We start from the raw sequence: 57,671 nt of genomic DNA, 5'->3' as shown, positions 1-57,671 counted from the left end.
GACCGGCTCGGTCAGACAGGCCAGGCCCAGGTTGAAGGGGCCGAGGCCGATGGCGACGAAGTCGTGGACGCGGTGCTCAGCGGGCGGGGACTGCGGAGGCTGTGCGGTCTGAGGTGGCTGCGGGGACGTCGGGCTCTGAGGTGGCTGCGGGGACGTCGGGGGCAAGGGATTCTCCGGTGTGGTCGGCCGCGTGCGCGGCTATGAGGTCGAGGACGGCGGCGAGGTCCTCGACGGTGGTCTCGGGGTTGAGCAGCGTGAACTTCAGGTAGTGCCGGCCGTCGACCTTGGTGCCCGCGACCATCGCGGCGCCGGAGGCGGCCAGTTGCTCGCGGGCGTACAGGTTGGCGGCGTCGGTGAGGCCGGGGTCCGCGTGCGCGGGGCCGGTTCCGGCCCGGGCGGCGCCCGGGACGTAGCGGAAGACCAGCGTCGAGAGCTGCGGCCGGACGACGACCTCGAAGCGCGGGTCCGCGTCCAGCAGCCGCCAGCCGGCGTCCGCGAGGTCGCAGACCTCGTCGAAGAGCGCCCCGACGCCGTCGGCGCCCATGACGCGCAGCGTCAGCCACAGCTTGAGCGCGTCGAACCTGCGGGTGGTCTGCAGGGACTTGTCGACCTGGTTGGGGACCTGCTCGGCGGCCATGCGCTCGGGGTTGAGGTAGTCGGCGTGGTACGTCGCGTGCCGCAGCGTCGCCCGGTCCCGTACCAGCACCGCCGACGAGCTGACCGGCTGGAAGAAGGACTTGTGGAAGTCGACGGTCACCGAGTCGGCGCGCTCGATGCCGGCGAGCAGGTGCCGGCGGCGGCCCGAGACCAGCAGCCCGCAGCCGTACGCCGCGTCCACGTGCAGCCACACGCCGTACCCCGCGCACAGCCCGGCGATCTGCGGCAGCGGATCGACGCTGCCGAAGTCGGTGGTGCCGGCCGTGGCGGCGACGGCCATGGGGACCAGGCCGTCGCGCTGGATCTCCGCGAGCGCCGCGGCCAGCGCGGCGGGCCGCATCCGGCGGTCCGCGTCGCACGGCACCTCGACGACGGCCTCCTCGCCGAGGCCGAGCAGCACGGCGGCCTTGCGGACGCTGAAGTGGCCGTGCGTGGAGGCGAGGACGCGCAGCCGGGGCAGGATCTCGGCGGTGCGCAGCCCGGCGCCCTGCTGCTTGCGTACGCCGTCGCACGCCTCCTCGCGGGCGAGCAGCAGGGCCTGCAGGTTGGACTGGGTGCCGCCGGAGGTGAACACGCCGTCGGCGGCCGGACCGAGGCCGGCGCGGGCCGCGGCCCAGTCGACGAGGCGGCGCTCGATGAGGGTGGCGCCGGCGGACTGGTCCCAGGTGTCCAGGGAGGAGTTGACGGCGGAGAGCACCGCCTCGCCGAGCACGGCGGGGATGACGACGGGGCAGTTGAGGTGGGCGAGGTAGCGCGGATGGTGGAAGTAGACGGCGTCGCGCAGGTAGAGCCGGTCCAGCTCGGCCAGCGCGGCGCCGGCGTCGCCGAGGGGGAGGTCGAGGTCGACGGCGTCGACGACGGGGGCGAGGGCGGGGGGTGCGACGCCCGTGAACGGGCGGTCGGCATGAGCCAGTCGGGCCGCGATGTGCTCGACGCCTGCGGTGACCGTGCGGCGGTAGGCGCCGGCGTTGCGGTCGTTGAGCAGGTGGGACCTCATGGATGTGTCCTCACTCTTCGACGGGAGGGGGGCCCGGAAACTTAGGGCAGCCTAACCTAAGTAATTTGTCTTAGGGCCCCTGCCCCCGCCGTTTCGGCCACCCGCCGCCAGGCTCACCCCTCTTCGGCCGGGTCGTCGGCCTCCGCCTCGTAGCGGAACTGGTCCTCGGAGGCGCCGCGGCGCCAGTAGCCGGTGAAGGAGACCGCCCGGCGGTCGAACTTCCGCTCCCGTACGAGCTGCCGGCGCAGCTCCCGCACCATCCCCGCCTCGCCCGCGAGCCAGGCGTACGGGGTCCCCGCGGGCAGCTCCGCGGCGCGCAGCGCGTCGACCACGCCGGCGGTGGGGCCGGTGAGCCAGGTGACGTCCAGGTCCGCGGCGGTGTCCAGTTCGAGCGCGTCGCCGGGGTCCGGCACCCGGATCCACGCCTTTACCGGCAGTCCCGCGGGCAGGGCCTCCAGGATCGCCGCGGCGGCGGGCAGCGCGGTCTCGTCGGCGGCCAGGACGACGTGATCCGTGCCCTCCGGCAGCCGGAAGCGCACGCCGGTGTTGTCCGGCACGGCCGGGCCCAGTGCGAGGATCCAGTCGCCGGGCTCGGCCCCGCCCGCCCACTGCGCGGCCGGGCCCGCGGGGTCGGTGTGCAGCACGAAGTCGATGTCGACCTCGCCGGGGCGCTGCGCGCGCACCGTGTACGAGCGCAGCACGGCCCGTACGCCGGGGTCGAGCGCGCGGTACTCGCTGAACCAGTCCGGGCCCGTGGGCATCACCGGCTCCGCCTGGCCGGGGTGCGGCAGGAACAGCGACAGGCTCTGGTCGAAGCCGCCGGAGGCGAACCCGCCGAGCCCGCCGAGACTGCCGGGTCCGCTGTCTCCGTCGTCACGGTCGTCGCCGAAGGTGACGCGCAGCAGCGTGGGGCTCAGCCGTTCGGTGCGGGCCACGTCGAGGCGGAAGAAGCGGAACGGCTCGGCGGCTTCCGCCGCCGGCTCTGCGGTCTGCGTGGTCGGTTGCGTGGTCACGTCGGCTCACCCTCCTGGTGCGTACGGAGTCGCGGCCGCGTCCCGCGTACGGAAGGGCCGACGACGCAGCTTAGGCTAACCTAACCTAACTTCCGTGTGCAGAGGCCGGAATCAGGCCATGCCTCGCGTCCTCCGGCCGGGTCGGTGAGTGCCGGTCGCAACCGGGCGTACGTTCCCATAATCTGGTGCCTCGTCAGCGTCAACGGGGATGTCGACGGGGACGAGGAGCTGCCGCATGGGCCAGGGGTGGGAGGGGCGCTCCCGGCGCGACCGGGTCGTGACCGAGTACGTGGGCGCCGCGCTGCGGCGGCGCTTCCGGCCCGCGTTCCTGCGGCTGACGTACCCCGCGCCCATCGACGAGCAGCAGCCGGTGACCCTGGTGCTCGGGCCGCGCGGCAGCGGGAAGAGCACCCTGCTGCGGCACTTGCAGACCGCCTGGGACGACGTGCCCGTCTCCCTCCAGGACGTCGCCGTGCACCGGCAGCAGAACGCCACCTGCTTCGACGTCCTCGCCGAGCTGGTCTTCGACCTGCACGCCCGCAAGCGCGGCTGGCCCCGGCTCACCTTCCCGTCCTTCGGCGTCCAGGCCGTCGCGATACGCGCCGACGTGCCGCTGGACAGCCGCAAGGCGGCGGCCCGCGCCATGGTCAGGGCCCTCGCGCCGGCCCCGGCGGACGGCGGCGACGGCGCGTTCCTGGGCCGGCTCGTGGAGGCCGCCGGCATGCTGGGCGTACCGGCCCTGCTGCGGGCGCCCCTGCTGCTCATGCCGGGAGGCCGTCGGGCCCTCGCGCTCGGGCTCGCGCGGCTGCGCCTGGGCCGGGCGCTGCGCGACTCGCGCCACCGCAGCTACCTGGACTACCTGGTCGACCTGAAGCGGCGGTTCCACGACCCCGCGACCCGGCGCGGCGCGGAACAGGACCTCGCCCGCGCGTTCCTGGACGACCTCTGCCGCGCCTACGGGCGGGGGCACGCCGCCCGCGTCCACGACACCCGCTGCCTCGTCCTCCTCGACAACGCGGAACACCAGCTCGGCGGCGACCTGCTGGAGCTGCTCCTCGACGCCCGGCAGGCCCGGCAGGAGGGCCCGGACGCGCAGCCGCGGCGCCCGGGGGAGCCGGCCGGGCGCACCGACCCGCTCGTCGTCCTCGCCGCCGCAGCCGCCTACCCCAAGGCGCTGAAGAAGCCCGCGCTCGGCTACAAGCCGCAGCCCGGCCGGTATCCGGGGTGGTGGGACCCGGAGGACCCCGGCTTCCGGCCCAAGCGGCTCGCGCCCGGGCTGTGCGTCGGGCAACTGCGCGACCTGCGGCGCGACGAGGTCGAGGCGCAGGCGCTCGAAGTGCTGCGGGCCGACGGCGCGGCGGCGGGCGGCGGAGACGGTGCCGCCGCCGGGGACGACGCCGGCGAACTCCTGCCCGACGCCGGCGTGAAGTGGCTGGGCTGGGCCGCGTACGAGATCACCCGCGGCCACCCCCTGGCCACCCGCCACCTCTTCGACGAACTCCTCGCCACCGACGACCGCCAGCCGTGGGAGACCCGCATCCAGCGCGTCCTGGCCCCAGACGCGCCCCTGGTCACCACCCTGCTGGAGCGCCTGCTGCCCCGCGACGCCCGCGAGAGCGGCCTGTGGGACGCCCTGCCCCGCTGCGCCGCCGCCACCGACCTCGCCCGCGCCGTCGCCGCCGGCCCGCTGTGGGCGGAGGGCGAAACGGCGCTGCGCAACGCGGTCGGCGCGTTCTCCGGCGACGTCCTGCAGACCATGCACGTACGCACCCGCGACAGCGCCGCCGACGGCCCGCTCCAGACCCTCCACCCGCTGCTGCGGCTGCTCCTCCTGCGCCGCCTGGAGGCCACCGGCGGCTGGCGCCACGCCCACGAGGCACTGCGCCGCGACGCCGCGGAGCGCGGGCTGCCGGAGATCGAGGCGTACCACCGGCTCGCGCTGGAGGACCTGCACGCCGCCGCCCGCTTCCTCAACGACCGCTTCGGCGACGCGGACGCCACCCGCTGGTGCCGCCTGCTCGTCCGGCTGCGCCGCGCGCCCGTACGCGCCCGGATCCACGCGCACGCCCCGCAGGCCGACTCGCCGCAGCAGCGGTACGAGGGGCTGCTCGGCTTCCTCAGCACCGACGAGGTCGAGAGCCGGGAGCGCACCGTGACCCGGCTGCTGGTGGCGAGCTGGATGGCGCCCGAGCCCGCCGAGTCGCCCGAGACCGACCACGTCGGGGACCCGTACCGCAATCCGCTCGAAGACCTCTACGGCCAGCTCTACGGCGAGATCAACGCCCGCTTCATGACGCTCGCGTACGGGCCCTTCGGCGGCGGCACCCCCGCGCTGCTGGACCAGGCGCGGCAATACGAGGAGAAGCCCGGTGAGTGAGCGGAGGCTGGGACGCGGCGGCACGACGCCCTGGGGAGCGGTGGTGCTCGTGGCCCTGGTCGCGGCCGGGGCGCTGGCCTGGTTCCTGCCGCGGACGCTCGGCGGCGACGAGGAGTGCGCCGCCGGGGTCGTGCGGCTGGCCGGCGAGTGCGTGGGCGTCACCGACGGGGCGTACTCCTTCGACGAGGAGCTGGACGAGGTCACCGAGCGGATCCGCGAGGAGAACGAGCGGGTCGAGCGCTCCGGTGCCGCGTCGGTGAGCATCGCGTACGTCGAGTCCATGACCCGGGGCGAGGACGGCGCCGGCCCCGGCGGACGGGCCGACGACCGCGACCCGACCGTCGTCCGCCAGGCGCTGGAGGGCGCGTACCTCGCCCAGCGCGCGCACAACCGGCTCGACGCCGAGGACCCGCGCGCGGACGAGGGCCCGTCGCCGAAGGTGCGGCTGCTGCTCGCCAACACCGGGGCGGGCGGGGCGCACTACGAGCGGGTGGTACGCGACCTTCAGTCCCTGGCCCGCGGCGATGAGCACCTGGTCGCGGTCACCGGCCTCGGCCAGAGCGTCGAGTCCACCGTCGCGACCGTGGCCCGGCTGCGCCGCGCCGGGATACCCATGGTCGGCGCGACCGTCGCGGCCGACGAACTCGCCCGCAAGGACCCCGACTTCTTCCGCGTCTCCCAGCCCACCTCCCAGCAGGCCGCCATCGCCGCCCGCGAGCTGCGCGAGCGGCAGCGCGAGGACCCCGGCTACCGCGTCGACGTCGTCAAGGACATCAAGGCGGGCGACACGTACAACAAGGCGCTGCGCGACGGCTTCGAGGAGGCGGTCGCCGCGCGCGGGGTGCGGCTGGCCACCGAGGACGGCTACTCCTTCGAGTCCGGCCGCAGCTCGACGGCCAGCGCGCTGACCTACATCGCCGACCAGGTGTGCCGCGCCAGACAGGAGCTGGACGCCGTCTACTTCGCCGCCCGCGGGCGCGCCCTGCGGCAGTTCGTCCAGTCCCTCGCGGACCAGCCCGGCTGCACGCTGGCGGTGGTCTCCGGATCCAGCGCCCTCGGCCTGTACTTCGACTCGCCCGACCTGCGGCGCTGGGGCGCCCAGGGGCTGCGCATCCGGTACACGGCCTACGCCCACCCCGAGGCCGGCGACGCCGCCGCCCTCGCGGACTTCGCCGACCGCTACTGCGCCGACTTCCGCCCCGGCGCCCGCCGCGGCGCCTGTGCGGCGGGCGACGGGCCGTTGCAGAGCGGGCAGGCGATCATGGGGCACGACGCGATGCTGGCGCTGGTCAAGGCCGTGGAGTTCGCCACGGGACCGGACGGCGACGACCCCGTGGACGCGGGCGCGGTACGGCAGATGCTGCTCCAGCTCGGCACCACGAAACAGGTGCGGGGCCTGAGCGGGCCGATCGGCTTCGACGCGTACGGGAACCCGAAGGACAAGCCGATGGCCTACGTCGAGCTGCAGTGGCGGTCGGGCTTCCGGTACGTCCACAAGGCGGAACTCTGGCCCTGAGCCGGAAACACTCCACCAACTGGCCGTGGGAGAGCTGACGTACGCCGCCCCGCCCTCGCCGCCTCCGGGCATGCTTGCTGGGCACCCGAGCCGTGCGGAACCATGGGTGCGTTGCCGAGAATGCCGGAGGCGTTGTGGCCCTGATCGAGATCCTTCCGACGGTCTGGGTCAGCCATCGTGCATCTGTCGATGCCGGCGTCCACTGGGGGCCGCTACATCCGCGTCTACGGCCGCGCGCACATCGCCTCGGGAACGGTCATAGGTGACTTCGTCACCATCGGTTGCCCGTCTCCGGAAGAACTGGCCGCAGCCAGAAGGGACTTATCGGAGTCCGCCGGGGGCGGCACCCGCTCAGGCACCCTGGACGCGCTCGATGAATTCGTCGTCGATCCGACGGAGATCGGCACAGACTCGATCATTAGAGGTCCGACGAGTATCTACAGCGGGGTCAGCACCGGGGCGCGATTCGACTGCGCCCACAACGTGACGGTAAGGGAACGGTGCCGGATCGGCGACGACTGCTATCTGAAAGTCAACACCGAACTGCGCAGGGAAGTGTTGGTGGGCGACCGGGCCACGCTTGCCGGAACGGTCGGCGACCGCGCCAGTATCGGTGACGATGTCACATCATTCGGCAGCCTGATCCACAAGTACAGCCGTGTGCAACGCGGTTTGACCGAGACCGGGCCCACGCTGAAGAGTGGGTGCTTCGTCGGTCGGAACACCTCGGTTATAGGCCCGGTTGTGGTCGGTGAAACCGCCTACGTCGCCGCCGGAGCAGTGGTGGTCAGAGACGTTCCGAAAGGCAGTCTGGTGGTCGGCGAGACTGGCACGGTGCATCCTGACTGCTCGCCCGTGCTGCGCGCCACGGACAAGAACAAGGAGTGAGCTAAGGTGATCAAGTCGGATCTTCGGATCGACCGCCCCGGGGGCGGCTCTCTGCACGTGCACTACCGGGAAGCAGGCAATGGTGAGGCGCGGCCAGCCGTGATCCTCTCGCACGGATTCTCCGTCGACGGGACGGAAAGTCATCGCATCTTCCTCCGGATGGCGGACAGGTACAACGCGGCCGGCATCGCCACCGTCAACTTCGACTACTTCGGCTGCGGGTACAGCGATGGTGACTTCTCAGAGTTCTCCGTCAGCAATGCCGTGGCCGACCTGGGCACTGTCATCGACTGGGCGCTCCGACAGGAGGGCGTGGCCGCCGGGCAGATGGTGATCCACGGCCAGAGCCTCGGCACCGCGGTCGCGACTGTGGTGGCCGCGCGCCGCGACGACCTGGCGGGATGCGTCATGTGGAACCTCTCCGCCGACCTTCCACGGCGCTACCGGGCCATGCTGGGAGACGAAATCTTCAACGACGGGCAGACATGGATCCGGGACAAGGGCTACCGGATTACCAAGGACTTCATGGACGACGTGGACGGCTATGACATCCTCGGCTACTACCGTGACTGGCGCACGCCCACCTTCTTCGTCAGCTCCGGCGCCGATACGAAAGGGGAGCCGGAACTCGCGGAGCGGGCCTGCGCGATGGCTGGCGAGCCGGCATCGCGGCTCGTCGTCGAGGGCGCGAACCACTCCTTCAAATGCCAGCCGGAACTGGAGGACCGGGCGGTGTCCGCGACGCTGTCCTGGGTTTGCGAACGATTCGGCATGCCGGTGATCCGGTGACGGCAGCAGAGGGACTGCACATCACCCGCTTCCGTCACGACTTCATTTTCTGTATCGATCCCGGATTCTGGGGCCGCAGAAGCGAACGCAGCAGGCGCCTGGCCTTCAGCCCGGGGGATCGGGCGGAGGACTTCACCCGGGTGCTGCGGGCGGATCACCGGGTGAGGTCGGTGGAGTGGGCACAGTCTCTCTTCGAGGATGCCCGCCGGCGCGACCACGCGACCTTGACGACGATAAACTTCGAGGACATCGCGCCGGCGATCGCCCGGCTGGTCGACGCCTTCACCGAGCGGGTCGGCCTCTTCGATCTGCGCCTCGCGGAGATCCAGTTCTCCCGGGACGGCCCGATCGCGTTCCCCTTCTCCGCACACTTCGCGCCCACCCGTGAACGTCCGCACCTGCCCGTCGAAGAGTTGCTGCGCGAACTCAAGGTGGTACGGGAGAGTGCGTACCGTCACTTCGCGTCCGCTGCGCGTTACGCTTTCGATATCTGCGCGGACAGCGAGATCTTCGGTTCCTGCGACGAGGAGCTGTTCCAGGCGTCGTTCCAGCGCGTTCATCGCTTTGAGATTATTGACTTCGACTATCAGTTGTCGGACGGCACCAAGCCGGTTATCGGCGACATTGCTGCGCAGGTGGACAGCGTCGCCGCCCGCGAACTTGCGGGTCTCATCCGGATGGCGCGCCCCGAGGTGTGGCCGGCCTACCGGGCGAGCTTCCTGACGCAGTTCTTCACACGCAACATCGGTAACCGGGTCGACGAGATGTGGATCTTTAACAGCCGTTGTCTAGTCCGGCATCATCCGGAGGAAACCGCCAGAGCGGACGTCCAGCTCTGGTTCGAAGACGCCCGGCTCGCCATCTCTATTCTGCTGCAGAAGGCCGCGGTCCTGGAGTTCCTGCACTGGGTCATGAAGTACGAACTGAGCGAAGTCAACAGCATGCTCACCACCGCCGGTGACCGCATCCACAGGAACACGGTCGAACTCCTTGCTGCCATCGAGGCCCTCTCGAACAAGGTCGTCGACCCGCTGGCCGTCGAGCGGCACATCTCGCACGAGTTCTTCCGCAAGCTCCTCGCCGAGGCCAGTGCGGCGCTGGAAGTGGCCCTGCTCTCCAGGCTCTGCCGGGAACGCGTGGCGGACGTCCGGAGCCTTGTCCAGGCCGTCGCCGCACAGGTCGTGTCGTCTACCTCCCTGGCCTCCACCGTGACCACGGAGCGGCTCACGAAGCAGATGCTGTGGCTGTCCGTCCTGGTGGCGGTGTTCGCGGTGGTACAGATCGTCGTGGCCGTTCTCGAATGACCGTGTTGCCGTCGCTTCGGCACGCAGGGGAGGAGTCCTGCACATGCACGTCGCGGTCAACGCCATCATCTTCAACGGTGCCCGACACGTGCTGCTCACCAGACGCAGGGACGTCCCGCTGTGGTGCCTCCCGGGCGGGCACCTGGAACCGGGGGAAACACTTGCGCAGGCAGTTCGCAGGGAAGTCCGGGAGGAGATCGGCGTGCAGGCGTCGGTCACCCGGCTGACAGGTGCCTACTCGGCCGGAAACGTCGCCCGCATACCTCCGGCTCCCGCGCACACCGTGATCGTCGCCTTCGAGTGCTCAATTGCCTCCGGAGCCCCATGGTGCTCGGACGAGGTCGCCGAGGTCGGCTACTTTCCGCCCTCCGCTCTGCCGGATGAGGTCATCGTCACGCATCCCGGCCGCATCTCGGACGCCCTCCGTAACCTCCCTTACGCCGTCTACGACTGACAGAAGGTTCCGACGGGGCTGCCACAGACCTGCAGCATGGGCTTGCGGCGGCCGGGTACGTGGTCACCCCCCGGTGGGCGGCCCACGTCGGGGCGCCAGGGCGGGTCTTCCACCGCATCGCGCATGCTGACACCTTCACACCGTTTGTGGTCGACCCCACACAGAATCGGCCGTACCTCTTACCCTGGCAGTGTCGAGCTGCAGAGAAGAGGTAAGGCCGTGATGCCTCCCGGTAGTACCCCAGCCGCAACGACGTTCGGCCAGAGAGTGAAGCTCGCCCGGGAACGCAAGGGGCTCACTCGGCCAGTCCTCGGTGGACTCGTAGGCCGCTCCGCGGAGTGGGTCAAGGCCCTTGAGACCGGCCGCCTTCGTATGCCCCGCATTCAGATGCTCCTGCGGCTCGCCGAAGCGTTAGACGTCGAGGAACTGGCCGACCTCACCGGAGACGCCCGCCTGGAGCGAAGCACCTACTCCAAGAACCTCCACGCCTCCCTGACGACCGTCCGCGATGCCCTGGTGTCGTACGGGGTCACCCAAGGCTCTCCGGTGGCCATCGAGGACTACATGACGCGCATCGACGGGGCGTGGCGGGCGTGGCACACCTCGGAGCGTGAGCGTGCCGCTGTCGCGCCGATGCTGCCACGCCTCATCGCTGACGGCCGCGCCTCCCAGCACGCCGCCGACGACCGAACCAAGCGCCGCCAGTTCGCCGCGCAGCTCGCCCGCGTCTACCACTTGGTTCAGCTATACGGCTCGTTCCAGCCCGCGCCGGAAATGGTGTACATGTCGTCGGACCGGGCCATGCTCACCGCCCAGGACGCAGACGACCCCGCCGCCATCGCCGGAGCCGCCTGGTACGCCAACCACGTGTGGCGCGATGCCGGAGAAGCCGCAGAGGCCCGAGTCGAACTCGCCCTCGAAGTCGCGGAGATGCTCCGTCCAGGCGACTCAACCGAGCAGCGCGCGCTGCACGCTCTGATGCATCTGGCGGTGGCGCTCTCGCACGCCAAAACAGGCCGCTCCGGGGAGGCGTGGCATCACCACGACGAAGCAACCCGCGCCGCAAGCAGGCTCGACGGGTACAGCCATCCGTGGCTGATGATCGGCACGGGGATGGTGGAGCACTACGCCGTCACGATGCACCTCGACTTGCAGCAGCCGCGCCGAGCGCTCGACGCCGCACAGCGCATCGACCCGGCGGCGATCGACTCCCGTACTCGACAGTCCCGCTATCTCATTGAGGTGGCTCGTGCCCATTACCAGCTTCACGAGCGGGACGCGGCCATCTTCCACATGCTCAAGGCCCGTGCGCGTTCGGCCGACACATTCGAGTTCTCCCTGTTCGCCCGCTCCATGGTTGCGGAGATGCTGCAGGACCCGCCGCCCGCCATCGCCGACGACATCCGAGACCTGGCCGGCACGCTCGCCCTTAGCTGAGGAGGGGTACAACCTGTACCTCTCCTCAAAGGGGTAAAACCCATACCTGTCGCCCTGTGACTGGACGCCTACCGTCAGTGGTGCCCTGATCACCGACGACAGGCGACGCCATGGACACCTCCCACACGGGCGCCCCCGCCCGGAATGAAACGCAACCGGAGACCGCCCGCCCGCGCATGACGTTGCGGGTGTCTCGCGACGGCGGACGCACCTGGGGGCGTGAGAAGCGCATCTACACCCGCGACCTTCAGTCTCCTCCGCCCACCGGCGTCGATCCGCCGTGCCGGTGCCCCCGCTGCCGCGGGAAGAAGCCGTGAGCGCCATCGAGCGGCCTGTGCCGCCTCGCCGGCCGCCTCTGGTGTCCCGGCAGCCGTGCCGTCCTGATCCGTTCAACCGGAGGCCGGCAGTGGCGAGTTCGGGTGAGGCGCCTGATTGGCGTGGTACCCGCCCACCGCCCTGGAAGGGAACATTCTGATGCACTACTGCACTCACTGCGGCCAGCTCGGCACCAAGCGGAATCCGGTGGAGTCCGTAGGGGAGGCCGGTGAGTCCGGCGGCGGGTCAGCCGTCTATGCACACCCGAAGTGCCAGCCGGAGCCACGGCGTACGTCTCCGACGCCCGCGCTGCCGGTGCGGCGTGCCCCGCGGCAGCCGTGACCTACGGCTACGGCACGCGGATGCCGGAGCTGATACCCGAGCGCACCGTGTACGCGAGCGACGCTGCCCCGGCGCCCGGCTGTGTGCGGTGCGGCCCGTCTGGTCAACGTGCGGACGAGGGCCCGCATCTACCTCGACGAGCAGCGGGTGACCGCCGTGAACATCGCGATCCGCCAGCACCCTCACCGCTGACTCCCACCCACACGCACGCCAGAAGGGCGGGACCCCCGGCCGGCTGACAGCGCTCTGTCCGGTCGGGGAAGGCTCCGCCTGCCTCTTCGAGTCCCGCGGCAGGCGGGGCGGAGTCTGCACCTGGTCTGCCGTCTCCCGTGCCCCATGCGGGCCGTCAGGGCGTGGGCGGCAGGCCCAGCTCGCGGGCGATCAGCATGCGCTGCACCTCGCTGGTGCCCTCGCCGATCTCCAGGATCTTCGCGTCCCGCCACATCCGCGCCACCGGGTACTCGTTCATGAACCCGTACCCGCCGTGGATCTGCGTCGCCTCCCGCGCGTTGTCCACCGCCACCGTCGAGGTGTGCAGCTTCGCCAGCGCCGCCGCCTTCTTGAACGGCTCGCCGTGCACCAGCCTGGAGGCCGCGTCCCGCCACGAGAGCCGGGCGGTGTGGGCGCGCAGCTCCATGTCGGCCAGCTTGAACTGGATGGCCTGGTTGGTGCCGATGGGCCGGCCGAAGGCGTGGCGCTGCTGGGCGTACGCCAGCGACTCGTCGACGCAGCCCTGCGCCAGGCCGGTGGCGAGCGCGGCGATGGCGATGCGGCCCTCGTCCAGGATCCGCAGGAACTGGGCGTAGCCGCGCCCGCGTTCGCCCAGGAGGTTCGCCGCCGGGACGCGGACGTCGGAGAACGACAGCTCGCGGGTGTCGGAGGCGTTCCAGCCGACCTTCGAGTACGGGGCGGCGACCGTGAAGCCCGGGGTGCCGGACGGCACGATGATGGTCGAGATCTCCGGCTTGCCCGACTCGCTCCTGCCGGTGACGGCGGTGACGGTGACCAGTCCTGTGATGTCCGTGCCGGAGTTGGTGATGAAGCACTTCGTCCCGTTGACCACCCACTCGCCGGTGGCCTCGTCGAGGCGGGCCGTGGTGCGCGTACCGCCCGCGTCCGAGCCGCACTCCGGCTCGGTCAGCCCGAACGCGCCCAGCATCTCGCCGGAGCACAGCTTCGGCAGCCAGGTGCGCTTCTGCTCCTCCGTGCCGAAGTGGTACAGGGGCATGGCGCCCAGCGAGCAGGCGGCCTCCAGCGTGATGGCGACCGAGGAGTCGACGCGCGCCAGCTCCTCCAGCACGACGCCGAGCGCCAGGTAGTCGCCGCCCATGCCGCCGTACTCCTCCGGGAACGGCAGGCCGAACAGGCCCATGCGGCCCATCTCGCGCACGATGTCGTACGGGAACTCGTGCCGCTCGTAGTAGTCGCCGATCTTCGGCGCCACCACGTCGTGCGCGAACTCCTCGACCGTGCGGCGGAGCTGCTCCAGCTCGGGCGAGAGGCGGTGGTCGAGACTGGGCGTCATCGGGGTCACTCCTTGTGGGAGAGGGCGGTCACGGTGCGGGACGGGCTCGGACGGCCGAGGCGTTCGGCCATCCAGACGCTGGTGGCGACGAGCCGGCCGAGGTCGACGCCGGTCTCGACGCCGAGCCCCTGCAGCATCCACACGAGGTCTTCGGTGGCGAGGTTGCCGGTCGCGCTCTTCGCGAACGGGCAGCCGCCGAGGCCGCCGGCGGCGGCGTCGACGACGGTGACGCCGTGCTGCAGCGAGGCGAGGGTGTTGGCCAGGGCCTGGCCGTACGTGTCGTGGAAGTGGACGCCGAGGCGGTCCGTGGGGATGCCCTCCGCGGCGAGGGCGTCGAGCAGCGCGGAGACATGGCCGGGGGTGGCGACGCCGATGGTGTCGCCGAGGCTCAGCTCGTCGCAGCCCATGTCGACGAGCGCACGGGCGGTGCGTACCACCTGAGCGAGCGGGACAGGGCCCTCCCAGGGGTCGCCGAAGCACATCGAGAGATAGCCGCGGACGTGCATGCCGTCCTTCTTGGCCGCTGCGACGACCAGGGCGAACCCCGCGAGGGACTCCTCAAGGCCGCGGTTGAGGTTGCTGCGGGCGAAGGTCTCGGTGGCGCTGGCGGCGATGGCGACGCGGCGGACACCGTGGGCGGCGGCGCGCTCCAGGCCGCGCATGTTGGGTACGAGGACGGGGAGGTGGACGTCGCCGGCCAGATCGCCGAGACGGCCGCAGAGCTCCCCCGCGTCGGCGAGCTGGGGGACCCAGTCGGGGTGCACGAAGCTGGTCGCCTCGACGGTGGTGAGACCGGCGGCGGCGAGGCGGTGCACGAACTCGGCCTTGACGTCGGTGGGGACGACGGTCTTCTCGTTCTGCAGGCCGTCGCGGGGGCCGACCTCGTGGATACGGACCCGGCCGGGCAGCCCGGCGGCGGGCACGCGCATGGGGAGGGGGTGGTCGTTCATTGCGGTTTCTCCTGGTCGTTGCCCTGACCCCCGTCGTGTCCCCCGCTTTCTCCCCCGCCTTCTCCGTCGTCCGGTACGACGACGGCGAGTACCTGCTCCATGGCCACCGTGCCACCGGCGGCGACGTTCAGCTCGGTGACGGTGCCGGCGTGCGGGGCGACGATGACGTGCTCCATCTTCATCGCCTCGACGACGAGCAGGCTCTGCCCGGCGGCGACCCGGTCGCCCACGGCGGCCTTGACGACGGTCACCGTGCCGGGCATGGGCGCGGTGAGCGCGTCGGCCCCGGCGGCGAGACCCCCGCCGCGCAGGGCGGCGTCGACGGGGTCGTGGCCGAGGAGATGCCAGACGTTGCCGTCGCGGGCGAGCCAGATCCCGTCGGGGGAGGCGGCGAGGGTGAACCGGTGGGTGACGCCGTCGAGTTCGAGGGTGGCGGAGGTGCCGTCGGCGTACGCGAGCCGCCCGCGGAGCGGGTGTTCCCCCGCCCCGGACCCGGCGGCTTCGCCGGTCCACACCTCCGCGGCGGACGTCAGCCCCCGGACCCGTACCTCCACCGGATCCCGCCCCGCCCCGCGGAACCACCGCACCGTCCACGCCGACGGGCCCCCCGGGCGCCAGCCCGACGGCTCCGCGAACGGGTCCGTCCAGCCGGCCGGGCCCGCCGGCCGGAGCGCCGCCGACTCCAGCGCCGACTGCGCCAGCAGCCCCGCCGCCGCGTACGCCTCCGGCGGCACCGGGGCCGCCGCCAGGCCGGCCGCGTCGCGGTCGACCAGGCCCGTGTCCAGGTCGCCCGCCGCCACCGCCGGGTGCGCCAGCAGCCGGCGCAGGAAGCCCGTGTTCGTGTCCAGGCCCAGCACCACCGTGTCCGCCAGCGCCGCCCGCAGCCGGCGCAGCGCCGCATCGCGGTCCGGGCCCCAGGCGACGACCTTCGCCAGCATCGGGTCGTACGCCGTGCCGACCTCCGTGCCCTCCGCCAGGCCCGAGTCGACCCGCACCCCCGCCCCCGACGGCTCGCGCAGCAGCCGCACCCGGCCGGCCGACGGCAGGAAGTCGACCCGCTCGCCGCCGTCCGCGACCCGCGCCGTCTCCGCGTAGATCCGCGCCTCTACGGCGTGGCCCTTCAGCGGCACCTCACCGGAGGTGAACGTCAGTTGCTGCCCCGCGGCCACCCGGAGCTGCCACTCCACTAGGTCGAGCCCCGTGACCAGCTCGGTGACCGGATGCTCGACCTGCAGCCGGGTGTTCATCTCCATGAAGTAGTACGCGACCGGCCCTGCGCCGCCGCCGGGCACGATGAACTCCACCGTCCCCGCGCCCGCGTACCCGCAGGACCGCGCCGCCTGAACCGCCGCGGCGCCCATCGCCGCCCGCGTCGCCGCGTCCAGCAGCGGCGACGGCGCCTCCTCGACGATCTTCTGGTGCCGGCGCTGCAGCGAGCACTCCCGCTCGCCGAGGTGCACCACGTTCCCGTGGCCGTCCGCCAGCACCTGGATCTCGATGTGCCGCGGCCGGTCGATCCACCGCTCCACCAGCAGCGTGTCGTCGCCGAACGAGCCCAGCGCCTCGCGCCGGGCGCCCGCGATCTCCTCCGCCAGCGCGCCCTCGTCCCGTACGAGCCGCATCCCCTTGCCGCCGCCACCCGCCGAGGGCTTCAGCAGCACCGGCATGCCGATCTCCCGGGCCGCCGCGGCCAGCTCGCCGTCCGACAGGCCGCTGCCCGTCGAGCCCGGCACCACCGGCACGCCCGCGGCCCGTACCGTCTCCTTCGCGCGGATCTTGTCGCCCATCAGCTCGATCGCGTCGGCCGGGGGACCGACGAAGGCCAGCCCCGCCGCCGTGCACGCCCGCGCGAACTCCGCGTTCTCGGCGAGGAACCCGTACCCCGGGTGCACCGCCTCCGCGCCCGTCTCGCGGGCCGCGCGCAGCAGCTCGCCGACGGACAGGTAACTCTCGATCCGCACGGCGGTGTCCGCGTCGCGTACGTGCCGCGCGTCCGCGTCCGCGTCGGTGAAGACCGCGGCGGAGCGTATGCCGAGCCCACGCAGTGTCCGGATGACCCGGACGGCGATCTCGCCGCGGTTGGATACCATAACCGTACCGAGTGCTGCAAGCTGGCCGACGGGTGGCTGCATCGCGGAGTAAGCTACGGAATGTACGTCGCGAGAACCAAGCACGTGCGCTCCTGATCTTGTTTCAAGATCCCGGGCTGGTTTCAACCCGGCTGGTGTTGATCGCGGAAGTCTCGGGTGTTCGCCGAGCGGTCGAGCAGCGTGAGCCAGGAACCTCCTTGCTTCGGCTGGAGGGGATTCAAATCCGGAAGACGCCGAAGGCAGCGCGCTCCGCCAGGGGCGCGTTGCTGCAGGCGGTCAGCGCGAGCCCCAGCACCCGGCGGGTGTCCAGCGGGTCGATGACGCCGTCGTCCCACAGGCGGGCGGTCGCGTAGTAGGCGTTGCCCTGCGTCTCGTACTGCTCGCGGACGGGCGCCTTGAACTCCGCCTCCTCCGCCGCCGACCACTGCTCGCCGCGCGCCTCCAACTGGTCGCGCTTGACGGTCGCGAGGACGGACGCGGCCTGCTCGCCGCCCATGACGGAGATCTTCGCGTTGGGCCACATCCACAGGAAGCGGGGGGAGTAGGCCCGGCCGCACATCGAGTAGTTGCCGGCGCCGTACGAGCCGCCGATGACGACGGTCAGCTTCGGCACCCGGGTGCAGGCGACGGCCGTCACCATCTTCGCGCCGTGCTTGGCGATGCCGCCGGCCTCGTAGCTGCGGCCGACCATGAAGCCGGAGATGTTCTGCAGGAACAGCAGCGGGATGCCGCGCTGGTCGCACAACTCGATGAAGTGGGCGCCCTTCTGGGCGGACTCGGAGAACAGGATGCCGTTGTTGGCGACGATGCCGACGGCGTGGCCGTGGATGCGGGCGAAGCCGGTGACGAGCGTGGTGCCGTACTCGGCCTTGAACTCCTGGAAGCGCGAGCCGTCGACGACCCGCGCGATGACCTCGCGCACGTCGTACGGCGTCCGCGAGTCGACCGGCACGACGCCGTAGAGCCCGGCGGGGTCGTGCTTCGGCTCCTCGGCGGCGCGTACGGACCAGGGCGGCGGGCCGGGTTCCGGGAGGGTGTCGACGATGCCGCGGACGATGCGCAGCGCGTGCGGGTCGTCCTCGGCGAGGTGGTCGGTGACGCCGGAGGTGCGGGAGTGCACCTCGCCGCCGCCCAGCTCCTCGGCGGTGACGACCTCGCCGGTGGCGGCCTTCACCAGGGGCGGGCCGCCGAGGAAGATCGTGCCCTGGCCGCGGACGATGACGGCCTCGTCGCTCATCGCCGGGACGTACGCGCCGCCGGCGGTGCAGGAGCCGAGGACGGCGGCAATCTGCGGGATGCCGGCGCCGGACATGCGGGCCTGGTTGTAGAAGATCCGGCCGAAGTGCTCGCGGTCGGGGAAGACCTCGTCCTGCATGGGCAGGAAGGCGCCGCCGGAGTCGACGAGGTACACGCAGGGGAGCCGGTTCTCCAGGGCGATCTCCTGGGCGCGCAGATGCTTCTTGACCGTCATCGGGTAGTACGTGCCGCCCTTGACGGTGGCGTCGTTGGCGATGACCATGCACGCCCGGCCGCTGACCCGGCCGATGCCGGCGATGACGCCGGCGGCGGGCGCGTCATTGCCGTCGGGGCCGTACATCCCGTCGGCGGCGAGCGGGGCCAGCTCCAGGAACGGCGAACCGGGGTCGAGCAGGCCGTCCACGCGGTCGCGGGGGAGCAGCTTGCCGCGGGCGGTGTGCCGGGCGCGGGCTTTCTCGCCGCCGCCGGCGCGGGCGGCGGCGAGCTTGTCGTAGAGTTCGCCGGCGAGTGCCCGGTGGGCCGCCTCGTTGGTCCGCCAGGCGGCCCCGGCCGGTCCTGCGGGGTCCGCGGCGGTCGTCAGCACGGGTGCGTGGTCCACGGGGGCGCGCCCTTCCTCGATGAGCCGTGATGAGCCGTTCGGCCGGATGTACGGGCCGGCACACAGGTTAGCTGTCGTTAACGCCGTGGCTAAAGGTTAACGCTCACTAACCGGGCTGTCTACAATGGTCCGCATGAGCACCGAGGCCCCCGCGCCCACCAGGCGCGAGCAGATCCTGAAGGAAGCCGCGCGCCTCTTCGCGGACCGCGGCTTCCACGGGGTCGGCGTGGACGAGATAGGCGCGGCGGTCGGCATCAGCGGCCCTGGCCTGTACCGGCACTTCGCGGGCAAGGACGCCATGCTCGCGGAGCTGCTGGTCGGCATCAGCGAGCGGCTGCTGGCGGCGGGCCGCGCGCGGGCGGCGGTGCGCGGGGCCGGCCCGGACGCGCCGCTCGACGCGCTGATCAGCGGGCACATCGACTTCGCGCTCGACGACCGCCCGCTGATCATCCTGCACGACCGCGAGCTGGACCGGCTGCGCGACGAGGACCGCAAGCTGGTACGCCAGTTGCAGCGGCAGTACGTCGAGCTGTGGGTCGACGTCGTACGGGAGGTGTACCCGGCGCTGACGGAGGGCGCGGCCCGTACCGCGGTCCACGCGGTCTTCGGCCTCCTCAACTCCACCCCCCACCTCGGCACCCGCGGCACCCTCCCCGACCGCACGGCCACCGCCACCCTCCTGCACCGACTGGCCCGCGGCGCCTTCGCGGCGGCGCCCGAGGCGGCGCCCGAGGCGTTGCCGTGACGGCCGCCGCGGCCCCGGCGCTGTGACCCCCGCCGCAGGGGCGCGGCCTGGACAGCCGTGGTGACCCGCGGGTAGTTTTGACTGAGCAAGCGCTTAGTCAGAGTTGAGTGCCCCGGGAGGCGAGGACCATGCGGCGGACGGTGTTCAACGAGGACCACGAGGCGTTCCGCGAGACCATCCGGGACTTCATCGCCGCCGAGGTCGTGCCGCACTACCACGACTGGATGGAAGCCGGTGCCGTCCCCCGCGAGCTCTACAAGAAGCTCGGTGAGCTGGGCGTCTTCGGCATCGAGGTGCCCGAGGAGTACGGCGGGGCCGGGGAGCGCAGCTTCAAGTTCAACGCCGTCATCAGCGAGGAGTGCGCCCGCGCCGGCGTCTCCTTCGGCGGCTCCTCCGTGCACACCGCCCTGTGCCTGCCGTACCTGCTCACGTACGGCAGCGAGGAGCAGAAGCGCCGCTGGCTGCCCGCCTTCGTCTCCGGCGACATGATGACCGCCATCGCCATGACCGAGCCCGGCACCGGCTCCGACCTCGCCGGCATGAAGACCACCGCGAAGCTCTCCGACGACGGCACGCACTACGTCCTCAACGGCGCCAAGACGTTCATCACCGGCGGTGTCCAGGCCGACCGCGTCCTCGTCTGCGCCCGCACCGCCCCGCCGACCCCCGAGGACCGCCGCGGCGGCATCTCCATCCTCGTCGTCGACACCTCTTCCCCCGGCTACGCCGTCGGGCGCAAGCTCGACAAGCTGGGGCTGAAGTCCTCCGACACCGCCGAGCTGAGCTTCACCGACGTCAAGGTGCCCGTCACCGACCTGCTCGGCGAGGAGGGCAAGGCGTTCACGTACCTGACCCACAACCTCCCGCAGGAGCGCCTCGGCATCGCCGTCGGCGCGTACGCCCAGGCCGCCGCGGCCGTGCGGTTCGCGCTTGAGTACGTCAAGGCGCGCACCGTCTTCGGCCGGACCGTGGCGGAGTTCCAGAACACCAAGTTCGTCCTCGCCGACTGCAAGACCGAGGTCGATGCCATGCAGGCGTACGTCGACCGCGCGCTGGACGCGCACGACGCGGGCGAGTTGAGCGTCGCCGACGCCGCCGCCGTCAAGCTCTTCTGCACCGAGCGCGCCGCCGTCGTCATCGACAAGTGCCTGCAACTGCACGGCGGCTACGGCTACATGAACGAGTACCCCGTCTCCCGCCTCTACGCCGACACCCGCGTCACCCGCATCTACGGCGGCACCAGCGAGGTCATGCGCTCCATCGTCGCCAAGGCGATGGGGCTGTAGGGCCCCGGGCCCTGCGAGACTCGCACCATGGACGACGCCGCACTCACCGACCTGGTCGACCTGCTTGACCTGGAGCAGATCGAGCAGGACAGCTACCGCGGCCACTCCCGCGCCGCCGTCGTCCCGCGCGTCTTCGGCGGGCAGGTCGCCGCGCAGGCGCTGGTCGCCGCCGGCCGCACCGTGCCCGCCGACCGGCCGCCGCACTCGCTGCACGCCTACTTCCTGCGCCCCGGCGACCCCGGTGCCCCCCTCGTCTACACCGTCGACCGCATCCGCGACGGCCGCTCCTTCACCACCCGCCGCGTCGTCGCCGTCCAGCACGGCCAGCCGGTGTTCAACCTCTCCGCGTCGTTCCAGGTCCACGAGGAGGGCCTGGAACACCAGGTGCCCATGCCGCCCGCCCCCGACCCCGAGACGCTGCCCACCGCCGAGGAGGCGATGCCGCGCTACGCGGTCAACTTCCGCGACCCCGCTGTCGCCCGCCGCATGCTGGAGGCGCGCGCGGCGATCGACCTGCGGTACGCCGCGCCGCCGCCGTGGGGCGGCGAGCCCGGGGTGCCGCGGGAGCCGCGCTCGCAGGTGTGGTTCCGTACGAACGGCAAGCTCGCCGGCGCCATCGACACCCCGCTGCTGCACGTCTGCCTCATGACGTACGTTTCGGACATGACCCTGCTCGACTCCGTGCTGCTCGCGCACGGCCGCGGCGGCTGGGCCGTCGGTGACGTGGTGGGCGCAAGCCTGGACCACGCGATGTGGTTCCACCGGCCGTTCCGGGTGGACGAGTGGCTGCTGTACGACCAGGAGTCGCCGACGTCGCAGGCCGGGCGCGGGCTGAGCACGGGGCGGATCTTCACCCGCGACGGGCGGCTGGCGGCGTCGGTGATCCAGGAGGGCGTGATCCGCGTCCCCCGCACCTGACCCCGGCGTACGGACCCGGGGACCGCCGCGCTGCGAGCCGAGCCGCCGCGCTGCGAGCCGAGCCGCCCTGCTACGGGCCACCGGCCTACGGGCGGCCCGGGCCCGCCCCGGCTACGGCAGCTCCAGCCCCGCCGCCGCCAGCAGGTACGCCGTCATCAGCGGATACGCCCCCGGGTCCGTGACGTGGTCGTCCAGCGGCACCGCCACCGCGAGCGTGCCCTCGGCCTCGCCGAGGAACAGCGCCGGGTCGTTGCAGTCCGCGTACCCCACAGCGTGCACGCCGCGCTGCGCCGCGCCGCCCGCCCAGCCGTGGTCGGCGACCACCAGGTCCGGCAGCGGCTCGCCGGCCCGCTCCAGCGCGTCGAGTATCTGCCGCACCGGCTGCGGCGCGTGCGTGTGCCACAGCGTCGCGCCCCGCTCCAGCACGGCCACGTCGCAGAACTGCTGGACGTTGCCGTACGACCCGTCGTCGCCCTCGCCCGTCCGCAGCCCCGGCGGCACCGTGACGATGTCGCAGCCCGCGGCGCGCAGCGCCGCCGCCGTCCTGCTGTGCACCTCCAGCAGCCCGCCGGGGTGGCCGGTCGCCAGCAGCACGCGCTGGCCGCCCTCGGCGGCCTTGCGCAGCTCGGCCGCCATCCGGTCCAGGGCGTCCACGGTCAGCTCGGGGTCGATACGGTCCTGGCCGTGGGTGTGCTCGGGGTCGGCGACGACGCCGACGCGCTCGGCCATCACGGCCAGCACGTCGCGCTCGTCGGTCCAGCGGTCGCCGAGGTCGAGGCCGAGCCAGAAGCGCAGGTTGCCCTGGCTGAGCTCGCGGTAGTGCCGCAGGTTTCCCTCGCGCGGCGTGGCGACGTCGCCGGCGATCCGGGTGCGTACGAGGTGGTCGACGAGGGCGGGGCGGCTGGGTGCGTCAGGCAGGGACATGGAGGCCATGGTGTCATTGTCACCCGGACACATGTGCGGTGGCGCAGATGTCCACTCTGTACAGCGTCCACCGCCCTGCCCTGGCCGTATCGTCGGGAGCATGAGCACCACCGGCACCCCTCGCGGCCCCGTCGACTCCTCCCGCGTCCCGCGCTACGCGGGCCCCGCCACCTTCGCCCGGCTGCCCCGCCTGGACGAGGTGGGGCGTACGGACGTCGCCGTCGTCGGCGTCCCCTTCGACAGCGGCGTCTCCTACCGCCCCGGCGCCCGCTTCGGCGGCAACGCGATCCGCGAGGCGTCCCGGCTGCTGCGCCCGTACAACCCGGCGCAGGGCGCCGCGCCCTTCGCGCTGGCCCAGGTCGCGGACGCCGGTGACATCGCCGTCAACCCGTTCGACATCGGCGAGGCGGTGGCCACGGTGGAGACCGCGGCCGACGAACTGCTGGCGACCGGCGCCCGGCTGATGACCCTCGGCGGTGACCACACCATCGCGCTGCCGCTGCTGCGCGCCGTCGCCCGCCGGCACGGGCCGGTCGCGCTGCTGCACTTCGACGCGCACCTGGACACGTGGGACACCTACTTCGGCGCCGCGTACACCCACGGCACGCCGTTCCGGCGCGCGGTGGAGGAGGGGGTGGTCGACACCGCGGCGCTCTCGCACGTCGGCATCCGCGGCCCGCTCTACGGGCGCAAGGACCTGGACGACGACGAGAAGATGGGCTTCGGCATCGTCACCTCGGCGGACGTGATGCGCCGCGGCGTGGACGAGGTCACCGACCAGTTGCGGCAGCGGATCGGCGACCGGCCGCTGTACGTGTCCGTCGACATCGACGTCCTGGACCCGGCGCACGCGCCGGGCACCGGCACCCCGGAGGCCGGCGGGCTCACCTCGCGCGAGCTGCTGGAGATCCTGCGCGGGCTGGCGGGCTGCCGGCTGGTCTCCGCTGACCTGGTGGAGGTGGCGCCGGCGTACGACCACGCCGAGATGACGTCGGTGGCGGCGTCGCACACGGCGTACGAGCTGACGACGCTGATGGCGCGGCAGATCGCCGGCGAGCGGGAGACGGGCGCCTCGGAACAGCCGGAATAGGCCGGGGGCCGGGTCGAGCCGGGCGGGCCGGGGCGAGTCTGGCGGGCCGGGGGCGAGTTGGGTGGGGCGGGGCGAGTCAGGTGGGGCGGGCCGGGAGTCCGTCAGAACTCGTCGGCCAGCCGCTCCAGTATCCGCATGCTGCCCGCGTGCGTCTCGGCCGTGGCGCAGAGCCGGTCCATGACCAGCTTGTAGTTCTCCACCTCGTCCGGCTTGTCCAGGTAGAGCGCGCTGGTGAGCTGCTCCAGGTAGACGACGTCGGGCAGATCCGGCTCGGTGAAACGCATGATGTGTATCGGGCCGCCGGCCGCCGCGAGGCCGCCGATGTCGAAGGGCGCGATCTGGATCGTGATGTTCTTCCGGGTGCCCATCTCCAGCAGGTGCCGGACCTGGCCCCGCATGACGTCGGCCCCGCCGAGCGGGCGGCGCAGCGCGGCCTCGTCCACGACGACCCACAGCTTCGGCGCGTCCGGCCGGTCCAGCACCTGCTGGCGCCGCAGCCGCACGTCGACCTTGCGCTGGATCTCCTGCTCGGGCGCGCCGGCGTTGGCCAGCAGCGTGACGGCACGCGCGTAGTCCGCGGTCTGCAGCAGCCCGGGGACGAACTGGACCTGGTAGTTACGGATCAGGCCCGCGGCCTCCTCAAGGCCGAGCAGCGTCTCGAACCAGCCCGGCAGCACATCGCCGTACTTCTGCCACCAGCCGGGGGAGCTGGCGCGGCGGGCGAGGGCCAGGAACTCGGAGCGCTCCTGCTCGTCCATGACGCCGTAGAGGGTGAGGAGGTCGGAGACGTCGCGCTCCTTGTACCCCACCCGGCCGAGCTCCAGGCGGCTGATCTTGGCGTGCGACGCCCGGATCGCATCACCGGCTGCCTCACGGGAGACGCCGGCGGCCTCCCGGAGCCGACGCAGGTGTGTACCCAGCAGGATCCGGAGAACCGTGGGCCCTCCGTGCTGCTGAGAGAGTGCCCTGCGTACCGATGACGTCTGCTCCGGTGACGCTGACATCTTTGCCTGCCCCTGTCCCGCGGTGTGTGAATCGACCGCTCAGTCTCTCACTGTGAAGGGTTCGCTGTACAGCTACTGCGGAGTTCAACCCGGGCCTACCGTCGCACCGTTGACGATCAGATCGTCGAACTGGCCGTCCTTCGCGCCGAGCAGGAAGGCGGTGATCTCCGCCTGTGTGTAGATGAGGGCCGGTCCGCCCGGATCGCGCGAGTTGCGCATGGCGATGTCCCCGCCGGGGAGCCAAGCGACCTCCACGCACTCGCCGTTCGGATTGCTGAATCGGCTCTTCCGCCAGGTGATTCCGGCCAGTTGATCCGCCGGCACACCGTTCGTGACCTGCTGCATTCCGTCTCCTCCTGGGTTCGCGAGACCAATGTACGTGCACCCGTTCTTGCGAATGAAATTGCATCCGTACTTGCAGCGGCAAGTGCACATCGATCACTATGGCATCGCAACCTGTTTCATCAACGTGCACGTGAGACTGGGGAGTTGGAGATGACCGCACCGGCTGAAGGGTGGGTGACTGCCTCCGAGTTCGCAGCGTGCACGCTCGAGGACGACCCCCGGTCCATATCCATCGCCCGCAACGTCGCCCGGGCGACGCTCCGCGGGTGGCTGCTGGAGGACCTCGTCGACGACGTCGCCGCCGTCGCCTCGGAGCTGGTGGCCAACGCCCTGCGGCACGGCATGCGCGAACCGTCCTGGAGCCAGGCCCCCCACCCCGTCGTCCTCAGCCTGCTGCGCCGCGGTCCCGAGGTCGTGTGCGCGGTCTTCGACCCCGGCACCGGCGTCCCGCGGGTGTGCGTCGCCGACCCGTTCGCCGAGTCCGGCCGCGGGATGCAGATCGTGGAGTGCCTCAGCGACAGCTGGGGCTGGAGCGAGCCGGGCCCCTACGGCAAGGCCGTCTGGGCCCGCTTCTCCGAGGGCGGCAGGCCCGTCTCCCCGGCGGAGGAATACGGCGTCGAGCAACCCCTCACCCGGCTGCTGGTGCTGGTCGAGGTGCTCACCGGCAGCAGCCCGCCCCAGTTGCAGGCGGTGGCCTGACCTGCGGCCGGGCGCCCACGGCCGGCCGCGGGCCCCATTCCGTACGCATGCGAGAAACAAATCCCGGCGTCCGTAGGTTGTCGATCCTGGACCAGGACGATCGACACTGAGGCGGAGGCGGCCGGTGGCGGAACCATCGGGGAAGATCCCTGCAGCACGGACCCCATCGGAAGAAAGCCCTGCCGAGCAGACGTCTTCGCCGGGTGCGCCCGACGGCTGGGCGCGGCGGCTGGTCCGCCACTGTCTGCGCTATCGCCGCAACGTCCTGCTCTCCCTCGGCGCCTCCCTCGCCGGGATGGGCATCATGGCCCTCGTTCCGCTCATCCCCAAGCTGATCATCGACGACGTGATCGTCTCCGGCGACCGGCCGCTCGCGCCCTGGGCCGCCCTCATGGTCGTCGCCGCCCTCGCCGTCTACGGCCTCACCTACGTCCGGCGCTACTACGGCGGCCGGCTCGCCCTCGACGTGCAGCACGACCTGCGCACCGAGATGTACGACGCGATCGTCCGGCTCGACGGCCGCCGCCAGGACGAGCTGTCCACCGGGCAGGTCGTCGGCCGCGGCACCACTGACCTGCAGCTCGTCCAGGGCCTGCTCTTCATGATCCCGATGATGATCGGCAACGTGCTGCTCTTCGCGGTCTCCCTGGTCGTCATGATCGTGCTGTCCCCGACGCTCACCCTCGTCGCCCTCGGCGTCGCCCCCGCCCTGTGGTGGATCGCCAACCGCAGCCGGACCCGGCTGTTCCCCGCCACCTGGTACGCCCAGCAGCAGGCCGGCACCGTCGCCTCCGTCGTGGACGGCGCCGTCGGCGGCGTCCGCGTCGTCAAGGGCTTCGGCCAGGAGCGGCAGGAGACCGGCAAGCTCCGCGCCATCAGCCGCAAGCTCTATGCCGCCAGGCTGCGCACCGTCCGCATGAACGCCCGCTACACCCCCGCCCTTCAGGCCGTCCCCTCCCTCGGCCAGGTCGGCATGCTCGCGCTCGGCGGCTGGATGGCCACCCGCGGACAGATCACCCTCGGCACCTTCGTCGCCTTCTCCACCTATCTCGCGCAGCTCGTCGGCCCGGTGCGGATGCTCGCGATGATGCTCACCGTGGGGCAGCAGGCCCGCGCGGGCGTGGAGCGCGTCTACGAGCTGATCGACACCGAGCCCGAGCTGTCCGACCGGCCCGGCGCGCACGAACTGCCCGCCGAGGCCCCCGCCGACGTCGAGTTCGACGGCGTGACCTTCGGCTACGACCCCGACCACCCGGTGCTCGACCGGCTGACGCTGCGCGTGGAGCCGGGCGAGACGATGGCCGTCGTCGGTGCCTCCGGCAGCGGCAAGTCGACGCTGTCGATGCTGATCCCCCGCTATTACGATGTCGCCCCGGACGGTGGCGCCGTCCGCATCGGCGGCCACGACGTACGTGATCTGACGCTGCCCTCCCTGCGTGCGGCCATCGGGCTCGTCCCGGAGAACAGCTTCCTGTTCTCCGAGTCCATCCGGGACAACATCGCCTACGGCAAGCCCGACGCCACCGACGAGGAGATCCGCGCCGCCGCGCGCGCCGCGCAGGCCGACGGCTTCATCACCGCGCTGGGCAACGGCGCCGGTTCCGCCGGCGCCGACGGCGGCGCGGTCGCCGGCCTTCCCGAGGGCTACGACACCGTCGTCGGTGAGCAGGGCATGACCCTCTCCGGCGGCCAGCGCCAGCGCATCGCGCTGGCCCGCGCGATCCTCACCGACCCCCGGCTGCTGCTTCTGGACGACGCCACCTCCGCGGTCGACGCCCGCGTCGAGCACGAGATCCACGAGGCGCTCAAGAGCGTCATGGCCGGCCGCACTACGCTGCTCATCGCCCACCGCCAGTCCACCCTGGCGCTGGCCGACCGCATCGCCGTCCTCGACGGCGGCCGGCTGGTCGACGTCGGCACCCACGAGGAACTGCAGGCCCGCTGCCCGCTCTACCGCCGGCTGCTGACCGACCCGGACGAGCTGGCGGACCGCGAGCGCGACCCCGCCGGCCAGGCCGCCGCCGACACCCACGCCAGCGTCGACGGGATCACGCCCGGCCTGTGGGTGCGCAAGGAGACCGGCGAGAAGAGCACCGTTGCCGGCGGCAACTCCACGGCCTCGGCCGGTGACCCCTCCGGCTTCGCCGGCATGCTCGCCGGCTCGCCCGGCAGCCCGGAACTGCTGGCCAAGGTCACCGCCCTGCCGCCCGCCACCGACACCCCCGACGTGGACGAGGACCGCGCCGAGGCGCCGGAGGCGTCGTACGGCCTGCGCCGGCTGCTGCGCGGCTTCGGCGCCCCGCTCGCCGTCGCCCTGCTCTTCGTCGCCGGGGACGCGATCGCCGGGCTGCTGCTGCCCATCCTCATCCGGCACGGCATCGACGAGGGCGTCCAGCAGCTCTCCCTCGGCGCCGTGTGGACTGCCGCGGGACTCGCGCTCGTCGTCGTGCTCGGCCAGTGGGCCGCCCAGGTCGGCGCCACCCGGCTCACCGGCCGCACCGGCGAGCGCGTGCTCTACGCCCTGCGCGTCAAGATCTTCGCCCAGCTCCAGCGGCTCGGCCTCGACTACTACGAGCGCCATCTGACCGGCAAGATCATGACCCGGATGACCACGGACGTGGACGCCCTGTCCACGTTCCTGCAGACCGGCCTGGTCACCGCCGTCGTCTCGCTGCTCACCTTCTTCGGCATCCTGGTCGCACTGCTGGTCATCGACCTCCAGCTCGCCATGATCGTCTTCGCCACCCTGCCGCCGCTGATCGTCGGCACGTTCTTCTTCCGCCGGCAGAGCGTCAAGGCGTACGAGCTGGCGCGCGAGCGGGTCAGCGTCGTCAACGGGGACCTGCAGGAGTCGGTCGCCGGGCTGCGCATCGTGCAGGCGTTCCGCCGCGAGGACGGCGGTGCCGCGCGGTTCGCCGAGCGCAGCGACGGCTACCGCCGGGCGCGCGTGCGCGGGCAGTGGCTCATCTCCGTCTATTTCCCGTTCGTGCAGCTCCTGGCCTCCTTCGCCACCGTCGGCGTGCTGGCGGTGGGCTCGGACCGGGTGGCCGCCGGCACGCTTTCCGCTGGCGCACTCGTGGCGTACCTGCTGTACATCGATCTGTTCTTCGCCCCCGTGCAGCAGCTCTCCCAGGTCTTCGACGGCTACCAGCAGGCGGCCGTCGCGCTCGGCCGCATCCAGGAGCTCCTGCACGAGAAGCCCTCCACCCCGCCGCCCGCGAAGCCGCGGCCGGTCGGGCGGCTGAGCGGCGAAATCGCCTTCGACGACGTGCACTTCGCGTACGACGGGCAGGCCGGGGGCGCCGCGGACGCGGCCCTGACCGGGCTCGACCTGACGATTCCAGCCGGACAGACCGTCGCGTTCGTCGGCGAGACCGGCGCCGGCAAGTCGACGCTGGTCAAGCTCGCCGCCCGGTTCTACGACCCGACCCGCGGCGCCGTCCGCGTCGACGGCACCGACCTGCGCGAACTCGACCTCACCGGCTACCGCCACCGCCTCGGCGTCGTCCCCCAGGAGTCGTACCTCTTCTCCGGCGCCGTGCGCGACGCCATCGCCTACGGCCGCCCCGACGCCTCCGACGCCCAGGTCGAGGCCGCCGCGCGCGCCGTCGGCGCCCACGACATGATCGCCTCGCTGCCCGGCGGCTACCTCCACGACGTCGCCGAGCGGGGGCGCAACCTCTCGGCCGGCCAGCGCCAGCTCATCGCCCTGGCCCGCGCCGAGCTCGTCGATCCCGACATCCTGCTCCTCGACGAGGCCACCGCCGCGCTCGACCTCGCCACCGAGGCCGCGGTCAACAGCGCCACGGACCGCCTCGCGGGCCGGCGCACGACCCTCGTCGTCGCCCACCGCCTCACGACGGCCGCCCGCGCCGACCGCGTCGTGGTCCTCGACCACGGCCGGGTCGCCGAGGACGGCACCCACGAGGAACTGCTCGCGCGCGGCGGCCGGTACGCGGAGCTGTGGCGGACCTACGCGGGCTCGGTGGCACCCGCGGCGGTCTAGCCGGCGGACTCGGCGCACACGGAGCCGGCACAGCCGGCACAGCCGGCACAGCCCGCACAGACGGCGCAGCCGGGGCAGCCGGGGGTGCCGATGGCGTGGCCGACGACGCCCGTGACGCAGCCGGCGGAATACCTGCGGGCGGTGCTGCCTCATCGCTCAGCCCTGCCTTCCCTGCCCAGACGTTCATTTCCGCTACCCAGAGTAATCGAAGCAGCGCAATGCGTGGAAAGTTATCCACAGGGGGGTTCGGCGTTCTTCTCCGGCGAGGCCAACGCGGCTAGGTTCCGAGGGTCATTGTGAACCCGGGGAGGGAAGATGCGCAGGAAGCTCGGATGGCTGCTGAGTCTGGCCGTGCTCACCGGCACGGTGGGGCTGGGCAGTTCACCGGTCGGCGCCGCTACCGCGGACGAGGCCGACATCAAGGACCGGCTCCTCTCGATCGAGGGCATGAGCCTGATCGAGGAGAAGCCGGTCGACGGCTACCGCTACTTCGTACTGAACTACACCCAGCCCGTCGACCACCGGAAGCCGAACGGCCAGACCTTCCAGCAACGGCTCACCGTGCTGCACAAGGACACCGACCGGCCCACGGTCTTCTCCACCGGCGGCTACAACGTCTCCACCACGCCGTCCCGCAGCGAGCCCACGCAGATCGTGGACGGCAACCAGGTCTCCATGGAGTACCGGTTCTTCACCCCGTCCCGGCCCGACCCCGCGGACTGGGAGAAGCTCGACATCTGGCAGGCCGCCAGCGACCAGCACCGCCTCTTCCAGGCGCTGAACGACGTCTACGACGAGAACTGGCTGGCCACCGGCGGCAGCAAGGGGGGCATGACCGCCACGTACTACGAGCGCTTCTACCCCCGCGACATGGACGGCGTCGTCGCCTACGTCGCGCCGAACGACGTGGTGAACAACGAGGACGCGGCCTACGACCGGTTCTTCGAGCAGGTCGGCACCAAGGAGTGCCGGGACGCGCTCAACGCCGTGCAGCGCGAGGCGCTGGTGCGGCGGGACGTGCTCTCGGAGAAGTACGCGGCGTGGGCCGCGGAGTCGGGTTCGACCTTCACCACGGTCGGCACCCTGGACAAAGCGTTCGAGGCGACCGTCCTCGATCTCGTGTGGGGCTTCTGGCAGTACAGCACGGCCGCCGACTGCGCCGACGTGCCGGACGCCGCCACCGTCTCCGACCAGGAGCTCTACGACTACATCGACGCCATCGCGGGCTGGTCCTTCTACACCGACCAGGGGCTCGAGCCGTACACGCCGTACTACTACCAGGCGGGCACCGAGCTGGGCGCGCCCACCATCCAGTTGCCGCACCTGAAGGACCTGAGCCGCTACGGCTACCAGCCGCCGCGGAACTTCGTGCCGCGCGACATCGACATGCGGTTCAAGCCGGGGGTGATGAACGACGTCGACAAGTGGGTGCGCAACAACGCCGACGGGATGCTCTTCGTCTACGGCGAGAACGACCCGTGGGGCTCCGAGCCGTTCCGCCTCGGCAAGGGGGCGCGGGACTCGTACGTCTACACCGCGCCCGGCGCGAACCACGGCGCCCGGGTCAGCCAGCTCCCGGAGGAGCAGCGCGTCCATGCCACGGAGCGGATCCTCGACTGGGCCGGTGTCGCGGCCGGGGCCGGCGCCACGAAGGCCAGGCCGCTGGCCGCGTACGACAGCGGTCTTGACAAGGTGACGAAGAAGGAGCTGCGGGCGCAGTCGCTCCGGCCGTGAGCCGGAGCCGCTGAGCCGCACGAGGCCGCGCCCGCGGGTGTCATCACCCGCGGTCGCGGCCCTACCGCACGGGCGGTACGGCGCGGGCTCAAGCCTGCGGGCGTACGGGACCGATGCCGCCGTGCCGTCAGCCGCCGACCCGCTCCTGCCACTCCCGCTGCAGCAGCCGCACCGCCTCCCGTATCGCCGGCCGCCGCGCGGCGCCCGTACGCCACAGCGCGTACACCCGCCGCACCGGCACCGGCTCCAGCGGCACCGCGACCACCCCCGCCGGCAGCGGGCCCCGGCCGAGCCGGGGCACCAGCGCGATGCCCAGACCGGCCGCGACCAGCGCGAGCTGCGAGGCGTACTCGGCGACCTGGTAGGCGAGATCCGGCTCGTGGCCGGAGGTGCGCAGGGTGCGTACGAGCCAGTCGTGGCACGTCGAGCCCGGCGGCTGGCAGATCCAGCGCTCGGCCACGAGATCCGCGCGGACGAGCGCGGTGCGCCCGGCGAAGGGGTGGCCGGCCGGGACGCAGATGTCGCACAGGTCGTCGCCGATGGGCGCCGACTCCATCCCCTCGGGGGTGGGCAGCGGGACGGTGTTCCAGTCGTGGGCGACGGCGAGGTCGGCCACGCCGCGGGTGATCAGGCCGGGGGCGAGGTGCGGGTCGGCCTCCAGCATGCGGGTGTCGAGCGCGGGATGCGCTGTGGAGAGCGCGGCCAGCGCCGCGGGCAGCAGGCCGCGGGCGGCGGTCGCGAAGCAGGCCACCGTCAGCCGCCCCATGGGCCGGCCGCGGCGCTCCTCCAGCGTGGTCTCGGCCTCCTCGACGATGGCGAGCAACTGCTCCGCGGTGGCGGCGAGGTGCTGGGCGGCGTCGGTGAGCGTCACGCCCCGGCCGCGGCGCTCCAGCATCGGCGTACGGGTCTCGCGCTCCAGTTTGGCGATCTGCTGGGAGACGGCCGACGGGGTGTAGCCGAGGGCCGCCGCGGCGGAGCCGACGGAGCCGTGGACGGCGACGGCGTGCAGCGCACGGAGCCGGGACAGATCGAGCATGGTCACCCCCAAATTTCAGTGTTACTACATCCAATCATGAAGTAATACGTGCTGGTGCTTTACGGTTGCCGGGGCCGATCCTGGGCGCATGCGCCCGCTGCACATCGCACTCGCCGTCCTCGTCGCCTTCCTCTGGGGCCTGAACTTCGTCGTCATCGACGTGGGTCTCGACCACTTCCCGCCGCTGCTGTTCACCGCGCTGCGCTTCCTGGTGGCGGCGCTGCCCGCGGTGTTCCTCGTCGGCCGGCCGCAGGTGGCGTTCAAGTGGATCCTGGCGGTCGGGCTGGCGCTGGGGGTGGCGAAGTTCGGCCTGCTGTTCATCGGCATGGAGCAAGGGATGCCGGCGGGGCTGTCGTCGCTGGTGCTGCAGATACAGGCGGTGTTCACGGCGGGCATCGCGGCGGTGGTGCTGGGGGAGCGGCCGGGGCCGGTGCGGCTGGCAGGCATGGGGGTGGCGCTGTGCGGGGTCGCGCTGGCCGCGGTCGACGAGGGGGGCTCGGGGCCGCTGGGGGCGTTCGCGATCGTGCTTGCCGCGGCGTTCAGCTGGGGGGTCGCGAACGTCGTCATGCGCAAGGCCGCACCGCCGGACGCCCTGCGCTTCATGGTGTGGGTCTCCTGCGTGCCGGTGCTGCCGCTGCTCGCGCTGTCGCTGGCCTTCGAGGGGCCGGAGCGGGACTGGGCGGCGCTCAAGTCGCTGGACTGGGCGGGCGTCGGCGCGGTCGTCTTCATCGCGTGGGTCGCCACGATCTTCGGCTTCGGGGCGTGGGGCTATCTGCTGCGTGCGTACGACGCCACGACGGTCGCGCCGTTCTCCCTGCTGGTGCCGGTCGCGGGGATGTCCTCGGCGGCGCTGTTCCTGGGCGAGGAGATCACGGGGCTGCGCTGGGCGGCGGCCCTGCTGCTGGTCGGCGGGGTGGCCGTGACGTCGCTGGGCGGCCGGGGAACCGGCCGGCGGAGCGGCGCCGTGCCGCACCGCCCCGCCGTACCGGCGGCATCGGGCGGCGCCGGCGCACCACCGTCCGGATCTCGTTGACCGCGTCCCGGGCGAGGTCCCGCCGGAGCCCTGGCTGCCGGTGGTGAACCACGGCCGGGTGCAGCCGAAGTGGGAGTCGCCCCGGTCTGCCCCGCCGCCCGCCGCCCGCCGCCCGCCGCCCGCCGCGCGCCGTCCCGGGCCGTCCGGCGGTGCCGCGGGCGCGGGGGTGACGCGTGTTCAGGCCACGTCGGCCAGCAGCCGCATCAGATGTTCGCGGCCGCCGGCCAGCAGCGGGGCGAGTTCCCGGGCGTCGGGGAACCAGCGCTTCTCGTACTCCCAGCACAGCCAGCCGTCCCAGCCCGCCTCCGTGAGCACCACCAGGCACTCCGCCAGCGGCACCGTCCCCTCGCCCAGCGCCAGCGGCGCCAGGTCCTCCCGCGACGCCGCGTCCTTGACCTGCACATAGCCGAGGTACGGAGAGAGCGCCGCGAACGACTCCTGCGGCTCCTCGCCGCCGAGCCAGGTGTGCAGCACGTCCCACAGCGCCCCGGTGCTCTTGTGCCCGACGAGGTCGAGGACGCGGGCGACGTCCGCGCCGGTGCGGTGCGTGTCGTGCGTCTCCAGCAGCACCCGCACGCCGAGGTCCGCGGCATACGGGGCCACGGCGGCGAGCCGCCGGGCGGCGGTGGGGTCCGCCTCGACGGCCGGCTGGTCACCGCCCTGCGGGAAGACCCGGATGTGGGCGGCACCCAGGTCCCGGGCGAGCGCGAGCAGTTCGCGCATCTCGGTGACCACCGGCTCGTCGTCCCCGGCCGCGGCGACGCCCGCGTAGCCCGCCAGTGCCAGGATCTCCACCCCGGCCGCGGTGAACGCCTCCACCACGTCCGCCCGCTCCCCGATCCCGAGACCGGTGTGCACGGGCTCCTCGGGGTGGCACCGCAGCTCCACGCCCTGATAGCCGCCGTCACGGGCAAGCTGAGCGACCTCGGCGACGGGGAGCCGGGGCAGGCCGAGCGTGGAGAAGGCGAGTCGCATGCCGTGAGTCGATCAGACCCCACCGCGCCTGGCAACCGCTCCTTGGCGGTGCGTGGGGGTGAATCCGCGCACCGCCCGCCCCGAACGGTCTGAGCACCCTGGTCGTCCGGCTTCGCCGCCGGGTGCAATCCGTCAGAGCGTCAGCCGCCAGTCCTGGCCCACCAGGTCCGCCCCGTAGCTGTGGTGCGGCTTCTCCGCCACCAGCTCGAACCCCGCCCGCTCGTAGAGATGGCGGGCCGACACCAGCACCGAGTTCGTCCACAGCACCAGCGCGCGGTATCCCGCCTCGCGGGCGAAGCCGATGCACTCGTCGACCAGCCGTGTCCCCAGCCGGTGCCCCCGCACCTCCGGGTCGACCAGCAGCAGCCGCAGCCGCGCCGTGTCCGGGGCGTCTCCCCGGACACACATGACCGAGCCGACCGGGCGACCGCCCAGGTCCGCTATCCATGTGCGCTCGCACGCCGGGTCGTGCTGCGCCGCATGGTCCGCGACGATCCGGGCCACCAGCCCCTCGAAGCCGGCGTCCCACCCGTACTCCTGCGCGTACAGCTCGCCGTGCCGCTGGACGATCCAGCCCAACTCGCCCGGCCCCGGCTCGCGCAACTCGGCCTCCTCGGCCGGGGTCGGCACGACCCCGTTCGCCGCGGCCGACTCCGACAGCAGCTCCCGCACCGTGCTCATCGCGGCGGCCAGCCGCGCGCGCCGGTCCATCGGCACCCGCGCCAGCAGCGTCCCCACCTGCTCCCGCGAGCGCTCCTCCAGTAGCTGGGCGGCCTCACGCCCGCGCGGGGTCAGCGCCACCCGCTGCCGCCGTGCGTCGGCGGCCGAAGGCCCGCGTGTGACCAGGCCGTCCTTCTCGAACCTGCCGAGCAGCCTGCTGAGATACCCGGCGTCCAGCGTGAGCGCCCCGCGCAGGTCGGCGGCGTCGGCATGCTGGGCGTGGCTCAGCTCGTAAAGCACGCGGGCCTCGGTGAGCGTGTACGGCGTGTGGAGCTGGCGGCTGTAGTCGAGGGCGCCGATCAGATTCGTATAGAAGCGGTTGAACGAGCGGATGTCCTCGATGGTCATGGAGCCCCACCTCCTGGCGCGCGCTTTTCTTTGACTGAGTCAAAGGTACAGGCATCCCGCGACCTCGTGCAGAGTTATCCACAGGTCGTCCCGTCCGGTCGGACAATCGCCGCGGACCCCGGCCTCCGCTACGCCCGCGGCGCCGCCGTCGACGCCCGCGTCACCAGCTCCGCCGGCACCGTGTCGCGCCCGCCCGCCGGCGACTCCTCCCGCCCCAGCGCCAGCCGCGCCGCCCGCGCCGCCGCCTCCTGCAGCGGCAGCCGCACCGTCGTCAGCGCCGGCGTCACGTCTGCGCTGAACGGCAGATCGTCGAACCCCGCCACGGACATGTCGCCGGGGATGTCGAGCCCCTTGTCGCGCAGCGCCGCGCAGATGCCGAGCGCCACCGCGTCGTTCGAGCCGACGACGGCGGTCAGCCCCGGCTCGCGGTCCAGCAGCTCCAGCGCGCCGTCGTAGCCGGACTTCCGGGAGTACGGGCCGTGCACCGTCAGCCGGCCGAGTTCGCCGGCGTCGCCGCCGAGGCCGTGGGCGGCGAGCGCGGCGCGATGGCCCTCGAGGCGGTGCCGGGTGGTGGTGCGGTCGGCGGGGCCCGCGACGTAGCCGATGCGGCGGTGGCCGAGTGAGATGAGGTGTTCGGTGAGCCGGCGCCCGCCCTCGCGGTTGCCGAACTCGACGGCGAACACGGAGCCTTCGGGTGCGGCGCTCGCCGGCCGGCCGAGGAGGACGACCTGGGTGCCGTTCGCCGCGAGCCGGCCCACCTTCGCCGCACTGGCGGCGGCGTACTCGGGCGTCTCGACGGCGCTTCCGGTGATCACGACGGCGGCGGCGCGCTGGCGCAGCAGGAGCGTGAGGTAGGTGAGTTCGCGCTCCGGGGAGCCGCCGGTGTTGCAGACGACGGCCAGCTTCTCGCTGCCCAGCTCGGACTGCACGGCGCTGGCCATGATGCCGAAGAAGGGGTCGGCGACATCGTTGACGAGGACGCCGACGAGGTCGGAGGTGGCGGCGGCGAGCGCGCTCGCCGGGCCGTTGATGACGTAGTCCAGCTCGTCCACCGCGGCGAGCACGCGCGCGCGGGTGGCCTCGGCCACCGGGTAGTTGCCGCTGAGGACCCGGGAGACGGTCGCGGCGGAGACGCGGGCGCGTGCCGCGACGTCCGCGAGGGTGACTGCCATCGCTCTGCCTCCCGTTGGGTGCGCGTCCCGGCCCGGTGGCCGGAATCCCCCGGGGCCCGCGGGCCCCGCCCGGCGCTGGTCGCCGGTCCGAACTGTGAGCGGAAGTCTTGCACGTCGCGCCATCCTCGCGCCGCCCGCGTCGCGAGGGTGGCAGGAGTGTGCACGCCTTTGTGCCTACCCGGTCGGGCTCTTGCGCTGCAGGCCGGGCGGGGATAACTTTCTCCCGGGGCAGAAAGCGCTTACTATGGGAGACCAGATGCCACGTAGGACGCTGCGTATCGCCATGAACGGCGTCACCGGGCGGATGGGGTATCGGCAGCACCTCGTCCGTTCGATTCTTGCCATTCGCGAGGAAGGCGGGCTGGATCTCGGCGGCGGCGACGTGCTGTGGCCCGAGCCGGTTCTGGTGGGTCGCAGGGAGCACGCGCTGAAGGACCTCGCCCGCCGGCACGACCTGCCGGAGTACACCACCGACCTCGACGCCGTACTCGCCGACGACTCCGTCGAGCTGTACTTCGACGCCCAGGTGACCTCCGCCCGCGAGGACGCCGTGAAGAAGGCCGTCGCCGCCGGCAAGCACGTCTACGTGGAGAAGCCGACCGCCGCCTCCGCGTCCGCCGCTCTCGAGCTCGCCCGGATGGCGCAGGGCGCGGGCATCAAGCACGGTGTGGTGCAGGACAAGCTCTTCCTGCCGGGGCTGCTGAAACTCAAGCGGCTCATCGACGGAGGCTTCTTCGGCCGCATCCTGTCGGTCCGCGGCGAGTTCGGCTACTGGGTCTTCGAGGGCGACTGGCAGCCCGCCCAGCGGCCCTCCTGGAACTACCGCGCGCAGGACGGCGGCGGGATGGTGCTCGACATGTTCCCGCACTGGGAGTACATCCTGCACGAGCTGTTCGGCCCGGTACGCAGCGTGCAGGCGCACGTCACCACGCACGTGCCCCGCCGCTGGGACGAGCACGGCGAGCCGTACGAGGCGACCGCCGACGACGCGGCGTACGGCATCTTCGAACTGGCCGCGCCCGGCGGCCCCGTCGTGGCGCAGATCAACTCCTCCTGGACGGTCCGCGTCCACCGCGACGAGCTGGTCGAGTTCCAGGTCGACGGCACCGAAGGCTCCGCCGTCGCGGGCCTGCGCGGCTGTCGCGTCCAGCACCGGGCGGCGACGCCGAAGCCGGTGTGGAACCCGGACCTGCCGGTCTCCGAGTCCTTCCGCGACCAGTGGCAGGAAGTTCCCGACAACGCCGGTCCCGCCGGGTTCCCCAACGGCTTCCGCGCCCAGTGGGAGCTGTTCCTGCGGCACCTGGTGCTCGACGAGCCGTACCACTGGGACCTGCTCGCCGGCGCGCGCGGGGTGCAGCTCGCCGAGCTGGGCCTCAAGGCCGCCGCCGAGGGGCGGCGCGTCGAGGTGCCGGAGCTGGCCCGATGACGACGATCCGGCTGCCCCGGCCGGGGGGCGTGCTGGAGGCGTACGAACCGCGCGCGGAGCCCGCTCCGGCGCTCGCGGCCGACGGCCCGCGCCCCTCCTGCCGTACGGTCTTCGCCGCCGCACACGTCGTCGCCGACCCGTACGCCGACACCGCCCCCGGCGACCCGGACAGCCCCGCCGCGGTCGACTGGGACGCCACCCTCGCCTTCCGCCGTCACCTGTGGTCCCATGGCCTCGCCGTCGCCGAGGCCATGGACACCGCGCAGCGCGGTACGGGCCTGGACTGGCCCCGTGCCGCCGAGCTGATCCGCCGTTCCGCCGCCGAGGCCAGGGCCCAGGGCGGACGCGTCGTCTGCGGCGCGGGTACCGACCAGCTCGCACCCCGGGGCGCCAGCCTCGCCGACGTGCGCGCCGCGTACACGGAGCAGCTCGCCCTGGTCGAGGACGCCGGCGCGCAGGTGGTGCTCATGGCCTCCCGCGCGCTGGCGGCGTGCGCCCGCGGACCCGAGGACTATCTGGAGACGTACGGCGCGCTGCTGCGCCAGGCGCGCGAGCCGGTGATCCTGCACTGGCTGGGCGACATGTTCGACCCCGCGCTCGCCGGGTACTGGGGCAGCTCCGATCTCGACGCCGCCACCGACACCTTCATGGACGTCATCGCGCAGTATCCGGACAAGGTCGACGGAGTCAAGGTCTCCCTCCTCGACGCCTCCCGCGAAGTGGGCCTGCGCCGCAGGCTGCCCAAGGGAGTGCGCTGCTACACGGGCGACGACTTCCACTACCCCGAGCTGATCGAGGGCGACGAGCACGGTTTCAGCCATGCGCTTCTCGGCGTCTTCGACCCGCTCGCCCCGCTGGCCGCTGCTGCGGTACGGACCCTCGACACCGGTGACGCGGCCGGCTTCCGCAAGGTCCTGGACCCGACCGTGCCGCTGGCCCGCCATCTCTTCCAGGCGCCGACGCGCTTCTACAAGACGGGCGTCGTGTTCCTGGCCTGGCTCGGCGGTCACCAGAGCCACTTCACGATGGTCGGCGGTCAGCAGTCGGCCCGTTCCCTGCCGCACCTCGCGCGCGCGTACGAACTGGCCGACGCGCTCGGCCTGTTCCCCGACCCGCCGCTCGCGGCGCAGCGTATGACCTCGTTTCTCGCCGTCCACGGAGTCGCCCAGTGAGCACCGGACAGCCGGCCGGGGGGCCGGCCCGCCTCAGCCTCAACCAGGAGACCATCAGACAGTGGTCGCTCCCCGAACTCGCGGGCGGCTGCACCGCGGCCGGGGTGCGGGGCGTGGGGCTGTGGCGCGCGCCCGTCCAGGAGTTCGGGGTGGAGGCCGCCGCAGCGCTCTTCCGCGACGCCGGGCTGACGGTGACGAGCCTGTGCCGCGGCGGCTTCTTCACCACCGAAGACCCGGGAGAGCGCACCGCCGCCCTCGACGACAACCGCCGTGCCATCGACGAGGCCGCCGTGCTGGGCACGGACACGCTCGTCCTCGTCTCCGGCGGCCTGCCGGCGGGCAGTCGCGATTTGTACGGCGCACGGGAGCGCATCGCGGATGCGCTGGGCGCCCTCGCGCCGTACGCGGCGGAGCGCGCCGTGCGGCTGGCGATCGAGCCGTTGCACCCGATGTACGCGGCCGACCGGTGCGTGGTCTCCACGCTGGCCCAGTCGCTGGACCTGGCCGAGCGCTTCCCCGCGGACCGCGTGGGCGTGGTGGTGGACACGTATCACCTGTGGTGGGACGACACCGTCGCGGGGCAGATCACCCGCGCGGGGGAGTCCGGCCGGATCGCGGCCTTCCAACTGGCGGACTGGGTGACGCCGCTGCCGGAGGGGGTGCTGCTGGGGCGGGGGCAACTGGGCGACGGGAGCGTCGACCTGCGCTGGTTCCGGGAGCGGGTGGACGAGGCGGGGTACGCCGGCTTCGTCGAGGTCGAGATCTTCAACCCGGCACTGTGGGCGCGCGACGGGGCGGAGGTGCTGGCCGAGATCGTCGAGCGGTACGAGCAACTGGTCGTGGGCTGAGCGACGGGGCGGCGGGCCGCGGCCCGAGCGGCGGCGGGTCCCGGGGCGCGCGTCGCGTACGGGCAGGGCCAAGGGCTGTGCCGTCAGGCGCGGTGGCGCCCGCCGCCGTGGGACTGCCCGCCGCCGAACAGCCGCGCCAGGGCGCCGAGCCCGCCGCCCGGCCTGCGGGCCGCCTGCTGCTGCTCCGTGAGCATCTCGGCGAGCCCGTCCGCCCTGACCTTGCGGTTCTTCACGGTCCGGGAGACGGCGGCCATCGCGATCGGCGTGAGGATCTTCAGCGCCCGGGACACCTGCGCCATCGGGATGCCCGTGCGCTGCGAGACCGCGCGGGCCACCGGCATGCTCGTCCTGCCGACGATCGTCTGCAGCATGCAGCCGGACGAGCCCCTCAGCGGGCGTACTCCGGCGCCCGCGGGTGCCGCCCCCTGTGCCTCGTCGAGCGCCTGCTCGACCTCGTGCGCCCCGTGCGGGGAGGACGCCTCTTCGGCGAGTGAGCCGGTGAGGGCGGCGACCGTCTCGCCGACGACCCGCTTCGCGCCCCGGTCGCCGGTGCCCAGCTCAGCGGCAACCTGATGCAACTGCTCCGGATCGAGGTCGTCGAGGACAGCCTTGTGAAGTGGTTTGCCCCTCATGCCCGAAACATTACGGTCAATCACCGATGTCGGCACGTCGGGTTACAGATCGATAAAGTGCTGAAGCCGTGCAACCCTGCGCCGCTGATCGGGGTCGTATAGGGCATCGGCTTCCCGGGGGGAGTACCAGGGGGGTGGGGGAGCCTTTGGAGGGGGACGCGAGGGGGCCCGGCCCGCAAGGGCCGGGCCCCCTCGCTGCGCCGCCGCACGCGGGAGTGCGGGTTGTCCACAGCCCCGGTCGTCCACAGGCCGGCCCGCGATGTCGGGGCCCGGCGGTAGCGTCTGTCCCATGACGCAACTGGCGGTGGTGGAGGGAGTCCTCGAGCGGATCACGTACGCCAACGAGGACAACGGGTACACGGTCGCCCGCGTCGACACCGGCCGCGGCGGCGGCGATCTGCTCACGGTCGTCGGCGCCCTGCTCGGCGCCCAGCCCGGTGAGTCGCTGCACATGGAGGGCCGCTGGGGCTCCCACCCGCAATACGGCAAACAGTTCACCGTGGAGAACTACCGGACGGTCCTGCCCGCCACCGTCCAGGGGATCCGCCGCTATCTCGGCTCCGGGCTGATCAAGGGCATCGGCCCCCGTATCGCCGAGCGCATCGTCGACCACTTCGGCGTCGACACGCTCGACGTCATCGAGCAGGATCCCGCCCGGCTCATCGAGGTCCCGGGCCTCGGCCCCAAGCGGACGAAGCTGATCGGCGCCGCCTGGGAGGAGCAGAAGGCCATCAAGGAGGTAATGCTCTTCCTCCAGGGCGTCGGTGTCTCCACCTCTATCGCCGTGCGGATCTACAAGTCGTACGGGGACGCCTCCATCTCCGTGGTGAAGAACGAGCCGTACCGGCTGGCGGCCGACGTCTGGGGCATCGGTTTCCTCACCGCCGACCGCATCGCCCGCTCCGTCGGCATCCCGCACGACAGCCCGGAGCGGGTCAAGGCCGGCCTGCAGTACGCGCTGTCGCAATCCTCCGACCAGGGAAACTGCTTCCTGCCCGAGCAGCAGCTCATCACCGAGGCGGTCAAGCTGCTGCAGGTCGACACGGGCCTGGTCATCGAGTGCCTGGACGAGCTGGTGAAGGAGGAGGGTGTCGTCCGGGAGACGGTGCCCGGGCCGGCCGGTGAGGAGGACGTGCAGGGGATCTATCTCGTGCCGTTCCACCGCGCGGAGGTCTCCCTGGCCGCCCAGTTGCTGCGCCTGCTGCGCACCGAGCGGGACCGGATGCCGGCCTTCCAGGACGTCGACTGGAGCCGGGCGCTGACCTGGCTCGGCGGTCGCACCGGCGCCGAGCTGGCGCCCGAGCAGGAGCAGGCGGTCCGGCTTGCGCTGACGGAGAAGGTCGCGGTGCTGACCGGAGGACCGGGCTGCGGCAAGTCCTTCACCGTCCGTTCGATCGTGGAGCTGGCCCGGGCCAAGCGGGCGAAGGTGGTGATGGCGGCGCCCACGGGCCGCGCGGCCAAGCGGCTGGCGGAGCTGACCGGCGCCGAGGCGTCCACGGTCCACCGGCTGCTGGAGCTCAAGCCGGGCGGCGACGCCGCGTACGACCGGGACCGCCCGCTCGACGCCGACCTGGTCGTCGTCGACGAAGCCTCGATGCTCGACCTGCTCCTGGCGAACAAGCTGGCCAAGGCCGTGCCGCCGGGGGCACACCTGCTGCTCGTCGGCGATGTCGACCAACTGCCGTCCGTCGGCGCCGGGGAGGTGCTGCGCGACCTGCTGGCCGACGGCGGCCCGGTGCCCGCCATCCGGCTGACCCGGATCTTCCGCCAGGCGCAGCAGTCCGGCGTGGTGACGAACGCGCACCGCATCAACTCCGGGGCCCCGCCCCTCACCCAGGGCCTCGCCGACTTCTTCCTCTTCGCCGAGGACGACACCGAGGCCGCCGGCCGGCTCACGGTGGACGTCGCGGCCCGCCGCGTGCCGGCCAGGTTCGGCCTCGATCCCCGCCGCGACGTGCAGGTCCTCGCCCCCATGCACCGCGGCCCCGCGGGCGCCGGCGCGCTGAACGGCCTCCTCCAGGAGGCCGTCACCCCCGGCCGCCCGGGACTCGCCGAGAAGCGCTTCGGCGGTCGTACGTTCCGCGTCGGCGACAAGGTGACGCAGATACGGAACAACTACGAGAAGGGGCGGAACGGGGTCTTCAACGGCACCGTCGGCGTCGTCACCGCGCTGGACACGGTCGAGCAGCGGCTGACGGTGCTCACGGACGAGGACGAGGAGGTGCCGTACGACTTCGACGAGCTGGACGAGCTGGCGCACGCGTACGCGGTCACCATCCACCGTTCGCAGGGCAGCGAGTACCCGGCGGTGGTGATCCCCGTCACCACCGGCGCCTGGATGATGCTCCAGCGGAACCTGCTGTACACGGCTGTCACCCGGGCGAAGAAGCTGGTCGTGCTGGTGGGCTCCCGGAAGGCCCTGGGACAGGCGGTGCGGACCGTTTCCGCAGGCCGGCGTTGTACGGCGCTGGATCACCGGCTGCGCGGGCGACTGGGTCTGCCATATCCGGCTCCGACAGGGCACGATGGTCCGTAAGTGGCACGCAGTGCCGTATGTTGATCCGTCAGCCGACCCCGAGTGCACGGAATCGCTCCGCATGGGGGAAGCTGGAGGGTAGTCAGGGCACCTCAAGCACCTCAAAGAAGAGGCACGATACGTCGGGTGAGGACAGAGTGAGCGACAAATCTGCAGTACTTCGGTACGGCGACGGCGAGTACACCTTCCCGATCGTCGACAGCACCGTCGGTGACACCGGCGTCGACATCGGAAAGCTGCGCTCCCAGACCGGGCTGGTGACCCTGGACAGCGGCTACGGCAACACTGCGGCGTACAAGTCGGGCATCACCTATCTGGACGGCGAGCAGGGGATTCTGCGCTACCGCGGCTATCCCATCGAGCAGCTCGCCGAACGCAGCACGTTCCTGGAGGTCGCGTACCTGCTGATCAACGGTGAGCTGCCGAGCGTCGACGAGCTGTCGGTGTTCAAGGGCGAGATCACCCGTCACACCCTCCTGCACGAGGACGTCAAGCGCTTCTACGACGGCTTCCCGCGGGACGCACATCCGATGGCGATGCTGTCCTCCGTGGTCAGCGCGCTGTCGACCTTCTATCAGGACAGCCACAACCCGTTCGACGAGCAGCAGCGGCACCTGTCGACGATCCGGCTGCTGGCCAAGCTGCCGACGATCGCGGCGTACGCGTACAAGAAGTCCGTCGGCCACCCGGTGGTCTACCCGCGCAACGACCTCGGGTACGTCGAGAACTTCCTGCGCATGACCTTCTCGGTGCCGGCCGCCGAGTACGACCTGGATCCCGTCGTGGTCAGCGCGCTCGACAAGCTGCTGATCCTGCACGCCGATCACGAGCAGAACTGTTCGACCTCCACCGTGCGGCTGGTCGGCTCCTCGCAGGCCAACCTGTTCGCCTCCATCTCGGCGGGGATCAGCGCGCTGTGGGGACCCCTGCACGGCGGCGCCAACCAGAGCGTGCTGGAGATGCTGGAGGGCATCCAGGCCACGGGCGGCGACGTCGACACCTTCATCCGCAAGGTGAAGAACAAGGAAGACGGCGTGAAGCTCATGGGCTTCGGGCACCGCGTCTACAAGAACTTCGACCCCCGGGCGAAGATCATCAAGGCGGCGGCGCACGACGTCCTCTCCGCGCTGGGCAAGTCCGACGAACTGCTGGACATCGCCCTGAAGCTGGAGGAGCACGCGCTCGCCGACGACTACTTCGTTGAGCGCAAGCTGTATCCGAACGTCGACTTCTACACCGGCCTGATCTACCGCGCGATGGGCTTCCCGACCGAGATGTTCACGGTGCTCTTCGCGCTCGGGCGGCTGCCGGGCTGGGTCGCCCAGTGGCACGAGATGATCAAGGAGCCGGGCTCCCGCATCGGCCGCCCCCGGCAGATCTACACCGGTGCGGTGCTGCGGGACTTCGTCCCGGTCGAGGAGCGCTGAGCCGGCAGCCCGCACGCTGGCGGCAACGCGCGAAAACGCGAAGGCGCCCCGTCTGCGATCCCCCCACGGATCAGTCGACGGGGCGCTTCGCTCTCCCGGCCCCGGTAAGGGCCGGGCGCCTTCGTACCGCCGGGACACCGCCGCGGGAGGGGCCGCTCAATGCTCCTCGCACGTGCCGTCCCGGCCTCGTGCACGCCGACTCCGCCGGGTGTCGACGTCACCCGAATAGACACGCGACCGGCGCCGATGGTTACCCCCTGATCGATGTGATCTGAGTCACTTGTTGCCCGCTGTGCAACCGGCGGCGTGTGCGCCGACGCCGCCCCCGTCTGGCGGGTACGGGGGCGGCGTTCGTCGCGGCTGTACGGGTCAGGCCTTGCCGACCAGCTCGTACCCGGCCTCGTCCACCGCGGCGCGCACCTTCTCCTCGTCGAGCGGGGCCGCGGAGGTGACGGTCACCTCGCCGGCGGCGGCCACGGCCTTGACCGAGGAGACGCCGTCGAGCTCGGAGATCTCGGCGCTCACGGCGCCTTCGCAGTGGCCGCAGGTCATGCCGGAGACCTTGTAGACGGTGGTGACGGAGGTCTGAGTGCTCATGGGAGTCTCCCTTGTCGACGGGGGTGCAGCCGTGTCCTGCTTCCTGCACTCGGAGTCTATACCCCCTAGGGGTATTTTCCATCCTCGCTCGTCGCGCGGTCAGTCCGGCAGGGGTATGGCGTCCGTGCCGACGACCGGCGCGAGGTAGCCGGACAGGGCGCGCTTGATCTCCGTGCGGTACGCGTCCCGTTCGGTGTCCTCGGCGGTCATAAAGAGCTCCAGGCCCGCCTTGAAGATGCTGAACGACATGGCGGCGGCACGGGCGATCTCGGCGGGCGAGAGCTCCGGGGCGCGGAGGGTGAGCATGGCCTCGACGGCGGCCACGATCGTCGTGTGCACCGCCTCGTGCTCCTCTGCGACCAGGCCCGGGATGTCCGCGCTCTGCAGGAGCACCTCGAAGCCGGGGTTGGCGGCGCAGAAGTCAATCACCGGGTCCAGGGCGGCGTCGAGCATGCTGTCGAGCGGGAGCGCGGCGTTGGCGGGGGTGAACGCCTCGCTGTGCGTCTCGTGGAGCACGTGGTCGTAGCGGCGGCCCAGCTCGACGGCCAGTGCCTCCTTGTTCGGGAAGAACTGGTACAGCGTGCCGGGGGAGACGCCGGCCTCGCGGGCGATGGCGTTCGTGGACGCGGCGGCGTATCCGCTGCGGGCGAACACGGCCGCGGCGGCGTCGAGCAACTGCTGCGCACGCCGCTCGCCGCGCGCCTGCCTGCGGCGGAGCGGCCGGTCGGCGGGGGATTGCCCGCCGGTGGCCGGTGCTGGTTTCGACACGGCTATCCACAGCCTTCGGGTGGGAGTTGACAAACACGAGCGACCGCTCGCATTCTGAGGAAACGCGAGCGCGGACTCGTATTCCGGCTCGCGTCTCATTCTATTGCGCTGTGCAAGGAGGGGGCGGAACCGATGGCCGAGGGCACAGGCGGGGGGACGGCCGGGGCGGGCCGCTGGACGCGGTTCGTCACGGCGCGGCCCAGGCTGTCGCTGCTGCTCGCGCTGGCCTTCACGGCGCTGGCCGTGGTGGCCGGGAGCGGGGTGGCGGACCGCATGAGCGGCGGGGGGTGGCAGGATCCGGCGTCCGAGTCGGCGTATGCCGCGGACGCGCTGGACGAGCAGTTCCCCGGAGCCCGGCCGAACCTGCTGCTGCTCGTGGACAGCGGCCGGCCGGACGGGGTGGACGATCCCGCGGTCGCCGCCGAGGCGGAGCGGCTGGCCGGGCGGCTGGCGGCGGCGGACTCGGTCGAAGGGGTGACGTCGTACTGGGCCGTGGCCCGGTCCGCCGGGCAGGCGGAGGGCGGGCGAGCGGAAGGCGCGGCGGCGGAGGGCGCGGAAGGCGGGGCGGCGCAGGACGCGGCGGCCAGGGCCGCCGGCCTGCGGTCTGCGGACGGCAGCGAGGCGCTCATCGCCGCGCGGATCACCGGGGACGAGACGCGCACGAGTGAGGTCTTCGACGGTCTTGCGCCCGAATTCCGCGGCGAGCACGGCCCGGTCGAGGTGCGCCTCGGCGGGCAGGCCGCGGTCTACGACGAGTTGCAGGGCACCATCCAGGAGGACCTGCTGCGGGCCGAGATCATCGCCCTGCCGGTGACGCTCCTGCTGCTCATCGTGGTCTTCGGCAGCGCGGTCGCCGCGCTGCTGCCGCTGGCGGTGGGCATCGTCGCCATCCTGGGGACGAACGCGGTGCTGCGCGGCATCACCGCGTTCGCGGACGTGTCGGGCTTCGCGCAGAACCTGACCACGGCCCTCGGCCTCGGACTCGCCATCGACTACGCACTGTTCATCGTCCGGCGCTACCGCGAGGAGCTGGCCGCGGGCGCGGAACCGCTGGGCGCGGTCGGCACCACGCTGCGGACCGCCGGCCGCACGGTGCTGTTCTCGGCGCTGACGGTCGCGGTGTCGCTCTCGGCGATGCTGCTGTTCCCGCAGTACTTCCTGCGCTCGTTCGCGTACGCCGGCATCGCGGTGGTGCTGCTGGCCGCGGTGGCGGCGCTGACGGTGCTGCCCGCGGCGCTGGTGCTGCTCGGCCCGCGGGTCAACTCCTGGCGCATCCTGCCAAGGCGCGGCGGCGGCATGCCCGGCGGTGCCGAGAGCGGGCGCGGGTGGGCGCGGCTGGCGAAGCTGGTGATGCGCCGGGCGCCGGTCTTCGCGGTGCTGACGACCGCGGGGCTGGTCCTGCTCGGGCTGCCTTTCCTGCAGGTGGAGTTCGGTACGGCGGACGACCGGCAGCTTCCCCGGTCGGCCGAGTCGCACGTGGTGCAGGAGCACATCAGGGACGGCTTCCCGGGCACTCCCGGGGGGACGATCGAGATCTACGTCGAAGGGGACCCGGCCGTGTCGGAGCTGGCCGGGTACCGGGAGCGGATCGCCGCGCTCGACGGCGTCGAGCGGATCGACGGCCCCGCCATGGACTCCGGCGCCGGCTATCTGACCGTGACCGCGCAGGGTGAGGCGGTGGACGCCGCCAGCCAGGACCTGGTGCGCGACATCCGCGCCCTTGGGCCGCCGTTCGAGGTGTCGGTCACGGGCACGGCGGCCGATCTGGTGGACGCCAAGGACTCCATCCGGTCCGTCCTGCCCCGGGCCGCGCTCATGATCGTGCTGGCCACGCTGGTCCTGTTGTTCCTGCTCACCGGCAGCGTGCTCATACCGTTCGTGGCCGTCGTGCTCAACGCGCTGAGCCTCACCGCGATGTTCGGCGCGATCGTGTGGGTCTTCCAGGACGGCAACCTCTCCGGAGTGCTGGACTTCACTGCGACCGGCGACATCGAGACGACGCTGCCGGTGCTGATGTTCTGCGTCGCCTTCGGTCTGTCCATGGACTACGGCGTCTTCCTGCTCTCCCGCATCAAGGAGGAGTACGACCGCACGGGGGACCGGGACCGGGCCGTCGTCTTCGGGCTCCGGCGGACCGGCGGGCTCATCACCGCCGCCGCGGTGATCCTCGCGGTGGTGATGCTCGCGATAGGCACCTCCCGGGTCACCAACACCAAGATGCTGGGCATCGGCCTGGCCCTCGCGGTGCTGATGGACGCGATGGTGGTGCGCGGGTTGCTGGTGCCCGCGGTGCTGAAGCTGACCGGGGCCGCCACGTGGTGGGCGCCCGGGCCGCTGCGCCGGTTCCACGAGCGCGTCGAGCGCAGCGGATTCGGCGAAGGCGGGCCCCGGGCGCCCGGTCAGGAGCGGCAGCGGCCGGCGGAGGCGTCCGACGACCTCACGCCTGTCGGGGGGCGGTGACGCCGGCGCGGTGCGGACACCGGGCCCGCGGCGGCGTCCGCCGTGCCGCGGGCCTCGGCCTTGCTGCGGGCGTCGGCCTTGCTGCGGGCGTCCGCCTTGCTGCGGGCGTCGGCCGTCACCGGTGTCCGCGGCGCCCGCGGCTGCTGGGCCGCTGCGCGACCCAGGCGTGCACCGTGTCCGGGTGCCAGTAGGGCCTGCCGCGCTCGACGGCGTCGGGCGCCGGCAGCATCCCGTGCTTGCGGTACGACCGCACGGTCTCCGTCCGCACGCCGATGTGCGCAGCGATCTCCTTGTACGACCACAGACTGTCCGTCATCTCTGTACCTCCCGGCGGGGCGCCGGGGCAGCGCCCCTGGTGATCAGTGACCCTGTGCCCGCCGGGAGCCTCCGGCCGACCATCGGCGAGGGGTTGTCGAGCAGATGTGGTGGAGAACCGACGTAATCGTGACATTGGTAACGGGACACGCACGCGGCGTGATCGACGCATGATTGACACCGCTCCGCGGCGGCGGTTAGACCGAAACCGTTGCTGGACGAAGGGATTGCCCATGAAGACCATCGGCCACTGGATCGGCGGCAAGGCAGTCGAAGGCGCCTCGGGACGGTCGGGACCGGTCTACGACCCCGCCACCGGAGCGCAGGCCGCCGAGGTCGCGTTCGCCTCCGCCGCTGAGGTGGACGCCGCCGTCGCCGCCGCCCGCGAGGCGTTCGCGGAGTGGAGCGTGTCGTCGCTCGCGCGGCGCACCGCGGTGCTGTTCCGCTTCCGCGAACTGCTCGCCGCCCGGCGCGAGGACGTCGCCCGGCTGATCACCGCAGAGCACGGCAAGGTCCACTCCGACGCGCTCGGCGAGGTGGCCCGCGGGCTGGAGGTCGTCGAGGTCGCCTGCGGCATTCCGCAGTTGCTCAAGGGCGAGCTGTCCACGCAGGTCTCCACCCGTATCGACGTCGCCTCGATCCGGCAGCCCGTCGGCGTGGTCGCGGGCATCACGCCGTTCAACTTCCCCGCCATGGTGCCGATGTGGATGTTCCCGCTGGCCCTGGCCTGCGGCAACACCTTCGTGCTGAAGCCGAGCGAGAAGGACCCGTCGGCGGCCGGGCTGCTCGCGGAGCTGCTTGCCGAGGCGGGGCTGCCGGAGGGCGTGTTCAACGTCGTCCACGGCGACAAGGTGGCCGTCGACCGGCTGCTGGAGCACCCCGACGTCGCCGCGCTCAGCTTTGTCGGCTCCACCCCGATCGCCCGGTACGTCTTCACCACCGGCACCTCCCACGGCAAGCGCGTCCAGGCGCTCGGCGGGGCGAAGAACCACATGCTGGTGCTGCCCGACGCCGATCTGGACGCGGCTGCGGACGCGGCGGTCTCGGCGGCGTACGGCTCGGCGGGGGAGCGCTGTATGGCGGTCTCGGCGGTGGTCGCGGTCGGCGGCACCGGAGACGAGCTGGTGGCGAAGATCGCCGAGCGGGCGCGCAAGGTCCGCATCGGCCCGGGGGACGACCCCGACTCGGAGATGGGCCCCCTCATCACCCGCGAGCACCGTGACAAGGTCGCCGGCTATGTGCGGGGGGCCGCGGCGCAGGGCGCCGAGGTGGTCGTGGACGGCACGGGCTACACCGTGCCCGGCCGCGAGGACGGTCACTGGATCGGGGTCAGCCTGCTGGACCGGGTGCCGGTGGACTCCGACGCGTACCGGGACGAGATCTTCGGGCCGGTGCTGTGCGTGGTGCGGGCGGAGACGTACGAGGAGGGCGTGCAGCTCGTCAACGGTTCGCCGTGGGGCAACGGCACCGCCATCTTCACCCGCGACGGCGGCGCCGCCCGCCGCTTCCAGTTGGAGGCCACGGCGGGGATGGTCGGCGTGAACGTGCCGATCCCCGTGCCCGTGGGCTACCACTCCTTCGGCGGCTGGAAGGACTCCCTCTTCGGCGACCATCACATCTACGGCGAGGACGGCGTCCGCTTCTACACCCGGGCGAAGGTCGTCACCACCCGCTGGCCCGACCCTGCGGACGGCGGCATCGACCTGGGCTTCCCGACGTCCCGATGAGATCGGTGCCGGCATTGGGGAGGCGGAGCGTGCGGCCGGACGGTACGTTGCGGGTAACGGTGCGACTGTCTGCGGCACCGGGATCCGGACGGTCCCGGTGTTCCGCACCGCCTCCACCATCAACCGTCGTGTGTGCGAGGAGCTGATGCCGTGTCATTGATGCCCCGGGCCGGGATCCGCGAGTCGACGGAGTAACGGCACCGAATCGCCCCCTCCTTCGTCACAGTCCCGACAAGGACAGCACGAGGGAGGGGCGCGATGAGACGCGCGGTGCTCAATGGACTGGCAGGACTGGTGGCGGTGCCGCTGCTGCTGACGGGCTGCAGTGGTGGGGGAGATGACACGCACAAGGAACAGGCGTCCCTGGAGGACGCGGCCGGTGGCGGAGATGTGCCACCGCCGGCTGCCCAGGCGCCCTCCGTGGTCCCGGACGGCGCGTACGACGCCGCCCCGGAGGCCGCCGGCAAGGAGCGGGGGGACTCCTTCGTACCCGAGCCCGACATGGTCTCCACCTTCGCACTCGACGTGGACACCGCCTCGTACAGCTACGCCCGCCGCACCATCGGCGCCGGCTCGCTGCCGCAGGCGGACACCGTGCGCCACGAGGAGTTCATCAACAGCTTCCGCCAGGACTACCCCGCGCCCGAGGACGACGGTTTCTCCGTCACCGCCGACGGCGCTGCCACGACGGACGACGGCTGGTCGCTGATGCGCGTGGGGCTGGCGACCCGCCCCGACAGCAACGAGTACGGCACGAAGGCGCGCCGGCCCGCCGCGCTGACCTTCGTCGTGGACGTCTCCGGTTCGATGGCCGAGCCCGGCCGGCTCAGCCTCGTCCGCGAGGCCCTGCACACCGCGGTCGACGAACTGCGCGACGACGACGCGCTGGCGCTGGTCGCGTTCAGCGACGAGGCCCGCACCGTGCTGCCGATGACGGCCGTGGGCGGGGCACAGGAGCGTATCCACGACGCGGTCGAGAAACTGCAGCCCGCCGAGAGCACCAACGTCGAGGCCGGCATGGCCCGCGGCTACGACGAGGCGGTCGACGGCCACCGCAAGGGCGCGACGAACCGCGTCGTCCTGCTTTCCGACGCGCTCGCCAACACCGGCGCCACCGACCCCGACGCCATCCTCGACCGCATCGCCGCGGCCCGGGAGGACTACGGGATCACCCTGTTCGGCGTCGGCGTAGGCAGCGAGTACGGCGACGCGCTGATGGAGCGGCTGACCAACCAGGGCGACGGTCACACCACCTACGTCTCCGAGACCGAGGAGGCCCGCGAGGTCTTCGTCGAGGACCTGCCGCGCAACGTCGACCTGCGCGCCCGCGACGCCAAGGCCCAGGTCGTCTTCGACCAGCACGCCGTCTCCGACTACCGGCTGATCGGCTACGACAACCGCCAGGTCGCAGACGAGGACTTCCGCAACGACGCCGTAGACGGCGGCGAGGTCGGCCCCGGCCACACCGTCACCGCGCTCTACGCCGTCCGGCTCGCCGAGGGCGCCTCGGGCAGCGTCGCGACGGCCACCGTGCGCTGGCTCGACCCCGACACCCGCGCCCCGCACGAGGAGTCCAGCACCGTCGACGCGAGCGCCCTGTCCGGCGACCTGTGGGGCGCGGCCCCGCCCCGGCTGCAGCTCACCGCGCTGGCCGCCTACTTCGCCGACGCCCTGCGCGGCGGCTCCGGCGCCGGCACCACGCCCGAGCCGTATACGGAGGGCAAGGAGGGCGGTGACAGCGGCACCACCACCGGCGCCGGCTACACGCCGCTGCCCGGGGCGCCCACGGTCGGCGAACTCGCCGGTCACGCCGAGGACCTGGCCGCCGAGACCGAGGATCCGGCGGTGGGCGACCTGGCCGAGACCGTCCGGCAGGCCGTCGCGCTGACGGGCTGATCCGGGAACGCCGGCACGGCAGGGGCGGCGGGAGCCTGGCTTCCGCCGCCCCTGCAGCCCGTACGGGCGCGCTTTCCTGTCCGAACGTCCGTGCCGTACTCTGGGCGCCACATTTCCGGGACCCGGCAGCGACAGCGGTGTCCCTTCTCCAGGATCCGGCAACCGGGAGCGGCGGTGGCGCGAACGCCCGTAGTGGGGGCACCCCCCGACGTCCTCGTCGGCTATGCGGAACTGCTGGCCGAGGTGTCCGCCACCGGACGGCTGCTGCGCCGCCCCGAACTTGACGCGCTGCGCGAGCTCGGCGAGCAGGCCGCCGAGTCCGGCCGCAGCCTGCGTGAGCTGATCGGCGACCACCTCGCCGAGACCCGCCGCACCTGGGCCGCCCTGCCCGGCGTGGCCAGGGCCGCGAGCGCCGCCGAGCGGGCCCGCAGCGGCGACGCCGTGCTGGCCGCGGTCGAGGCGGCCGTCGCCGCGCTCGGCGAGGGCCACGAGCGCGCCCAGCGGCTCGCGGTCCGGCAGGAGGAGGCCGAGCGCCGCGAGTTCATCGACGACCTGCTCTACGGCCGCAGCGACCTCGGCCGGCTCGCCGAGCGCGCGGAGCGCTTCGGGCTGCGCCTGGCCCGCGCCCATGCCGTCGCGGTCGCGGCCGGCGAGGAGCCCTTCGCCGACGTCCATCCGCTGGTGCGGCGTATCGAACGGGAGCTGCTGGGCCGCTTCGGCGAGCACGACGTGCTGCTCACCACCAAGGAGGGCCAGCTCGTCTGCGTCGCCGGAAGCAGCGAGCGCGCGCTGCTGGAGGCTTTCGCCAAGGTGGCGCTGGAGCCGGGCGGCGGGTACGCCAGCGCCACCCGCGTCGCCATGGGCCGCGAGCACGCGGGCCCCAGCGGGGTCGTCCGCAGCTACGAGGAGGCGCTCGGCGCGCTCGACATGGCCGCCGCCCTCGGCCTCACACAGCCGGTGCTGCAGGCCGCGGAGCTGCTGGTCTTCCCGGTGCTGCTGCGCGACCGGGCGGCGATGGCCGATCTGGTACGCACCGTCCTGGGCCCGCTGACGCAGGCCCGTGGCGGCGCCGAGCCGCTGCTCGCGACGTTGCAGACGTGCGCCGCCGCCGGCTACGTCAACGCCGAGGCGGCCCGGCGGCTGGGGGTGAGCGTGCGCACGCTGTCGTACCGGCTGGACCGGATACGCAGCCTCACCGGCTACGACGTGGCGGACTCCCTGCACCGGTACACCTTGGAGACCGCCGCCATGGGCGCCCGCCTCCTCGGCTGGCCGGCGGAGCAGATCTAGCCGCCCCGGCGACCCCGGCCCCCGCCTTCCGCCCCCGGAGCACCCCGGCAAACCCCGGCACCCCCGGCGCCCGCCCCGCAGCTTCACCACCTGCCTGCCCCGCGTCCGGAACCGCACGCCCCCGGTTTGCGTTTCGCCCCGTAGGTGGCCCACTCTTCTCCCTGCCGCCTGTCCCGGATGTCAGGAGTCCCGAACCCATGAACACGCTTGCGCTCGGACCGGGGTGGCTGGATCCCGACTTCCTGATCGACAAGTTCGGCGTGGCCGGCGTGCTCCTGATCGTCTTCGCCGAGTCCGGGCTCCTCATCGGCTTCTTCCTGCCGGGCGACTCGCTGCTGTTCACCACCGGCCTGCTGATCACCTCGGACGTGCTCGACTTCCCGCTGTGGCTGATGGCCGTGCTCGTCGCCCTCGCGGCGATCGCCGGCGACCAGGTCGGCTATCTCTTCGGCCGCAAGGTCGGCCCCTCCCTCTTCAACCGCCCGGACTCCAAGCTGTTCAAGCAGGAGAACGTGCTGAAAGCGCACGAGTTCTTCGAGAAGCACGGCCCGAAGTCGCTGGTGCTGGCCCGCTTCGTGCCCATCGTGCGCACCTTCACCCCGATCATCGCCGGCGTCAGCCGGATGAGCTACCGGCCGTTCCTCATCTTCAACGTCATCGGGGGCATCCTCTGGGGCGTCGGCGTCACCCTCCTGGGTGCCGCCCTCGGCCGCGTCGACTTCGTGCACCAGAACGTCGAGGCGATCCTCGTCGGCATCGTGCTGCTGTCGGTGCTGCCGATCGTCATCGAGTACCTGCGCGCCCGCAGCCGCGCCAAGAAGGCACCCCCGCCAGCGCCTTCGGCCGACCAGCCGGCCGCCCCTCCGCCCGGCCCCGAGACCCCCGCCGCCGACGGCGGCGACGGCGGCCCGCAGCGCGGCCGGCACGCCCGGCGTTAGAGTCGCGTCAAAACCTCGCCGTCGTCCTGGACAAAGCGCACTTCGCTGACCAGAGCGGTATTTCGGATCACTTACGATCGCCCCGTGCCCAAGCTGACCGAACTGCCGAAGCGCATACTGATCGGCCGCGCGCTTCGCAGCGACCGGCTGAGCGAGACGCTGCTCCCCAAGCGCGTCGCGCTCCCGGTCTTCGCCTCCGACCCGCTGTCCTCGGTTGCGTACGCCCCGGGCGAGGTGCTGATCGTCCTGTCGATCGCCGGCGTCGGCGCGTACACGTACAGCCCCTGGATCACCGGGGCCATCGTCGTGCTGATGGTCGTCGTCGTCGCCTCGTACCGCAAGACGGTGCACGCCTACCCCAGCGGCGGCGGCGACTACGAGGTCGCCACCACCAACCTCGGCCGGCGCGCCGGCCAGGTGGTGGCCAGCGCGCTGCTCGTCGACTACGTGCTCACCGTCGCGGTGTCGGTCTCCGCCGGGGTGGAGAACCTGGGCTCGGCCTGGGGCTTCGCCGCCGAGAACAAAGTGCTGTGCGCGCTGATCGTCATCGGCCTGCTGACCACCATGAACCTGCGGGGCGTGAAGGAGTCGGGGACCCTCTTCGCCATCCCCACGTACGTCTTCGTCGCCAGCGTGCTGATCATGATCGGCTGGGGCGCCTTCCGCGCCCTGGCGCTCGGCGACACGATGCGCGCACCCACCGCCGACCTGGAGATCAGGAGCGAGCACGCGGGCGGCCTCGCCGGCTTCGCGCTGGTCTTCCTGCTGCTACGGGCCTTCTCCTCCGGCTGCGCCGCGCTGACCGGCGTCGAGGCGATCAGCAACGGAGTGCCCGCCTTCCGCAAGCCCAAGAGCCGCAACGCGGCGACGACGCTGGCCATGATGGGCCTGCTGGCGATCTCCATGTTCGTCGGCATCATCGCCCTCGCCATGCACACCGACGTGCGGATGGCCGAGCGGCCGGCCGAGGAGCTGGTGCGCAACGGCGAGGCGGTCGGGTCCGGCTTCGTCCAGAACCCGGTGATCGCGCAGGTCGGCGCGGCGGTCTTCGGCGACGGCTCGCTGCCGTTCGTCATCCTGGCGGCGGCAACGGCGCTGGTGCTGTTCCTGGCCGCCAACACCGCGTACAACGGCTTTCCCGTGCTCGGCTCGATCCTGGCCCACGACCGCTTCCTGCCGCGCCAGTTGCACACCCGGGGCGACCGGCTGGCGTTCAGCAACGGCATCCTCTTCGTCGCCCTGCTCGCCGGCGCCCTCGTCTACGCCTTCGAGGCCGACTCCACCCGGCTGATCCAGCTCTACATCGTCGGCGTCTTCGTCTCCTTCACCTTCAGCCAGACCGGCATGGTCCGGCACTGGAACCGCGCACTGGCCACCGAGCACGCCCCCGACGCGCGCCGGCGCATCCTGCGGTCCCGCGCGATGAACGGCTTCGGCGCGGTGTTCTGCGCGCTGGTGCTGGTGGTCGTGCTGGTCACCAAATTCAGCCACGGCGCGTGGATCGCGCTGGCCGGCATGATCTTCTTCTACGCGGTGATGGCCGCCATCCGCCGCCACTACGACCGGGTGGCGCAGGAGGTCGCGGTCGCCGAGGAGGAGGACGACGCGATGCCGCGCCCGGGGCACGTGCACTCCATCGTGCTCGTCTCCCAGCTGCACCGCCCGACGATGCGCGCGCTGGCGTACGCGAAGCTCGTACGTTCCGACAAGCTGGAGGCGCTGACCATCGGGGTCGACGCCGACGAGACCAGGACGCTGCAGCAGCAGTGGGTGGACAGCGAGCTGGACGTGCCGCTGACCGTCATCGAGTCGCCGTACCGCGAGATCACCAGGCCGCTGATCGAGTACGTCAAGCGGCTGCGCCGGGAGAAGCCGGACACGGTGATCAGCGTCTACATCCCGGAGTACGTCGTCGGGCACTGGTACGAGCACCTGCTGCACAACCAGAGCGCGCTGCGGCTGAAGGCGCGGCTGCTGTTCACGCCGGGCGTGATGGTGACCTCGGTGCCGTACCAGCTCGGCTCCAGCGAGCGCGCCAAGCGGCGGGCGCGGCGCGGTGCGGAGTGGCAGGCGCCGGGTGCGGTACGGGGCCCGGCCCCGGCGGGCGCGCGGAAGCGGCGGGAGACGACGGGGCGGTAGCGGGGCGGTACGGGCCGTCAGGTGCCGTAGGTCTTCTTCCAGCGGCGCCGGTGCCGGTGGTCGCCCTGCCCGGCGCCGTTCACGTGGCCCAGCGCGTCGAGGGTGGCGCCGCTGTTCCAGGTGCCGAGGTAGTCGCGGTGGACGGCGATCAGACCGTTCTGCTTCGCGTACGTCAGGGAAGGCCGGCTGAAGCCGGCGGTGGTGACGAAGGCGGCCACATCGGCGCCGGTGTGGGTCCTGGCGCCGAGGAGGTCGCGCAGGTCGCGTTCGGCGATCCGGCGGCTGGGCGCGTACCTCTTGCACTGCGTGATCAGCAGCCGGCCGTCGGGGAGGCGGGCGGTGACGTCGACGCCGTGGTCGCCGGACCGGCCGACGCGGCGGACGTCGGTGCAGCCGTCCCGGCGCAGCAGGAGCGCGACGTGCTCTTCGAACTCCTCGCCGGACATGGCGTCGATCTCGGTGAGGGTGCGCCGGCCGGCGCTGATCCGGTCCTCCGCGCGCCACTGGCGGTCCCGGCGCCGGATCCCGCGGTCCGTACGCCAGAGGCCGACGGCGAGCGCCCCGGCCGCGACGGCGGCGAGGGCGCCGAGGGCGTACGGCCAGACCGTGGACCAGCAGACGGCCAGGAGGGCCAGCAGCAGCGCGCCGCCGGCCGAGGCCGCCCTGAGCCGCGCGGCCCGGCGTCGCCGGGCGGCGGACCGCCGTCGTCGCGCCGCCATCGCCCCACCCCCACGTCGGTTGTCGGTGCTGTGACGTAGTGTGAGGAACGCGGCACCGGTCGTGAAGGGCGCGACTCGGCCAGTCCCGCCGGCAGCCGCCTGCCGGCTTTCGTGTACGGGCCGTCCCGCCGTGCTCAGAAGCCGCCGAAGCCGCCGTCCCCGAAGCCCCCGCCGTCCCCGAAGCCCCCGCCGCCGCCGAAGTCGCCGCCGCCGAAGCCGCCGTCGAAGTCCCCGGAG

46 protein-coding genes (2 of these 46 cut by a window edge) are annotated in these 57,671 nt (G+C 72.3%); 26 read left to right on the top strand and 20 right to left on the bottom strand.

The genetic code is table 11. From position 1 onward, the window contains the following. From B124_RS02045 to B124_RS02035, 3 genes are all read right to left on the bottom strand, one after another. A protein-coding gene (locus tag B124_RS02045; protein WP_496500856.1) for a lysine N(6)-hydroxylase/L-ornithine N(5)-oxygenase family protein crosses the window boundary here: on the bottom strand, positions 1-165 show its 5' end (the start). It extends 1,188 nt beyond the left edge of the window; only the first 165 of its 1,353 coding nucleotides appear in the window; it begins with the start codon at positions 163-165; its stop codon lies off the left edge, out of view. Further along, a complete protein-coding gene (locus tag B124_RS02040; RefSeq protein ID WP_496500855.1) occupies positions 77-1,654 on the bottom strand; it encodes a pyridoxal phosphate-dependent decarboxylase family protein in 1,578 nt (525 codons plus the stop codon). Before B124_RS02040 ends, B124_RS02045 begins: the two co-directional genes overlap by 89 nt. Before the next feature lie 113 nt (positions 1,655-1,767). Continuing rightward, positions 1,768-2,667 (bottom strand): siderophore-interacting protein, encoded by a 900-nt coding sequence (locus B124_RS02035; protein WP_496500854.1) that lies wholly within the window; start codon positions 2,665-2,667, stop codon positions 1,768-1,770. A gap of 235 nt (positions 2,668-2,902) precedes the next feature. On the opposite strand from B124_RS02035, the gene B124_RS02030 reads away from it, so the two are divergent. The 7 genes from B124_RS02030 to B124_RS02000 all read left to right on the top strand — a co-directional run bounded on the left by B124_RS02030 (position 2,903) and on the right by B124_RS02000 (position 11,432). Further along, entirely contained in the window at positions 2,903-5,044 is a 2,142-nt protein-coding gene (locus tag B124_RS02030; RefSeq protein WP_496500853.1) for an ATP-binding protein, read from the top strand. Continuing rightward, entirely contained in the window at positions 5,037-6,560 is a 1,524-nt protein-coding gene (locus B124_RS02025) for an ABC transporter substrate-binding protein (RefSeq protein ID WP_496500852.1), read from the top strand. Before B124_RS02030 ends, B124_RS02025 begins: the two co-directional genes overlap by 8 nt. A gap of 177 nt (positions 6,561-6,737) precedes the next feature. Beyond that, a complete protein-coding gene (locus B124_RS02020) occupies positions 6,738-7,448 on the top strand; it encodes a hypothetical protein (protein WP_496500851.1) in 711 nt (236 codons plus the stop codon). Positions 7,449-7,454: 6 nt separating this feature from the next. Further along, positions 7,455-8,237, top strand: coding sequence for an alpha/beta hydrolase (locus B124_RS02015; RefSeq protein WP_496500850.1), 783 nt, complete (start codon positions 7,455-7,457; stop codon positions 8,235-8,237). Next, on the top strand, positions 8,234-9,541 hold the full coding sequence (locus B124_RS02010; RefSeq protein ID WP_496500849.1) for a hypothetical protein: 1,308 nt from the start codon (positions 8,234-8,236) through the stop codon (positions 9,539-9,541). Before B124_RS02015 ends, B124_RS02010 begins: the two co-directional genes overlap by 4 nt. Positions 9,542-9,584: 43 nt before the next feature. Beyond that, positions 9,585-9,995 carry an NUDIX hydrolase gene (locus B124_RS02005; RefSeq protein WP_496500848.1) on the top strand — a complete coding sequence of 137 codons (411 nt, stop codon included), beginning with the start codon at positions 9,585-9,587 and terminating at the stop codon, positions 9,993-9,995. A 36-nt stretch (positions 9,996-10,031) separates the two neighbouring features. After that, positions 10,032-11,432 carry a helix-turn-helix domain-containing protein gene (locus B124_RS02000; RefSeq protein WP_496500847.1) on the top strand — a complete coding sequence of 467 codons (1,401 nt, stop codon included), beginning with the start codon at positions 10,032-10,034 and terminating at the stop codon, positions 11,430-11,432. 1,003 nt (positions 11,433-12,435) lie between these two features. Here the strand turns inward: B124_RS02000 and B124_RS01995 are convergent. The 4 genes from B124_RS01995 to B124_RS01980 all read right to left on the bottom strand — a co-directional run bounded on the left by B124_RS01995 (position 12,436) and on the right by B124_RS01980 (position 18,509). Next, complete coding sequence (locus tag B124_RS01995; RefSeq protein WP_496500846.1) at positions 12,436-13,614, bottom strand: acyl-CoA dehydrogenase family protein; 1,179 nt, start codon at positions 13,612-13,614, stop codon at positions 12,436-12,438. 5 nt (positions 13,615-13,619) lie between these two features. Continuing rightward, the gene (locus B124_RS01990; protein WP_496500845.1) at positions 13,620-14,564 is read right to left on the bottom strand and encodes a hydroxymethylglutaryl-CoA lyase; all 945 of its coding nucleotides are present in this window, start codon (positions 14,562-14,564) and stop codon (positions 13,620-13,622) included. Next, the gene (locus B124_RS01985) at positions 14,561-16,654 is read right to left on the bottom strand and encodes an acetyl/propionyl/methylcrotonyl-CoA carboxylase subunit alpha (protein ID WP_496500844.1); all 2,094 of its coding nucleotides are present in this window, start codon (positions 16,652-16,654) and stop codon (positions 14,561-14,563) included. Before B124_RS01985 ends, B124_RS01990 begins: the two co-directional genes overlap by 4 nt. A 217-nt stretch (positions 16,655-16,871) precedes the next feature. Beyond that, complete coding sequence (locus B124_RS01980; RefSeq protein WP_496500843.1) at positions 16,872-18,509, bottom strand: carboxyl transferase domain-containing protein; 1,638 nt, start codon at positions 18,507-18,509, stop codon at positions 16,872-16,874. Positions 18,510-18,642: 133 nt separating this feature from the next. Here B124_RS01980 and B124_RS01975 point away from each other — a divergent pair, with 133 nt between their 5' ends. The 3 genes from B124_RS01975 to B124_RS01965 all read left to right on the top strand — a co-directional run bounded on the left by B124_RS01975 (position 18,643) and on the right by B124_RS01965 (position 21,458). Next, on the top strand, positions 18,643-19,254 hold the full coding sequence (locus tag B124_RS01975) for an SACE_7040 family transcriptional regulator (RefSeq protein ID WP_496500842.1): 612 nt from the start codon (positions 18,643-18,645) through the stop codon (positions 19,252-19,254). A 128-nt stretch (positions 19,255-19,382) separates the two neighbouring features. Beyond that, a complete protein-coding gene (locus tag B124_RS01970; RefSeq protein WP_496500841.1) occupies positions 19,383-20,540 on the top strand; it encodes an acyl-CoA dehydrogenase family protein in 1,158 nt (385 codons plus the stop codon). A 27-nt stretch (positions 20,541-20,567) separates the two neighbouring features. Then, on the top strand, positions 20,568-21,458 hold the full coding sequence (locus B124_RS01965; protein ID WP_496500840.1) for an acyl-CoA thioesterase: 891 nt from the start codon (positions 20,568-20,570) through the stop codon (positions 21,456-21,458). 111 nt (positions 21,459-21,569) lie between these two features. Here the strand turns inward: B124_RS01965 and B124_RS01960 are convergent, their stop codons facing one another. Then, complete coding sequence (locus B124_RS01960; protein WP_496500839.1) at positions 21,570-22,391, bottom strand: phosphatase; 822 nt, start codon at positions 22,389-22,391, stop codon at positions 21,570-21,572. Positions 22,392-22,482: 91 nt separating this feature from the next. Here B124_RS01960 and speB point away from each other — a divergent pair, with 91 nt between their 5' ends. Then, the gene (speB, locus tag B124_RS01955; RefSeq protein WP_496500838.1) at positions 22,483-23,472 is read left to right on the top strand and encodes an agmatinase; all 990 of its coding nucleotides are present in this window, start codon (positions 22,483-22,485) and stop codon (positions 23,470-23,472) included. 101 nt (positions 23,473-23,573) lie between these two features. On the opposite strand, the gene B124_RS01950 is transcribed toward speB, so the two are convergent. Both B124_RS01950 and B124_RS01945 read right to left on the bottom strand, forming a co-directional pair. Beyond that, positions 23,574-24,476 carry a Sco1979 family transcriptional regulator gene (locus B124_RS01950; protein ID WP_496500837.1) on the bottom strand — a complete coding sequence of 301 codons (903 nt, stop codon included), beginning with the start codon at positions 24,474-24,476 and terminating at the stop codon, positions 23,574-23,576. Between the two features lie 84 nt (positions 24,477-24,560). Further along, positions 24,561-24,821 carry a DUF397 domain-containing protein gene (locus B124_RS01945; protein ID WP_496500836.1) on the bottom strand — a complete coding sequence of 87 codons (261 nt, stop codon included), beginning with the start codon at positions 24,819-24,821 and terminating at the stop codon, positions 24,561-24,563. A gap of 150 nt (positions 24,822-24,971) precedes the next feature. Between B124_RS01945 and B124_RS01940 the strand changes: the two genes are divergently transcribed. From B124_RS01940 to B124_RS01930, 3 genes are all read left to right on the top strand, one after another. Continuing rightward, positions 24,972-25,520, top strand: a complete 549-nt coding sequence (locus B124_RS01940) for an ATP-binding protein (protein ID WP_496500835.1) — start codon at positions 24,972-24,974, stop codon at positions 25,518-25,520. 229 nt (positions 25,521-25,749) lie between these two features. Further along, complete coding sequence (locus B124_RS01935; RefSeq protein ID WP_496501022.1) at positions 25,750-29,526, top strand: ABC transporter ATP-binding protein; 3,777 nt, start codon at positions 25,750-25,752, stop codon at positions 29,524-29,526. Positions 29,527-29,841: 315 nt separating this feature from the next. Further along, complete coding sequence (locus B124_RS01930; RefSeq protein WP_496500834.1) at positions 29,842-31,260, top strand: S28 family serine protease; 1,419 nt, start codon at positions 29,842-29,844, stop codon at positions 31,258-31,260. A gap of 127 nt (positions 31,261-31,387) precedes the next feature. On the opposite strand, the gene B124_RS01925 is transcribed toward B124_RS01930, so the two are convergent. After that, a complete protein-coding gene (locus tag B124_RS01925) occupies positions 31,388-32,296 on the bottom strand; it encodes a LysR family transcriptional regulator (RefSeq protein ID WP_496501021.1) in 909 nt (302 codons plus the stop codon). 88 nt (positions 32,297-32,384) lie between these two features. Here B124_RS01925 and B124_RS01920 point away from each other — a divergent pair, with 88 nt between their 5' ends. Further along, positions 32,385-33,329 carry an EamA family transporter gene (locus tag B124_RS01920; protein ID WP_496500833.1) on the top strand — a complete coding sequence of 315 codons (945 nt, stop codon included), beginning with the start codon at positions 32,385-32,387 and terminating at the stop codon, positions 33,327-33,329. A 177-nt stretch (positions 33,330-33,506) separates the two neighbouring features. Here B124_RS01920 and B124_RS01915 read toward each other — a convergent pair whose 3' ends face one another. The 3 genes from B124_RS01915 to B124_RS01905 form a co-directional block, all read right to left on the bottom strand. Next, on the bottom strand, positions 33,507-34,304 hold the full coding sequence (locus tag B124_RS01915; RefSeq protein WP_496500832.1) for a sugar phosphate isomerase/epimerase family protein: 798 nt from the start codon (positions 34,302-34,304) through the stop codon (positions 33,507-33,509). Between the two features lie 132 nt (positions 34,305-34,436). After that, positions 34,437-35,372 (bottom strand): bifunctional helix-turn-helix transcriptional regulator/GNAT family N-acetyltransferase, encoded by a 936-nt coding sequence (locus B124_RS01910; RefSeq protein WP_496500831.1) that lies wholly within the window; start codon positions 35,370-35,372, stop codon positions 34,437-34,439. A gap of 128 nt (positions 35,373-35,500) precedes the next feature. Beyond that, positions 35,501-36,544: a LacI family DNA-binding transcriptional regulator gene (locus tag B124_RS01905; protein WP_496500830.1), complete on the bottom strand. Its 1,044-nt coding sequence runs from the start codon at positions 36,542-36,544 to the stop codon at positions 35,501-35,503. 256 nt (positions 36,545-36,800) lie between these two features. On the opposite strand from B124_RS01905, the gene B124_RS01900 reads away from it, so the two are divergent. The 3 genes from B124_RS01900 to B124_RS01890 are packed head-to-tail and all read left to right on the top strand — an operon-like array spanning position 36,801 to position 39,990. Then, positions 36,801-37,970, top strand: coding sequence for a Gfo/Idh/MocA family protein (locus B124_RS01900; RefSeq protein ID WP_496500829.1), 1,170 nt, complete (start codon positions 36,801-36,803; stop codon positions 37,968-37,970). Next, entirely contained in the window at positions 37,967-39,142 is a 1,176-nt protein-coding gene (locus B124_RS01895; RefSeq protein WP_496500828.1) for a dihydrodipicolinate synthase family protein, read from the top strand. Before B124_RS01900 ends, B124_RS01895 begins: the two co-directional genes overlap by 4 nt. Next, positions 39,139-39,990, top strand: a complete 852-nt coding sequence (locus B124_RS01890) for a sugar phosphate isomerase/epimerase family protein (RefSeq protein ID WP_496500827.1) — start codon at positions 39,139-39,141, stop codon at positions 39,988-39,990. Before B124_RS01895 ends, B124_RS01890 begins: the two co-directional genes overlap by 4 nt. An 83-nt stretch (positions 39,991-40,073) precedes the next feature. On the opposite strand, the gene B124_RS01885 is transcribed toward B124_RS01890, so the two are convergent. Further along, entirely contained in the window at positions 40,074-40,622 is a 549-nt protein-coding gene (locus tag B124_RS01885) for a DUF937 domain-containing protein (protein WP_496500826.1), read from the bottom strand. Between the two features lie 289 nt (positions 40,623-40,911). On the opposite strand from B124_RS01885, the gene recD2 reads away from it, so the two are divergent. Further along, positions 40,912-43,158, top strand: coding sequence for an SF1B family DNA helicase RecD2 (recD2, locus tag B124_RS01880; RefSeq protein ID WP_496500825.1), 2,247 nt, complete (start codon positions 40,912-40,914; stop codon positions 43,156-43,158). A 137-nt stretch (positions 43,159-43,295) separates the two neighbouring features. After that, positions 43,296-44,585 (top strand): citrate synthase, encoded by a 1,290-nt coding sequence (locus B124_RS01875; RefSeq protein WP_496500824.1) that lies wholly within the window; start codon positions 43,296-43,298, stop codon positions 44,583-44,585. A 369-nt stretch (positions 44,586-44,954) separates the two neighbouring features. Here B124_RS01875 and B124_RS01870 read toward each other — a convergent pair whose 3' ends face one another. Together B124_RS01870 and B124_RS01865 are read right to left on the bottom strand one after the other, a co-directional pair. Beyond that, on the bottom strand, positions 44,955-45,182 hold the full coding sequence (locus B124_RS01870; RefSeq protein WP_496500823.1) for a heavy-metal-associated domain-containing protein: 228 nt from the start codon (positions 45,180-45,182) through the stop codon (positions 44,955-44,957). A 99-nt stretch (positions 45,183-45,281) separates the two neighbouring features. Next, entirely contained in the window at positions 45,282-45,950 is a 669-nt protein-coding gene (locus tag B124_RS01865) for a TetR/AcrR family transcriptional regulator (protein WP_496500822.1), read from the bottom strand. A gap of 132 nt (positions 45,951-46,082) precedes the next feature. On the opposite strand from B124_RS01865, the gene B124_RS01860 reads away from it, so the two are divergent. Beyond that, the gene (locus tag B124_RS01860; protein ID WP_496500821.1) at positions 46,083-48,410 is read left to right on the top strand and encodes an MMPL family transporter; all 2,328 of its coding nucleotides are present in this window, start codon (positions 46,083-46,085) and stop codon (positions 48,408-48,410) included. A gap of 115 nt (positions 48,411-48,525) precedes the next feature. Here the strand turns inward: B124_RS01860 and B124_RS01855 are convergent, their stop codons facing one another. Next, complete coding sequence (locus B124_RS01855) at positions 48,526-48,726, bottom strand: helix-turn-helix transcriptional regulator (protein ID WP_496500820.1); 201 nt, start codon at positions 48,724-48,726, stop codon at positions 48,526-48,528. A 232-nt stretch (positions 48,727-48,958) separates the two neighbouring features. Between B124_RS01855 and B124_RS01850 the strand changes: the two genes are divergently transcribed. The 5 genes from B124_RS01850 to B124_RS01830 all read left to right on the top strand — a co-directional run bounded on the left by B124_RS01850 (position 48,959) and on the right by B124_RS01830 (position 56,715). Then, on the top strand, positions 48,959-50,452 hold the full coding sequence (locus tag B124_RS01850) for a CoA-acylating methylmalonate-semialdehyde dehydrogenase (RefSeq protein WP_496500819.1): 1,494 nt from the start codon (positions 48,959-48,961) through the stop codon (positions 50,450-50,452). A 258-nt stretch (positions 50,453-50,710) separates the two neighbouring features. Beyond that, positions 50,711-52,348: a vWA domain-containing protein gene (locus B124_RS01845; RefSeq protein WP_496500818.1), complete on the top strand. Its 1,638-nt coding sequence runs from the start codon at positions 50,711-50,713 to the stop codon at positions 52,346-52,348. Positions 52,349-52,522: 174 nt separating this feature from the next. Further along, positions 52,523-53,638: a PucR family transcriptional regulator gene (locus B124_RS01840; protein WP_496500817.1), complete on the top strand. Its 1,116-nt coding sequence runs from the start codon at positions 52,523-52,525 to the stop codon at positions 53,636-53,638. A 197-nt stretch (positions 53,639-53,835) separates the two neighbouring features. Continuing rightward, a complete protein-coding gene (locus tag B124_RS01835) occupies positions 53,836-54,576 on the top strand; it encodes a DedA family protein (protein WP_496500816.1) in 741 nt (246 codons plus the stop codon). Between the two features lie 84 nt (positions 54,577-54,660). Continuing rightward, positions 54,661-56,715 carry an APC family permease gene (locus B124_RS01830; protein ID WP_496500815.1) on the top strand — a complete coding sequence of 685 codons (2,055 nt, stop codon included), beginning with the start codon at positions 54,661-54,663 and terminating at the stop codon, positions 56,713-56,715. 17 nt (positions 56,716-56,732) lie between these two features. Here the strand turns inward: B124_RS01830 and B124_RS01825 are convergent, their stop codons facing one another. Both B124_RS01825 and B124_RS01820 read right to left on the bottom strand, forming a co-directional pair. Further along, positions 56,733-57,434, bottom strand: a complete 702-nt coding sequence (locus B124_RS01825) for a restriction endonuclease (RefSeq protein WP_496500814.1) — start codon at positions 57,432-57,434, stop codon at positions 56,733-56,735. Between the two features lie 134 nt (positions 57,435-57,568). Then, on the bottom strand, positions 57,569-57,671 hold the 3' end of the coding sequence (locus B124_RS01820) for a hypothetical protein (protein ID WP_496501020.1). The gene runs 1,220 nt beyond the window's last position; the window shows 103 of its 1,323 coding nt (coding positions 1,221-1,323); the start codon falls outside the window, past its right edge — the gene reads right to left on this strand; it ends in the stop codon at positions 57,569-57,571.

It is taken from the genome of Streptomyces sp. CNP082, assembly GCF_059570535.1.
This window is presented reverse-complemented; position numbering and strand designations above follow the sequence as displayed.

Excerpts from the sequence above, each read along its gene's own strand:
- B124_RS02040 (WP_496500855.1), bottom strand. The coding sequence starts at position 1,654 with ATGAGGTCCCACCTGCTCAACGACCGCAACGCCGGCGCCTACCGCCGC.
- B124_RS02030 (WP_496500853.1), top strand. The coding sequence starts at position 2,903 with ATGGGCCAGGGGTGGGAGGGGCGCTCCCGGCGCGACCGGGTCGTGACC.
- B124_RS02005 (WP_496500848.1), top strand. The coding sequence starts at position 9,585 with ATGCACGTCGCGGTCAACGCCATCATCTTCAACGGTGCCCGACACGTG.
- B124_RS02000 (WP_496500847.1), top strand. The coding sequence starts at position 10,032 with ATGGGCTTGCGGCGGCCGGGTACGTGGTCACCCCCCGGTGGGCGGCCC.
- B124_RS01995 (WP_496500846.1), bottom strand. The coding sequence starts at position 13,614 with ATGACGCCCAGTCTCGACCACCGCCTCTCGCCCGAGCTGGAGCAGCTC.
- B124_RS01990 (WP_496500845.1), bottom strand. The coding sequence starts at position 14,564 with ATGAACGACCACCCCCTCCCCATGCGCGTGCCCGCCGCCGGGCTGCCC.
- B124_RS01985 (WP_496500844.1), bottom strand. The coding sequence starts at position 16,654 with ATGGTATCCAACCGCGGCGAGATCGCCGTCCGGGTCATCCGGACACTG.
- B124_RS01975 (WP_496500842.1), top strand. The coding sequence starts at position 18,643 with ATGAGCACCGAGGCCCCCGCGCCCACCAGGCGCGAGCAGATCCTGAAG.
- B124_RS01970 (WP_496500841.1), top strand. The coding sequence starts at position 19,383 with ATGCGGCGGACGGTGTTCAACGAGGACCACGAGGCGTTCCGCGAGACC.
- B124_RS01965 (WP_496500840.1), top strand. The coding sequence starts at position 20,568 with ATGGACGACGCCGCACTCACCGACCTGGTCGACCTGCTTGACCTGGAG.
- B124_RS01960 (WP_496500839.1), bottom strand. The coding sequence starts at position 22,391 with ATGGCCTCCATGTCCCTGCCTGACGCACCCAGCCGCCCCGCCCTCGTC.
- speB (WP_496500838.1), top strand. The coding sequence starts at position 22,483 with ATGAGCACCACCGGCACCCCTCGCGGCCCCGTCGACTCCTCCCGCGTC.
- B124_RS01950 (WP_496500837.1), bottom strand. The coding sequence starts at position 24,476 with ATGTCAGCGTCACCGGAGCAGACGTCATCGGTACGCAGGGCACTCTCT.
- B124_RS01945 (WP_496500836.1), bottom strand. The coding sequence starts at position 24,821 with ATGCAGCAGGTCACGAACGGTGTGCCGGCGGATCAACTGGCCGGAATC.
- B124_RS01940 (WP_496500835.1), top strand. The coding sequence starts at position 24,972 with ATGACCGCACCGGCTGAAGGGTGGGTGACTGCCTCCGAGTTCGCAGCG.
- B124_RS01930 (WP_496500834.1), top strand. The coding sequence starts at position 29,842 with ATGCGCAGGAAGCTCGGATGGCTGCTGAGTCTGGCCGTGCTCACCGGC.
- B124_RS01925 (WP_496501021.1), bottom strand. The coding sequence starts at position 32,296 with ATGCTCGATCTGTCCCGGCTCCGTGCGCTGCACGCCGTCGCCGTCCAC.
- B124_RS01920 (WP_496500833.1), top strand. The coding sequence starts at position 32,385 with ATGCGCCCGCTGCACATCGCACTCGCCGTCCTCGTCGCCTTCCTCTGG.
- B124_RS01915 (WP_496500832.1), bottom strand. The coding sequence starts at position 34,304 with ATGCGACTCGCCTTCTCCACGCTCGGCCTGCCCCGGCTCCCCGTCGCC.
- B124_RS01910 (WP_496500831.1), bottom strand. The coding sequence starts at position 35,372 with ATGACCATCGAGGACATCCGCTCGTTCAACCGCTTCTATACGAATCTG.
- B124_RS01905 (WP_496500830.1), bottom strand. The coding sequence starts at position 36,544 with ATGGCAGTCACCCTCGCGGACGTCGCGGCACGCGCCCGCGTCTCCGCC.
- B124_RS01900 (WP_496500829.1), top strand. The coding sequence starts at position 36,801 with ATGCCACGTAGGACGCTGCGTATCGCCATGAACGGCGTCACCGGGCGG.
- B124_RS01895 (WP_496500828.1), top strand. The coding sequence starts at position 37,967 with ATGACGACGATCCGGCTGCCCCGGCCGGGGGGCGTGCTGGAGGCGTAC.
- B124_RS01885 (WP_496500826.1), bottom strand. The coding sequence starts at position 40,622 with ATGAGGGGCAAACCACTTCACAAGGCTGTCCTCGACGACCTCGATCCG.
- recD2 (WP_496500825.1), top strand. The coding sequence starts at position 40,912 with ATGACGCAACTGGCGGTGGTGGAGGGAGTCCTCGAGCGGATCACGTAC.
- B124_RS01870 (WP_496500823.1), bottom strand. The coding sequence starts at position 45,182 with ATGAGCACTCAGACCTCCGTCACCACCGTCTACAAGGTCTCCGGCATG.
- B124_RS01860 (WP_496500821.1), top strand. The coding sequence starts at position 46,083 with ATGGCCGAGGGCACAGGCGGGGGGACGGCCGGGGCGGGCCGCTGGACG.
- B124_RS01855 (WP_496500820.1), bottom strand. The coding sequence starts at position 48,726 with ATGACGGACAGTCTGTGGTCGTACAAGGAGATCGCTGCGCACATCGGC.
- B124_RS01850 (WP_496500819.1), top strand. The coding sequence starts at position 48,959 with ATGAAGACCATCGGCCACTGGATCGGCGGCAAGGCAGTCGAAGGCGCC.
- B124_RS01845 (WP_496500818.1), top strand. The coding sequence starts at position 50,711 with ATGAGACGCGCGGTGCTCAATGGACTGGCAGGACTGGTGGCGGTGCCG.
- B124_RS01835 (WP_496500816.1), top strand. The coding sequence starts at position 53,836 with ATGAACACGCTTGCGCTCGGACCGGGGTGGCTGGATCCCGACTTCCTG.
- B124_RS01825 (WP_496500814.1), bottom strand. The coding sequence starts at position 57,434 with ATGGCGGCGCGACGACGGCGGTCCGCCGCCCGGCGACGCCGGGCCGCG.